Consider the following 57671-nt stretch of genomic DNA (forward strand, 5'->3'; position numbering starts at 1 on the left):
ATATATTACCAGAAGTATTCAGGGCCGCGCCGACGAATTGGTGGTTCAGGCAAAGGAACTGAATTACCGCAATACGATTTCAAGCAAACTATCGAATTTATCGCTTCAGCTCTACGGAATCATGCTGAAAACAGGTTATGTAAAAAGTGATGAAGAGTACAAATATATAGATGACTATTTCAATAAACATATTTCAAAATTAGACGAAAGTAAATTTGGTTTTCGCGAGAAATACTGGTTCTATAATGCTAATCTGTGGAGAAGCTTCCTTGTTCAGGATTTTCTGGCAAGTTATAAATATGCTTACAAATGGGTTCGGTTATTTTATGATAATCCGAATATGATTATTCAGAATCCGGTATTTTTCCTAAAAGGCAATCATTACTTTCTGGAGTCTCTGTATATGCTGAAATACAAATCGAATTTCAAGAAATACCTAACGCTTCTGGAAGAAACGATTGAAGATCCTAAGTTTCCCGTAAACGATAACATTGCGTCGCTATCATTTCTGTACGTTTACAACAATAAGCTTAATTTGCACATTCTGGAAGGTACTTTTGCCGAGAGCGAATATTTGATTCCGGAGATTTTAGATAAAATAAAATTACACAGCGAACATCTGGATGAACATCACGAAATGTTGTTCTATTATAAGATTGCTTCTATTTATTTCGGAAATGAAAAGTATACGGAATGCATTCATTATTTAGATAAAATCATCAATAACAAGAACTTATCCATGCGTGAGGATTTAATGTGTTTTGCGAGACTACTGTCCCTCATTGCCCATTATGAACTTGGAAAGGATTATTACCTGGAAAATCACCTTAAAAACACGTACAAATTCCTGATTAAAATGAACGACTTACACGAAGTTCAAAAGGAAATCATCAAGTTTTTAAGAAACCTGAACAACTTATATCCGGCTGATATTAAAAAAGAATTTATTAAGATGAGGCTTCGTTTTATCGAACTGGAGAAAAACACTTACGAAAAAAGGGCTTTCCTCTACCTCGATATTATTTCCTGGCTGGAAAGTAAAATTGAGAACCGAAAAATTGCTGATATTATCAGGGAAAAGGCAAAATTGAATAGCCGCTAGGAGTTTGAAATTCCAATATTAAAAAATGCCAAATTCCAAAACATAAGAAACCCGACAGGTTTTAAAAACCTGTCGGGTTTAATTTCCGCACTTATTCCCATCCTGATTTAAAAGTTCCCGGTTCAACCAAATAGTTTCCTTGATTATCGTATAAAAAAGCTCCAAAAACTCCCGCAGATTTTGCAGATCAGGGAGATTAAAAAAAGTCTGCCGAATCTGCAAAATCCGCGGGACAAATATTTTCTGCTTTTGGACAACAGTAAACCCGACAGGTTTTTTAAAACCTGTCGGGTTTTATTTTTAATATATTCAGTACATAATCACCCGGCTGCGTCCAGCTCCCTGCGAAGATTTCTCCTTCGTCTAAATGACATACTTTGGGTACATAAAGTTTATATACAACAAACCCGACAGGTTTTAAAAAACCTGTCGGGTTTCGTTTTCAGAACATAAGACCTCCCAATAATTGGAATTTGGAATTTCACAAAATTGGAATTTATACTTAAATGTTATTCCACAATATTAGAAGCCGTTACATAAAAGTTTTTATCCACTTCTAAAGTTCTGTTTTCATTCGTGGTTTTTGCTGATTGCCACTCTGTTGTTGGCTTTAACCAGGTTTCGATACCATTGATTTTAACTTTTACCGGCATATCAAAATTGGTCACACAATTGGTCCAGTGGTACCCTAAAGTTCCGTTTTTAAACATATATTCAAAAACCGGAATCTGAGTGGTCGTTAAATACTGTGCAAAAACCCTGTTGAAATTAATTCCTGCCTGGGTATTGATGTACTCCTGAATTTGCTTAGAAGTTACAGTCTGATGATAAAAAGTACTGTTTAAACCTCTTAAAATCGATTTCCATTTGGCATCGTCGTTAATCACCTGACGAATGGAATGCAGCATATTGGCTCCTTTTGGATACATATCGCCGGAACCTTCATTGTTTACATCGTAATTTCCAATAACCGGTTTATCATTTTGAATTCCGTTTCTGCAACCGATAACATATTCTGCACCGGCTTCTTTTCCATAATAATACTCCACAAAAAGGCTTTCAGAATAGCTTGTAAAACTCTCGTGAATCCACATGTCTGCGATGTCTTTGTAGGTAATGTTGTTTGCAAACCATTCATGACCTGATTCGTGGATAATGATAAAATCGAATTTAAGTCCCCAGCCTGTTCCGCTTAAATCACGGCCTAAATAACCATTTTTATAACCATTCCCGTACGTTACACAACTTTGGTGCTCCATTCCCAAATAAGGAGCTTCGACCAATTTATAACTGTCTTCGTAAAACGGATACGGTCCGAACCAGTTTTCAAAAGCTTTCAGCATTCTTGGAGCATCTTTGAACTGTTCTTTAGCTTTATCAAGATTATCTCTCAATACGTAATAATTACAATCTAAATCGCCTTTTTCTCCTTTGTATTTCTCAGAAAAATTAACGTAATCACCAATATTAATGTTTACACCATAATTATTGATCGGATTCGAAACATACCAATTGAAGGTTTTAGTACCGTCTTTTTCTTTTTTCACGCTTTGTAATCTTCCATTAGAAACATCGGTCAGATCGCCTGGAACATTGACGCTTATCAGCATATTCTCGACTTCATCGTACATATGGTCTTTGTTTGGCCACCAGACACTTGCGCCAAGACCCTGACAGGATGAGGCAATAAAATCTTTCCCGTTTTTATCTTTTTTCCAGGTAATTCCTCCATCCCATGGTGGTTTTACAGCTTCTTTAGGTTTTCCGCCGAAAGAAATTACAATCTCCTTGGTTTCTCCTACTTTTTGGGCGGCAGTAAGTTCAATAAAAAAAACATTTCCTTCCCTTACAAATTTTTGTTCTTTTCCGTTCTGGGTTACTTTATAAATCTGCATCGGTTCCTGCAAATCGATCTGCATTTTATTGTTAGCAGATAAAACAGTATAACGAACGGTATTGGATCCTGTTATCGTTTTTTCGGAAGGATTTACTTTCACATTCAGGTGATAGTATTTTAAATCCCACCAGGCTCTTTCCTTTGTAATGCTTCCGCGCAACGTATCCTGATGTGTAAAAACCGTTTCGGACTTATTTAAAAGTCCTTGTGCGTTGGCCGTAAAACCCAACATAGAGGCGATAAAAGCCCCGGCAAAGTATTTTTTCATACGAAGTAAATATTTTCTTTTAATCGAAATAAAGAAGGCCTTTCAACCCGCTTATGCTTCAACAAATGTAAACATTCGAATCAAGTTTTAAATGATTTTATATGGTGCAATCAGAAAAATTAATGTTAAATTCATTTATTCTTCTGTATTTTAGCCCTTCAAAATAGTTCTGTTACTTATGAAAATCAATACAATTGTCGGTCTTTTAGGTGTAATGCTGTCTCTGACGGCTTATTCGCAGAGCATTCACATTCCTAAAATAGCGGAAAAACTCACGATAGACGGCGATTTATCAGATTGGAAAACTTCTTTTTCAGGCGCGTTTGTCATTCATAATTCCGGAGCAAAAGCTACTCAGCATACTTTTGTTTCACTTTCGTGGAATGAAGAAAACCTGTATGTCGCCTATCGTTCAATAGATTCTCAAATAGTTGGAAAACCTCAGAGCAAAGATTCTGAAATCTATAAAACAGATGATTTAGTTGAAATTTTTATTGATCCGGACGGAGACGGTCAAAATTACATTGAAATTGGCGTAAATGCATTCTCAACGAATTATGATATGCTTATAAAATGTATCTCTCCCGAATGCGGTGGCTGGAAAACGGCTTCAGGTTTTGATATTCCAGGACTGGAAACGGTGAGTAAAATAACTTCGGAAGGTTTCTGCACTGAAATCAAAATTCCATTTTCGGTTCTGGAAAAAATCCAAAACGGCCATTTTTCGAAGCCAAAAAACGGAACAAAGTGGATAGCCAATGTTTTTAGGATTGATTACGGTAACAAAACCGAATATCTTGCCTTACAATCTTATAAAAGTTTGAAATTTGGGTTTCATCAGCCGGAAGAATTTGCGGTTTTTGAGTTTGTGGAGCGAGAGAAATAGTCTTCGAGTATTATTATAAATTTAATTCGGTTTCTATTTTTTTGACTAAATTATGCATTTTAATACCTTTACTTAAACAAAAAGCCAAAATACCTAAAGGAGCAATTAACGAACCATGGAAACCGGGAGTAATTAATATCAAACATACATTCATAACTAAAAGAAAAATACTTACAATTATAGTTGATATAGATGATTCTTCCAATATATTTCTTTCAGTAATTGTTACTTTTCTAATTTTAGCATGAAGATAATTATAATCAATTTGAGACTCTGACAACAAATCTTTTATAATTTCAAAATTATCTATTGTATAAAATAATTTTTTTTTACTTTCAAACTTCCCATATGTCAAAACATGATTTAAAAAATCTTCAGAGAGTAAAAGTAATTCTTCATCACTAAATATTTCATCATTCAAATACTTTGCTTTAATGATTTCAATGTCCATATTCCTGCTTTTTTTTGCAAATATGGGAAATCTATTAAGTAAGAATTTTAAAAAGGAATAAGGGATAAGGTACTGTAATAATTGGTCAAATTAAATTAATAAATGGTATTTATCGTGAGTAAAAAAGACGAAAATGGTAGTGAAATAGATTTTAGTTCTTTGTTTAATTGTAACTAATATGTCAGACTGAGAGAAGTCGAAGTCCTCAAAAGCAATTTAAAAAACTTAATTTAAGGGTTATGACGTAGTTTTTTGTATTCAATTGAGAAACTGTGGTATCAAATTAAATGTGACTTCAGAATAAGGTACATCATTACCAACTAAAAATTTAAACACCCTATTACTTTCTTTCATTTTATAGATTTCAAATACAGACTTATTTGACTCTATATGAATATTTTGTAAAAACCGATCATTTAAATCTCCATAAACTTTATAAGTTTGTAAAAACATAGAAATTCCTTCTTTTAAAACTGTAGGATTAGTAAACTCTTTTGGAAGAAATATATTTATAAAAGAGTCATTGTCTATGTATATCTCTCCAGTACTATCATTAATTGCGCTAAAATTACCATTAGGTGATTTTTCTAAAAACAAAATTAATCTCTGACCAGTTTTTAGCTCTTTAATTCTTGGATCACAAATCCATTCCTTCCAGATTGAAACCTTAATTATCAAAGGTGATTTTCCTTTTACAAACTGTTTTATTATAAATTCGTATTGATTTTTTGAAACTTTAGAAATTATTCCATCAACAATTAAATCTGCTTTTGCAATAACAATTGAATATGGTAATTCATGTTTTTTAAAAGCGTAATTAAAACTTGTATTCACCAACATCAACAAACAGATATACAACTTCATAAATGAATAATTAGAGATCTTAAAAATACTTTTTTTTTCAAATATTATACACAAAAAATTGCATTATGTTTTAAACTTTAATAGTTATAACCCACAATGCTATTTTATTTTCTTGTCTTAAAAACTAAACTACTTCTGACGTTTTTTCAGCACATCAACCACATCATTCAGCTGAAAACCTTTGGCCTGCAATAAAATCAGGTAATGAAAAAGCAAATCGGCGCTTTCACTCAGAAACAGGTCATCGTTATCGTCTTTGGCTTCAATGACTACTTCTACCGCTTCTTCGCCTACTTTTTGGGCGATTTTGTTGATGCCTTTTTCGAATAAGGAAGCTACATAACTTTTCTCTGAATCTGCATTTTCCCTGCGGATTGCTATTGTTTTTTCTAACTCAGAAATGAAACCGTAATTTTCCTTATTGTCTTCCTGCCAGCACGTATCCGCTCCGGTGTGACACGTTGGCCCAACAGGTTTCGCCTGAATCAGAAGTGTATCGCCATCGCAGTCGTTTTTAATATCCACCAGGTTCAAAAAGTTACCACTCTCCTCGCCTTTTGTCCAAAGCCTTTGTTTGGAACGGCTGAAAAAAGTTACTTTTTGTGTTTCTATTGTTTTTTGAAGCGATTCTTCGTTCATATACCCCAGCATCAAAACATTTTTTGTTTCTGAATCCTGAATAATTGCCGGAATTAATCCGTGGGCACTTTTTATATCTATGTTCATTTTTATTTTTTATTTTAGAGTTCAGATTTTAGATTGCTGCGCTCTGTTGTTGTTGTTTTTAATTAGAGTCAAGAGCCAAGATTAAAGAGCCAAGAGTTGTATTCTCTTTCCCCTCTTTTCTTTCCCTTATTTTCTTTCCTCTATTCTCTTTATTCTATTCTCTTTCCCTCTCTACAGTCTAACCTCAATATCATTCTTCCGTAATTCTTCTTTCAAAGCTTTGATTTCGATCTCTTTAAAGTGAAAAACACTCGCAGCCAGCGCGGCATCAGCTTTTCCAACTTTAAATGAATCCACAAAATGCTGTATGTTTCCTGCACCTCCGGAAGCAATTATCGGAATATTGACCAGTTCTGACAATTTAGCCAAAGCTTCATCTGCAAAACCGTTTTTAGTCCCGTCATTATCCATTGAAGTGAATAAAATCTCTCCCGCACCGCGTTCAGCGACTTCTACTGCCCAATCGAAGAGGTTTAGTTCTGTTGGTACTTTTCCTCCCACTAAATGTACGATCCATTGGCCGTTAATTTGCTTGGCATCGATGGCCACCACAACACACTGGCTTCCGAATTTCTGGGCTAAATCATTGATCAGCTGCGGATTTTTGACTGCCGATGAATTGATTGAAACCTTGTCGGCTCCGTTATTCAAAAGGATTTCAACGTCCTCTACAGACGAAATTCCACCTCCGACCGTAAACGGAATATTGATTTTTTCAGCGACACGTCGCACCATGTTGACCAATGTTTTTCTGCGTTCTTCGGTAGCTGAAATATCGAGGAAAACCAATTCATCGGCGCCTTCAGCCGAGTAAATTTCCGCCAGTTCTACCGGATCTCCGGCATCGCGCAGGTCCACAAAATTAACACCTTTAACGGTTCTACCGTTTTTGATATCAAGGCAGGGTATGATTCTTTTTGCTAACATTATTTTAATGTGTTAATGGGAAAATTAGAGAATTAGACAATTAGAAAATTTCTGCACAACGCTAAAAATTATCTAATTTTCTAATTGACATATTATCTATTATTTTTAATGTGCTAATGAGAAAATTTGATAATTGGATAATTTTCACACAATCCTAAAAATTATCTAATTTTCTAATTGACATATTATCTAATTTATTTAAATACCGGACGCAAAAACGTTCTTTCATAACTTATGATACATCTTGTATCTTCGGCAATTTTAAAAGCTTCCACACATTCTTTATCGTCTTTTGAGAACATCTTTTTTCTGTAATTTTCATAATCCGTTAAACTTGGAAAAGAAAATAAAGCATAAGCAATATTATTGGCTCCTTCCGAAGGCATAAAATAACCGTGATGCTGACCTCCTAAGCGATTTACAATTTTGATCCATCGCTTGCTGTAGTCTTCAAAAGCCTCTAATTGATAAGGGTCTATAATGTATTTTAAGTGACAAGTTATCATTATTTTTAATGTTTTTTTAATTAGAAAATTAGAGAATTTGATAATTTAGATAATTTCAGCGTAATGCAAAAAAAAATTATCTAATTATCTAATTGACATATTTTCTAATTATTTTTAATGTGTTAATGAGAGAATTTGATAATTAGATAATTTCAGCGTAATGCAAAAAATTATCTAATTGACATATTATCTAATTATAAAATTCTCCAGTTGTTTCAGGCTAATTCTGCCTTCGTAAATTGCTTTCCCGATTATCGTTCCTTCACAGCCTAATTCGGCTAATTTAGGCAATTCATCGAAAGTTGAAATTCCGCCGGACGCGATTAGTCTGACTTTTTTGGTGATTGTTTTATCGTCTGTAATTATTGTAGCCTGATCTAAAATCTTTTCATACAAATCGAAACTTGGACCTTCCAGCATTCCGTCTTTTGCAATGTCAGTACAAATAACATACTGAATTCCTTTATTCATGTATTCCTTAATAAACGGGATCAAATCTTCGTCTGAATCTTCTAACCAGCCTGAAATAGCTACTTTTTCCTCTTTGGCGTCAGCACCCAAAATAATTTTATCTGAGCCATATTCTGCTATCCATTTTTCGAAAATGGTCCTGTTTTTTACGGCAATACTTCCGCCCGTGATTTGGCTTGCACCGCTTTCAAAAGCAATTCTTAAATCGTCATCTGATTTTAAACCGCCTCCAAAATCAATTTGCAAGCTTGTTTGCGTCGCTATTTGTTCCAGAATTTTATAATTGACAATTTTACTCGATTTTGCACCGTCCAGATCCACTAAATGAAGGTATTCGATTCCGTGTGCTTCAAATGATTTTGCTACTTCAAGCGGGTTTTCATTGTAAATAATCTTGGTGTTATAATCTCCTTTTGACAAGCGGACACATTTTCCGTCAATGATATCTATGGCCGGTATTATTCTCATGTTTTGCTATTTTAGAATTCAGATTTTAGATTTTAGATTTTTCTGAATTTGATATTTTGATTGAATTTAGACTTGAAATTTTGATTTTTAAGTATTGGAATTTAATTTTAGAAAGTTCTCCAGTATTTTCTCCCCGACAGCCCCGCTTTTTTCCGGATGAAACTGCGTTCCGTAAAAATTATCTTTTTGCAAAGCCGATGCGTATTCCAGCTCATAATTGGTTGTCGCAATGGCTTCATCGCAGTTCGGGGCGTAAAAACTGTGTACTAAATACATAAATTCATTTTCGGGAATGTCCTTAAATATATCTGATTTTAAATTATAAATCTGATTCCAGCCCATTTGTGGCACTTTTACAGTTGGCGTAAATTTAATCACATCCACATCAAAAATTCCCAGACCTTTGGTATTTCCTTCTTCAGAAGATTTGCACATCAACTGCATTCCCAGGCAAATGCCCAAAACAGGTTGTTTCAAATTCGGAATCAAACTGTCCAGACCGCTTTCAGTCAGTTTTTTCATGGCAGAGCTTGCCTCGCCAACTCCGGGGAAAATTACCTTATCTGCCGTCTGGATTTCTTGTGGATTATTGCTCAAAACAGCCTTAAAACCCAATCGTTCAATCGCAAACATAATGCTTTGAATATTTCCTGCTCCGTAATTTATGATTACTATTTTCAATTTATTTAGATTTTGGATTTAGATTTTAGATTCAAAGTCTAAAAGCTAAAACGATATAATTAATGCTTTTTCTTTACAAATCGGTATAATGGGCGATCATCCTGTTTACCAGTCCGTTTTCATTAAAAAACATGACTTCGATAGCCATTTTGTTCATCACTGATTTGTAATAAAGTGCCACAGAGTCCACTCCTGATGTCACTTCTTTCAATTCAAAATACAAATCCGGAATTTTCTGTAACGCTTTCTCCCAATACCCCCTTACCTGTTCTTTTCCCTGCAGCGAACCACTCTCAATTCCTCCCGCGAGTTTTATCATCGGTGTCGTGATTTCGATATCTTCTGAATAATGTTTCATGATCTCTTCTAAATCATGCGAATTCCAGGATTTAATCCATTGTTCTGCAAATTTTTTGGCTTCCATTTTTTTTTTGTTTCAGGTTTCATGTTTTAGGTTTCAGGTTGCTTTTTTTTTGAACATAGTTTAAACGCAGGGCGTGCTGAGTTTTTCGCGATGTTCGCAAGGAATAACCTGGTGTTCGTTCGTAGCGTTACTTTTGTGAACTTTGCGGTTACGTACACAACGCAAGAAAACCTGAAACCTGAAACTTTTTTTTACAACATGCCTTTCGTTGAAGGTAAAATCATCTTTTCTGTATCTCTTTTTACGGCTACTTTTATTGCTTTGGCGAAAGCTTTAAAAATTGCCTCAATTTTGTGGTGTTCGTTGGTTCCTTCCGCCTTTATATTGATATTGGCTTTGGCGCCGTCTGAGAATGATTTAAAAAAATGATAAAACATCTCTGTTGGCATTTTACCGACCATTTCACGTTTGAATTCGGTTTCCCAAACCAGCCAGTTTCTTCCGCCAAAATCAATTGCCACTTGTGCCAGACAATCGTCCATTGGAAGGCAGAAACCATAACGTTCAATTCCTAATTTATTTCCTAACGCTTTTGCGAAAACTTCGCCCAGCGCAATGGCAGTATCTTCGATAGTATGGTGTTCATCGACTTCGAGATCCCCTTTTACACGAATTTCCAGATCCATTTGACCGTGACGCGAAATCTGGTCGAGCATGTGATCAAAAAAGGCAATTCCGGTTTCGATTTTACTTTTCCCTGTTCCGTCAAGGTTTAAATCGATAAAAATATCGGTTTCATTGGTTTTACGGGTTATTGACGCCGAACGGGCTTCTAATTTTAAGAACTCATAAATTCTTTTCCAGTCTGTTGTCTGCAGAATAACGGTTTCGTCTAATTCTTCACGTTTAGATGAAATTTCACTGCTTCCCGCTCCGTCGGTGGTATTCATGAAAATGGCTTTGGCTCCCAGGTTTTTCGCCAGTTCAACATCGGTTAAACGGTCTCCTAAAACAAAAGAATTTTCGAGATCATACTCCGGATTATTCAGATATTTGGTCAGCATTCCGGTTCTTGGCTTGCGTGTTGGCGCATTATCTTCGGGAAAAGACCGGTCTACAAAAATTTCATCAAACAAAACACCTTCGTTTTCAAAGGCTTTTAAAATAAAATTCTGTGTTGGCCAAAACGTGTCTTCCGGAAAACTATCGGTTCCCAGCCCGTCCTGATTGGTTACCATTGCCAGCTCGTAATCTAATTCACCGGCAATTTTAGACAGATACTGAAAGGCTTTTGGGTAAAATTCCAGTTTATCCAGACTGTCTAATTGTAAATTTTCAGGTTCTAAAACAATCGTTCCGTCACGATCGATAAAAAGTACTTTTTTCATATTTTAATTATATTTTGGGCGTGTCCCTCCGGGTCGGGCTTTCGGCTATGTCTTTTGTTTCGTTTCTCTTCACAAAAGGATACCGCCTCTATCCCTCACGCAAAACGGTTCTTGAGATATTTTTTCTTTACCACAAATTACACGAATTCTCACTAATTCAATTCGTGGTAATTCTTGTACTTTGTGGCTAAGAATCATTTAATGCTTTTAATTTTTGGCAAATAACTTAGCGTTGTTAGGGAATTCCCTGCAGCCTTTACGGCTAAACTTTTAATTCAGCAACTTCAATTCTTTAATCAAAACTGCATTTTCTTCCGGAATTCCAATGGTAAAACGGAGACAGTTTTCACATAAGGGCTGCGTTGTTCTGTTGCGAATTACGATTCCTTTGGCGATTAACTGATCATATCTTTTATTGGCATCGTCCACTTTTACCAGAACAAAATTAGCTTCTGTCGGATATACTTTTTTCACAAAAATTACTTCCAGTAATACTTTAAGTAATTCTTCTCTTTGCTCAATAATAGAAGTTATTTCCTCTTTTATTTTGTCTGAATCCTTCAAGCGTTCGATGGCTCTTTGCTGTGTAAGTTCGTTAACATTGTAAGGTGGTTTGATTTTGTTTAAAACCGAAATTACCGCTTCAGATGCATAACAAATTCCCAAACGAATTCCGGCGAGACCATAGGCTTTGGAGAGCGTTTGCGTAATCACCAGATTTGGATATTCGTCGATTTCTGTCAACCAGCTTTCTTTTTCTGAGAAATCAATATAGGCTTCATCAATAACCACCAGACCTTTAAAATTCTGAAGCAATGTCACGACGCTTTCATCTGAAAAAGAATTTCCGGTTGGATTATTGGGGGAGCATAAAAAAATGATTTTGGTGTTGTCATCAACAGCATCCAGTATTTTTTCTACCTGTGGCTGAAAATCTGCCGCAAGCAAAACCTCCCTGTTTTCTACCGCATTTATATTCGCGAGAACACTATACATTCCGTATGTTGGTGGTAAAGAAATAATATTATCTGTTTTTGGTTCGCAAAAAGCTCTGAAAAGTAAATCCAAAACTTCATCGCTTCCGTTTCCTAATAAAATATTACTCGATTTTACGCTATTATTTTTGGCTAAAATTGCTTTGACCGAGTTTTGCTGCGGATCCGGATAACGATTTACTCCATTCTGAAACGGATTTTCATTCGCATCCAGAAAAATCATGTCGGCAGTATCAAAATCCTCAAATTCATCACGCGCTGACGAATACGGTTTTAAAGATTTTACGTTTTCTCTAGTTATTGTATTTATGTCGAATTTCATTGTCTTAATTTTTGGAATAAAGAGTATAGAGCAAAGAATAAAGAGAATAGACTTCTCATTTTATCTTTAAATCTACATTCGTTACTCTACATTCTTTTTTCTTGATTCTACACTCTTTATTCTATACTCTTTATTCTATACTCTTTATTCTATACTCTTTATTCTAAACTCTTTATTCTAAACTCTTTAATCTCAGCGTTACAGCATTTTTATGCGCCTGCAAACCTTCGGCTTCGGCCATAGTTTCGATAGCTTTGCCAATGTTTTGGATTCCTTTTTCAGTTATTTTCTGGAACGTCATGGATTTCATAAAACTATCTAAGTTTACCCCGCTGTAATTTTTGGCGTATCCGTTTGTCGGCAACGTGTGATTGGTTCCTGACGCGTAATCTCCGGCGCTTTCAGGGGTATAATTCCCTATGAAGACAGAACCTGCATTCAATATTCCATTACAATAGAAATCATCATACTCCGAACAGATAATAAAGTGTTCGGGGCCGTAATCGTTGATTAGATCCAATGCTATCTGATCGTTTTCGACCCAGATTAATTTTGAATTTTCAATTGCTTTTTTAGCGATTGCTTTTCTTGGAAGTTCTTCCATCTGAATCTGAATTTCTTTTTCAACAGCATCAATTAGTTTTTTTGAAGTTGAAACTAAAATCACCTGGCTGTCTGTTCCGTGTTCTGCCTGTGATAATAAATCTGAGGCAACAAAAGCAGGAACAGCCGTGTTATCTGCCACAATTAACAATTCCGAAGGTCCGGCCGGCATGTCTATGGCAACACCAAACTGGGTTGCCAGTTGTTTCGCCACCGTAACAAACTGATTGCCGGGTCCAAAAATCTTATATACTTTCGGGATGGATGCTGTACCAAATGTCATTCCCGCAATCGCCTGAATTCCACCTACTTTTACTATTTTGGTGACACCGCATAAATTTGCAGCGTACAAAATGGCAGGATTAATTTTTCCTGTTTTATCCGGTGGAGAACAAAGGACTATTTCTTTACAACCTGCAATTGCAGCAGGAACTGCCAGCATCAGAACAGTAGAAAACAAAGGAGCGGTTCCGCCGGGAATGTACAAGCCAATTTTCTGAATTGGTCTTTTTTCCTGCCAGCAAATCACGCCTTCTGTAGTTTCTATTGAAATTCGCTCTGTTTTTTGCGCATTATGGAATTTATAAATATTATTTTTTGCCAATTGAATCGCTTCTTTCAGATCATCTGAAATCAAACTGATGGCTTCCTGAATTTCTTCATTGGAAACTTCATAATTGTCAAGGGAGATCCCGTCAAAAATGGAAGTGTATTTGGCGATAGCTTCATCTCCTTTTTTCTGCACTTCCCTGAAGATTTCCTTTACGGTAACCTCAATGTCATCTATCGTTTTGGTTGGTCGTTTTAGTATTTCAGACCAGGTTTCTGGTTTTGGATTGTCTATTTTATTCATTTTTATTTTGCTTTAAGCTATAAGCTGCAGGCTTTAAGCTTTATTAACTTTGTTTTTTTTTTATAAGCTTAAAGCATATTGCTTACAGCCTATAGCGGGCAAAGGCCCTAAAGAACCATTTTCTCAATTGGGCAAACCAAAATTCCTTCTGCTCCCACTTCTTTTAACTGATCGATTACATCCCAGAAAGTATCTTTATCGATTACGGAATGTACACTGCTCCAGCCTTCCTGAGCCAATGGCAGAACCGTTAAGCTTCTCAGCACCGGAAGAATTTTTCCAACGGCATCAATTTTGTCATTGGGAACGTTCATTAGGATATATTTTGAATTTCGGGCTCTTAAAACCGCCTGAATCCTGAATTTTAAAGTATCGATATGTTTTTGAATTTCCGGAGAGACTTTAGGAGAGACAGCGAGTACCGCTTCACTCTTTAAAATCACTTCCACTTCTTTCAGGTTGTTTTTGAATAATGTGCTGCCGCTGGAAACAATATCGACAATGGCATCTGCAAGGCCAATATTCGGAGCAATCTCAACAGAACCTGAAATCTGGTGAATATCAACTGTCAGTCCGAAAGAATTAAAATAGTCATTTACGGTGTTTGGATAGGAAGTCGCAATTCGCAAGCCAGCCAAATCCTGAATAGAATTGTATTCTAACGTTTTAGGCACAGCCACAGAGACTTTACATTTAGAAAACCCTAATTTCTGGATTACTTCTATGCCTTTTCCTTTTTCCACTAGTAAATTGTCGCCGACGATAGCCAGATCTACAACGCCATCAATTAAGTATTGCGGGATATCGGAATTTCTTAAATATAAAACTTCGAGGGGAAAATTGGAAGCTTCCGCTTTTAACTGGTCGATTCCGTTATTGATCGAAATTCCACAATCTTTTAGGATCTGGATGCTTTCTTCGTTTAGACGACCGGATTTTTGAATTGCAATTTTTAAAGTACTCATTTTTAGTTTTTGTTGAATTAATAGTCTGAGTACAAAGAATTGGAATTAAAAAACCCGCTTGATGTACTCAAACGGGTTTTAAAATATGATGATTTACATGCATACCATTAACACATCGCCTGAGAGCAATAATGAAAATGATGATGATGTAATTGAATAGAAATCATGACTTGGTTTGTTTTATAATTCTTTGATTCGTTTGCAAATATAGAGGATAATTTCACAAAAAAGCAATTTTTAATTTAACTTAACGATAGTTTATTGTTAAAAATAATTCGAAGTCTTGTTTTTACTTCTTTTTTTTAATGTACTACAACGATTGCAACTACTCGTCAAAACTTAAAAAAATCGTAGTTCCCTCGTCTATTTTACTTTCGATCTCAAACGAAATATGAAGCAGTTCCGTCAGGCGTTTTACAATTGACAATCCTAAGCCGGTTCCTTTTATTTCGGGGTGTCGCGAGAAGTCTGACCGGAAAAACGGATTAAAAATAGCTTCTATATCTTCTTTTGCAATTCCGATTCCGTTGTCTGAAATTTTGCATATTGTCTTTTCATTTTGATGGGACAATATAATAGAAACTTCACCATCCCTGTTTGTATATTTCAGAGCATTGGAAATGATGTTTCTTAAAATGGTTATGACAAGATAATTGTCTGAATTAATAAAATAATCCTCTCTGGCATCGAAATTTACCTTTATGTTTTTTGTCGCTATCTTATCGGAATTCAATTTAAGGACGTCCAAAATTAAAGCATTTAGATAGACAGACTCGTATTTAAGATCGGCTTTTTTATTTTCAAAACGAGCCATTAAAAGGAGCTGGTCTACCAGTATATTGAGGTGATCTACTTCTGCAATACAGAAATTAATTTTATCTTCATACTCCTTATTATCTCTTGGTTTACGAATCAAGACTTCAAGTGTTCCTTTAATAACAGTCAACGGCGTTCTTAACTCATGTGAAGCATCGGAAGTGAATTGTTTTTCTCTTTCAATCGCATCCTCAATCCGGTTTAATAAATTGTTGATCGTCTGGGACAGCGTGTATAACTCATCTTTAGTTTTTGGAAGCGGAATCCTTGTTTTAAGATTATCCCTGGTTACCATTTTTGAAGTGTTGGTAATGGCATTTATGGGTTTAATGCTACGGCCGGCAAAAAAACGGGCTATAAAAAATAATACTAAAAGAATTACCGGAAATGCCAGGCACATGATCTCAAATAAATTATTCAGCACCATACGGGAATTAGTAAGCGACATCCCAATAATCAGGTACCCAATGCTTTTTGATTTAATAAAAAGGGGAACCTGAACCTGACGTATAATATTATCTCCGATTTTAGTGTCAAATAATTCAAAATCTTCAACAGTATCGTGAAATGTCAGGGTTTCCGTTTTGAGGTTCGGCGACTTTTCTGTTATTTTTTTATTGTTATCCAAAAACTGGACAAAAACCGGATTTACATCAACAGTATTGTGTTCCCGCTCTTCCCACTCTTCTTTATCAACCAAAATTACAACGCCATTCAACTCTTTAATTTCTTCGAGATGGTTTTGAATTTCAACCTTAATATCTTCATCAATATGACTATAGACAGAATGTTTTACAATAGCATAGATTGTAAAGAAAACCACCAGAACCAACAGGCCGGTTGTGACAATATAATTTAAGGCAATTCTGTTTTTAAAGGAAAGTTGTACCATTTATTAATCATTGGCGATGTATCCTACACCGCGTATTGTTTTTATATAATCTTCTTCTATTTTCAGATTGAGTTTTTTTCGGATCGCATTCATAAAAACATCAATAACACCGGTATCATATTCAAAATTGATTTCCCAGACATCCTTTAAAATCTGATTTCTGGTACAAACTTTTCCTTTATTCCGAATCAGATAAGTCAGCAATTCAAACTCTCTTTGTGTAAGTGAAATATTTTCGTCATTTTTTAAGACGATATATTTTGACAAATCAATTTTAATGGTTCCAAGGGAAAGGATTTCAGTTGCTTTTCCTTTTCGGAAATGAATTTTAATCCTTTCTACCAGTTCTTCAAAACTGAATGGCTTTTTGATATAATCGTTTGCCCCCGCTTTCAGACCTTCAATGGTTTCCTGTACGGTATCTTTGGCTGTCAGGAATATAATCGGAGTCGTATGATCTTTGATCCTGATAGCTTTACATAATTCTAATCCATTGATCTTTGGCAGCATCCAGTCCAGCAAAATTAAATCAAATTGCTGATTTTGAATTAATTCAAAGCCCTTAGCACCATCATTTGCCGTGGTCACTTTGTAACCTTCTTCCTGTAGGCCCTGCTGCAAGAACTGAACAATGCCCAATTCGTCTTCCACTATTAAAATATGATGCATCTAATGATCTTTTTTAATTAAACCCTGAAATTTTATGCTCAAAGATAAAAATTTTGAATTCTGAAATTGCTTAAAAACATGGGAATACAGAAAAAAAGCACAATCTTAAGAAAACATTAAGTTAACACTAAGCAAGGCAAAAGCACAACTTCATCTGTAATTAATTTATTGGAATTAGTTTTGTAAAAAATTCAAGCAGGTCTTCCAAATATGCATTAAAATTAACCGGTTGTTACATGGTCAGTGAAAAAAATATCCTTTTTTCTTTTTTTTACAATCCCATAATTTTCAACACTTAAGCATTCTTTCCATCTTAATCAAAACATAAAGAAGTAATGATCTTTTCTAAAAAAATTTCTCCTTTTTACAATCTCGCCTTATTCTATTTTATTATAAGTTTTGTATTGCGGATAGTATTATTTTTTCATCCTATAACACAAAGTTCTTTCAGTTTTTTTGAAAGTATAAAAATCTTCACACTTGGGCTGGTTTCAGATTTTTTTGTGTTTATAATCGCAAGTGTGTTTTTAGGACTGTATCTGGTTTTTGTTTCCAATGTCAAATACAATAAGCCCTGGGGATATCTCATTCTGGGTGGTTTTATCGCTCTATTTGCTTATGTTGCATCGGGAAAAAGTATCCTGGACGAATATGGCGGTGCTTTGCCGGGTATTGTTTTAATTTTTATTGCAATAAAAACAATCCTGTTTGCGCTTTTGCTTTTTCTTCCCCGACACCGTGACAAAATTAGATTCTGGCTTTTCGCTTTTGTGATCTTTTTATATGTTTTACTGATTCTTCAAAACGGATTGAGTGAATATTTCTTCTGGAATGAATTTGGCGTGAGATACAACTTCATAGCGGTGAATTATTTGATTTATACAAACGAAGTTATTGGTAATATTATGCAGTCTTATCCGGTAATTCCACTATTCTCTGCTTTGTTTCTGATCACCGGAATTATTACTTATTTTATTATGAAAGACGGAAAGACGTTTATTAAAACGATTCCTTCTTTTCCTGAAAAAATAAAACTTTCAGTGCTGTATGCAGGTCTGTTTCTGGTTTCTTTAGTTGTAGTTCCAACGCTGGCTTTGGCAGAGAATTCCAAAAATGTTTTTGTTAACGAATTGCAATCAAACGGATTGTATAAGTTTTTCCTGGCCTTTCAAAATAACAAACTGGATTATTTTAAATTTTACAAAACGCTTCCTAATGATAAAGCTTTTACAATTTTAAAACAGCAATTTCCAACCCTCTCCGGGGAAAATACGACACGAACGATTCAAAGTGGTTCCGCAGAAAATCATAAAAATGTAGTTCTTATTACTATTGAAAGTTATAGTGCTGAGTACATGAAAATGTATGGCAATGACCAGAACATTACACCGTTTTTAGATAGTCTGGCACAAAAAAGCCTTCAGTTTACCAATTTGTATGCTGCAGGAAACCGCACCGTTCGCGGACTTGAAGCCGTTACCTTATGCCTTCCCCCTACAGCAGGCGAAAGTGTTGTTAAACGGGAGGACAATAAAAATAAATTTTCTACGGGTGCCCTCTTCAGGAAGAAAGGATACCATGTGAAATTTATGTACGGAGGTGATGCTTTTTTTGATAACATGCAGGATTTCTACTCGGGAAACGGATATGAGATTGTAGACAAATCAAGCTTTTCTCCCGAAGAAATCACATTTTCTAATGTTTGGGGCGTTTGTGATGAAGATATGTATCATAAAGCCATAAAGGTGATGAATAAGGAAGCCAAAGAAAATAAACCTTTCTTTAATCATATCATGACGGTGAGTAACCACAGGCCTTTTACCTATCCGAATAAGAAGATTGATATTCCCGGTGACGTAAAATCGCGTGAGGGTGGTGTAAAATATACCGATTATTCATTGAAGAAATTCTTTTCAATGGCCTCTAAGCAATCATGGTTTAAAAACACCGTTTTTGTACTTGTAGCCGATCATTGTGCGTCAAGTGCCGGAAAAACAGAATTACCTATGGACAAATACAGAATTCCTGCTTTTGTTTACAGCCCCGGAATCAGACCTGAAAAATGTACCAAACTGATGTCACAGATCGATCTCATGCCAACCGTTTTGGGACTTTTGCATTTCAATTATGAAAGTAAGTTTTTTGGACAGGATGTTTTAAAACCGGACTATAAACCACGTGCCTTTATTGCCACGTATCAGGATTTGGGACTTATAAAAGATAATGTATTGACTATTTTATCTCCTAAACAAGAGGTGAAGCAGTTTCAATTACAGCTGAATCCAAAAGAAACAAAAAAAGGTATTGCACCGGAATATCAGATTTATTATTGCGAAAAACCCCTGAAAACAGAACGGACTGATTTGGTAAATGAAACTATTTCATATTATCAAACTGCTTCATATCTATTGAAAAATAAGAAATATCAGGAATAAAAAATCATGTGGAGCTCTTTATTTATGATGGTAACTTTCGTATTTTTGAAAACGCACTTATCCTAAATTTATAAAATGTACAATTTTAAAAACGACTACTCTGAAGGGGCACACCCTAATATTTTAAACAAACTGATCGAAACCAATCTCATACAGCAATTAGGATACGGCGAAGACGAATATTCTATACAGGCAAAAGCTTTGCTACGGGAAAAAACAAATAACCCGGAGGCTGTAATTTATTTTTTATCCGGAGGCACGCAAACCAACCTTATTGTGATTGCTTCGTCCTTACGCGCCCATGAGGCTGTTATCAGTGCCAAAACCGGTCATATTTCAGCTAACGAAACCGGCGCCATAGAAGCAACTGGTCATAAAGTCATTGCTATCGAAACTACTGACGGAAAATTAAAGGCTTCCGATCTTCAGATCACTTTGCAGGAGCATGCCCTGAGACCGCATGTTGTAAAGCCAAGATTGGTTTATATTTCCAACTCCACTGAAATTGGGACCATCTACACTAAAGCGGATCTTCTGTCCTTATCTGAATTTTGCAAAGCGAATAATTTGTTGCTTTATTTAGATGGTGCACGATTGGGACATGCCTTAACGGCCGAAAACAGTGATCTAACTTTGTCTGATGTTGCGCAACTTACCGATATGTTTTACATTGGGGCCACTAAAAATGGCGGCCTGATTGGGGAAGCCATTGTTTTTAACCGACCTGAAGTTGCCACAGATTTTGATTATGTACTCAAACAAAGAGGTGCTTTACTGGCAAAAGGAAGATTACTGGCCATTCAGTTTTTGGAATTGTTCAGGGATGATTTGTATTTCTCTCTCGCCAGACATGCGAATGTGATGGCGATGAAAATTTCTGCTGCGGTTAAAGAGAAAGGTTATCCTTTTTTGACCAATTCCACCACAAATCAAATTTTCCCGATTTTGCCCAATACCGTTATCGAAAAACTAAATGAAAAATACCTTTTTTATGTCTGGAAAGCAATTGATGAAAAACAATCTGCTGTAAGGCTCATTACTTCCTGGGCCACAGATGAGACAATGGTTGACGCCTTTATAGAAGACCTGAAAAATGCATAACTTTTATTTAGAAAAATAAGGATACTAAAAAAGCCTCAAATTCACTTGAATTTGAGGCTTTTTTTTACGTCTTGTAAACTGTAAACCAAAAACAGAGACTATAAACTAGTCGTTCTGATTTCTCATTCCGAACAGGTCTCCTTGCTGATATAGTTTTAAATCGTCTCTTAAGGCCTGGTAGTTTCTTTGTGTAACAGCCGGTGCATCTAAATTGCTTAAATCCGGTTTTCCTGCATTTACCCATGCCGTATACCAAAAACTGGCAGTCGCTGTAATGGCTTTTCTCATTTGATTTTCAACCATTCCGTTTAACTGCTCATGCAGTTTCTTAGCGTATTCATCAGAGAAAACAGCAGCATTGTATTTACTTTTCAATACTTTTCCATCAGCATCCATTTTAAAAACCTGATTTTCGGGAGTTCCCGTTCTTAGTTTTTTATCCACGTCAAGCAACGGCTGCGCCAGACTGTGTGTATCGTGAATCATATTCCAGATGGCTTTATGAACATCTTCATAATATTGCGCCTGCGGAACATTTAATTTATAATTTTTAGCAAATAATTCAGGAAGTTTGCTTTCCCAAAGGGCATGAATTCCTTTTTGGTCCGTCAATTGTCCGTCATGATTTGCAGAAGTATGCAAAGGCATGTGCGCATCTCCAATGTAATGACCTAAATCTGCAGCAAGAAACAGGATCTCTGCTCTGTTTTTATCTTTGAAAGCTTTGGTTAATTTAGCCATCATATCTTCTAAATACCACGGTAAAATTCCGTTATCATTTAAAAATTTGGCATCGTATTTCTTTTTGGCAGCTTCCATTGTCTGCGGAATGCTGTCTACAGCACCAAAATTCTCCATGTCAAAATAATGTCTTGGATTTTCGTCTTTGTAATTTAAAGCATATTTACGAATATCCGGTACAGATGCTTCCTGGGTAATAAAATCAATGTGATTGTAAAAAAAGACCTGAAGTTGTTGAGGCAAAGCCATAACAGCAGCTTTATTGATACGTTCGTGCCCCACGATTCCCCAGGATAATGTCAAGAATCCAATTCCTAATACTAAAAGAGCAATTAGTCTTGGTTTCATTTTAAAGTTTTTCATTTGTAATTTTTATTAGGAGTGCAAATCTATATTCAATTTAAGGATAATACAAAATAATACGGATAAATATTGTGTTAATTTCATAATGTTTAATTCTAAAAGCCATACTAAGATAAGTTCATATTAAAAGTTTCTTCGTAGTTTCGTTTTATTATATTTTAAAATTTCACATATGCGCCTGATTCGCTTACGAATAGTCTTTTTAATTTTTACTTCTGTTTGTACTGCACAAGATATTGTAGAGCTTAAAAACGTTAACGATACGATTTTAAATACCAAAAGGCAATTGCAGGTAAATACTCCGTTTGATGCAGTAAAAACAATGCAAAAATTATTTCCCGGTAAATTATATAACTTATCTGATCATAATACTTTTGTAAGCTGGAATTGCAAGAACTGTAAAACCGCTTCCTATACTGATGTTAATGGTATTGACGGAGACCAGATATTCCCCTACAACAATGGTGTTGCTACAAGATTGCTTTCTGATATCGATTATACCGATTCGAAAGGAAATCAATATAAGCTGTTGTTTTTTAACCATTCCTTTTATGATGCGGACGGATTGCAAACCAGCAGATTTTCGGGTGGTCTTGTCGGAATTGCCAAGTTTACCAAAAATGATAAAATATGGCAAATGAGATCTTTTCAACCAGGCATTGCCGCTTTTGGTGCCTTTTCCCAGTCGCCTAAACCTAAGCTGACAGAAATTGGAGAGGATCAGTTTGCTTTTACTTTGCTGCAGGTCAATGGCGGTGCCGGAGGTCCATTTGAAGGAACTCTTTATCTTGTTGCCGGATTTGATGGCAAATATCAGTCGATTATGGAAGTCCATGATTATCAGCTTACCAATAGTGAAAGCGTAACGTGGTCAAGTTCTTATACTGTTATAAACGATACTGCTAAAAAACATTTCAGGGATATTGTGATTAAAACAAAAGGTTCTTTTGATAAAGCGGCACAGGCTAAAGATGAATTTGAAGTAAATCTCCCGGCTGAGATAGCGGCCATGGCAAAAACAAAAAAGAAATTTAGTTTTGAGATTGAAAAGCGTTTTTCTTTTAAAGGAAAATCATATAAGATGACAGCGAAGCCAGTTGTAAAATTTCTAGATGTAAAATAAATCAGTTTTTTTATTAAAAATATAAAATAGAAGCCAATGCCAAACCAGCGATAAATATCCACAGAAAAACGCCCTGAAGTAAAGGCTTCACTCCTACTGATTTTAGCGTATTCACATTTAAAGTTGCACCGATAAGAAACAGTGTGATCGTTAGTCCAATTTTCGCAATACCCACAATAGAGGGTGCAACAATGGCTGTTGCAGGTACATAAGTATTTAAGAGCATGGCTAAAACAAACCATCCGATAAAATAAGGAATTTTGATTTTGCTGTTTTTATTTTTGAATAAAACCGCGGTAAAAACTGAAATCGGAATGATCCATAAAGCTCTGGCCAGTTTTACCGTCGTGGCGATTTGCAGGGCTTCAGCACCGTATTTATTGGCGGCTCCCACTACTGAACTGGTATCATGAATGGCAATGGCACACCACAGTCCAAATTCTCTCTGGGATAAATCCAGCTGATGTCCGATAAACGGAAATACAAACAACGCAATTGAGTTTAAGATAAAAATTACTCCTAAAGCAATAGAGGTCTGATTTTCACTGGATTTGATTACAGGAGAAATGGCTGCTATAGCACTTCCGCCACAAATAGCAGTGCCGCATGAAATTAAGTGTGACGTTTTTTTATCTGTCTTGAACCACTTTCCCAGTAAAGTCCCGAAAATTAAGGTACTGACAATTGAAAATATCGTCAGCAACAAACCTTCCGTCCCGGCCGAAATAGCGCTTACAGCATTCATGCCAAATCCTAAACCAACTACCGAAAATTGCAGCAAAAATGTAATCGCCTTATGATTGAATGCTGAAAATGGATTCCCAAAAACATTGACGATCAGGACCCCCAATAACAAAGCGACTGGCGGAGAAATAAGAGAAAATAAACAAAAAATCACAATCAGTCCAAAAAGGGCCTGTTGAAAATAAATGCTGACTTCTATTAAATGTGATGCGGGATGGTGCTGTGTTTTCAAAATAAATTAACTGATAATTACCTGACAAAGGTCTGTCAATTTTATTGTAATCACCAATTGTTAATTACAATCGACTATAACTTCAGGTTATAATAAGCAGCCATATTTTGAATAAACAATTCCGATAAAGGATCTGATTTACCCATCAGGGTGATGATATAAAAATATCTTTCAATCGTTAAATCTTCAACATCCAAGACTATTAATTCATTATTTTTCAACTCCTTACCTACTGCATGTATAGACATAAAAGCAAAACAGTCTGAATTCAACAAATATGATTTTATGCTTTCAGTACTTCCCAATTGCATTTCGATTTGCAAATCGGTTATTTTTACGTTTACTTGTTTCAGGCCATATTCAATAACCTCAAGTGTTCCGGAGCCTCTTTCACGTGTGATGAATTTCATTGCTTTTAAATCGCTTAATGAAATTTCATTTTGCAGGAGGAATGGATTTTTACTGTTGCACACTAAAACCAATTCATCTTTCAAAAAGGGAATGTATCTGATCGACTGATTTCTGGACTGCCCTTCTACAATTCCAATTTCAATTTCCTTATTGATTAAGGCGTTTTCAATTTGCTCCGTATTTCCATTAAGCAAATTGACTTTTATCTCCTGTTGCTTTTGGTGAAAACGGGCCAGAACGGGAGAAATAATATATTGTGAAATGGTTGTGCTTGATCCCAGACGCAGTAAGCCCTGTCGTTTGTTGACAAACGTACTCATGTCAAAGTCTATTTTGCGATAGATTTCGAAAATATTTTTGGTGTGTTTTAATAAGATTTCCCCAGCGGGAGTTAGGGCTATTTTGGAACCGTTTCGTTCAAAAAGCTTGATTTTATAAGTTTCTTCTAATTCCTGAATATGTTTGGAAACAGCCGGTTGTGTAATATACAATTCGCTTGCCGCCTTTGTAAAGTTAAGCCTGAGCGCAACGGTGTGAAATACTTTTAGCCTGAAATCCATTGTATTAGCAGTTTTGTTTCATGTTTAAAGTTTCAGGTTACAATTCGGGCCAATTCAAAACCTTTGAACCTTTGTTCCTATGAACCTTTGTACCTTTTAAAGTAATCCATTATACTTCCTGACAAACCATTCGGTTGTCAGTAAAGCAACAATCAGAATCAGCAACCAAACCCAGTCAATTAAAGGTGTTTTAGTCGAGATATTTTTTTCTATCGATTTGTACTCTTTATTTTCCAAAAGTGTTTTAATCAGCTCTGCTACCTGGTTCTGGAAAAAAGCTTTTCCATTGGTTTGTAAAGCTAACTGTTTCATTTTCAAAACATCAGGGTTTACAAACTGTTTTTCAATGTCAAAATCCAAAATTTCAAAATGTCCTGTATAGCTGGTATTTGTATTTAACTCCTTTACCGAAAAATTATATTTCCCTGCAGCCAAACCGTCCAGATTAACAGAAAAGGAATTGTTTCCTTTTAGCAAATCGTAGTTTTTGGTTTGCTTGGTTACGGCGTTGGTTACATTTATGGTAAGTCTTGCTTTTTCGTCGAATTCGTAGTTTTTGTTGAAATATTGCGCATTGATTACGATTGCTTCCCCGGAATTATAGAAACTTTCATGCGTTACAACCAATGATTTTCGGGACGTTGCTGAAGCTAAATACTGAATGATCTTATCCGTAAAAATATCATACTTTTCAAAAGACTGATTATCGATATGGCTTTGCATACGCCATTTCCAGCTGTTTTCACCTAAAAGAAAAGCGGTCCTTTTACCCTGGTTTTCGGCGAAAGCCAGTAGAGGCGCATTCGTAGAAACATTTCTGATTTTTGAAGAAAGCAAAACTGATACATTTCCATTGGTGGTGATGGTACCGAATAAATTTTGCAAAGGCGGGAAATTCTCGAAACCTATATTGTCAGTAGCAAACAGATTAAATTGTGACTGAAATTCGCTTAAATAATCTTCTCTTTGATTACTCATTTTGAAGATCAGATTGTTCTGCTGCTGATTCAGAAAATTAAAATCGGTATTGGTTCCGGTAATAATAAAAGTATTGGTTCCTGCCAGTTTATTGTTGTCGAAAATTGTTTTGAAAGCGGCTGTCGGCTGGTATAAAACCAAGACAGAAATATCCTGTAACAAATTGATTTCGTTTGGCTTGACCAATATCACCTTACGTTGTGCATTACTCTCAATCGAACGTTTTAATGCCGCAATATCGGGATGGTTTATCGCCGAAACTATTGCAATTACCGACTTTTGATCTATGACTTCTACAGCAAAATTCTTGATGTTATTATAGCTGTTTTTCTCTTTTGCATTTGATGAAATACTGGCTTTAAAAACCTGCAGCCCTACTTTATCGGCAGGTAAAAGCAGATTTAAAGTAGCTGTCTTTTTAGAAGATGAAAAAGATACTTTTTCTTTGGCAATAACAGAATTTCCCTGAACAATGGAAAAATCTGCCGTGGTATTTTTGTCCCCGGCGTATTGAAGAAATACTTCAACCGGAAATTTATTTTTATGAAAAGCGTATTTATTTACGTTGAGCTGATTGATTTTTAAATCAAAAAAAGTAGTGGTATCCCCAACAATTAAAGGATATACTTTATTCAGAGGATCAAAACGATACACATAGTCGTTTCCTGTGGTCTGATTTCCATCGGTAATAATAACGGTTGGAAAAACAGTATTCCTGTTGATGCTCTTTAGATTTTGGGCAACGGCATCTAAATTGGTTTGTTTTCCTTTGAAATCAAATGCTGTTGAAGGCTTTAGTTCCGTATCGAACTGATACGACTGAATTTCAAATTTTTCCTGAAGTGCAGGATTTGAAACCAGTTCCCGGTACAATTCAGTAACTTTTTTATCTGATTTTAAAGCTGTAATCGAACTCGAATTATCAACTGCGATTGCCAAAGGCGTTTTTGTAACTTCGAGGGCATTTTTAGTCACAATCGGATTAATCAATAATACCAATAAAGCAAAAATGGCCAAAAAACGTAAAAAAGCCAAAAGCACCATCACATTGGATTTACTTTTGGCTTTAAAAAAATATTGAAAATACGACAAACCACCGGCTATTACTAAAGAAAGTAATAATAATAAAATCGTATTTGTAGTCATATTTGTAATTTAATGAGAAGATTAATAATTCAAAGAAAAACCTTTGAACCTTTGCAACTTAGAACCTCAGTAACTTCTAAGTAAGCATTCCTCCACAAACATTCAAAACCTGGCCTGTAATATAAGCACTCATATCTGATGCAAGAAACAAGCAGGCATTGGCAACATCTTCAGTTGTTCCGCCACGTTTCAAAGGAATTCCTTCTCTCCATCCTTTTACGACATCTTCACTTAATTTTGCAGTCATTTCAGTTTCAATAAATCCGGGAGCAATTGCGTTGCAGCGAATGTTACGGGAACCCAATTCCAGGGCAACCGATTTTGTAAAACCTATAGCACCTGCTTTGGAAGCCGCATAGTTCGTCTGACCTGCATTTCCGGAAACCCCTACTACAGAACTTATATTAATAATTGAACCTGCACGTTTTTTCAGGAATGTTTTCTGAATTGCTTTTGTCATATTAAAGACAGACTTCAGGTTAACATCAATTACCTGATCGAAATCTGCTTCAGACATACGCATCAGCAAATTATCTTTGGTAATTCCGGCATTGTTAATCAGGATATCTACTGTTCCGAAATCAGCCAAAACAGCGTCTACAAAAGTTTGAGCTTCATTAAAATCGGCTGCATTCGACTGGTATCCTTTAGCTTTAACGCCTAAACTGTTCAGTTCAGCCTCCAAAGCTTCTGCCGAAGCAGCAGATGAGCTGTAGGTGAAAGCTACGTTTGCACCGTGTTTCGCAAAAACTTCAGCAATTCCTTTTCCAATTCCACGACTAGCACCCGTAATAATGGCCACTTTTCCTTCTAGTAATTTCATATTCAAAATTAAATTTAATATTTATTTGTAGCTAATCCTGCTATCCATTTCAATCTTTTATGTTTTTAAAGAAAAAACACAAAAGGATTTCCATTTCTATCAGGGCTATGAACGACTCGTCAAATATATGATAATTCCCTTTTTAAAAAAAAACAATTGTCGGTCATTTCAAGTATAAATACCAAATACAACAATTGAAACATTTTCAAATTAGCAAAAAAATAAAAAAACCAGTAGTTGTTTTCTACTGGCATGGGGTATTATGGTTTTAAAAGGGGTTCTTCCGGAAATGGCTCAAGCGGCTCCACCGGAGTGACCGGAGGAAGCATAATGCATGGCCCGTTATAAGGAAATGGTGTCCATGGTATGGTACATCTCTGACCGCCGCTTCCATTCATGTTTTTTAGTTCTTCTCTACTTAATACTTCAACTCCTGAAAAATTCAAAATTGTTTTTAACATCATAACAGGTTGTTTAATATTTTGTTCCCTCAAACTTTTTGTTGGTTGTTGAGTTTCAGACCTGTAAATAACCTTAAGCATAAAATTTCGGTGTTAAATATAAGAAAAAATTTATATTAAATAGAATAATAACAAGAAAATATTTATTTAATTGTTATCAAAAAAGCAGCCCACAAGTGAGCTGCATCTTATCCAAAAATTAAAAAACTAAAAATAAAAATCTTAATTAAGTTTCCAGGTGGTCATTCGGAATGAACTTGAAGCACTTGTAAACGTGTAAACCGGTTCTGTATAAAAAAGTTTAAAATTTTCTCTCTTCACATAAACACCATCGGCATTTACGAGATGTTTATCAAATTCCTTAAGGAATGCAGGACTTCCCACAGTGGTATTGCCATTCCATGATTTATGAGTCAGAATAACTTTTTTGCCCACCGGATCTTCTGTTACATTTACATAATGGAATATTGCTGCTCTTCCTGCAAATGTGTAATAGATAAAATTCCCAAGTGAATGATTCAGGTAAAGCTGCACAGAAGTAATCGTTACACCTGCCGGTAATGACGCATTGATTCCGGCTAATTCCTGAACAAACAATTCGGAATTTGTCGGAGCGTCTTCGGTATAGTCGCCCACGTAATATCCAAACCACGCGTGTGGACTTCCTGGAAGTAATATTTTATAATCATCTGTCAATCTCAGCGGTGCATTACTGTATTTAATGACAGCACTTACGCCTCCCGTTCCTGTTGCGGTAAAGCTTTCGCTGGCTTCGTCGTACACGAAGTTTGTAAGGCTCTGTCCTGCCACTTTTAATGCCGGGCTTACGACAAGACCTGTTGGTGTATAACCTACTCCCATGCTAACTACTTCTGAAGAACCTGCATCCAGCGAAGAAGAGGAAGCGTATCTGGATAACGGATTGTATCCAAATTCATATTTCTTAATCGATTTTCCATCATTGATCTCAAGCAATTTGAATAAAGGTTTATCGATTCCTCCCACTAAATTTTGCTCCGATAAGAGATTTTTAGACAAATCTGCCCAATCTTGCTGGGTGGCTTTTACAAAACGTACTTCTTTTACTAATCTGTTGCTTTTAAAAAGCAGATCACCATTTTCCTGTCCGTAATATAAAAACTGGAAATCGCCCATGTATCCCTTACCTCTTAAAGCAGTTGTCGGATAATTATTGGAATCTGATAAAAGATGTATCTTATTGAATGTTGTGAATACTACACTGACTGTACTTCCCAGCACCACATCATATTCACTTTCATGTTTTAAAATATCATCATCAAAATCAGATGCCATTACTACTTTTCCATCGGCAGCGAATTTAAACAGATGTGTAAAACCTCCCAATTGTGTGTCATCCGTAAAGTAAACCGCTTTCCAGCCAAATTCCGAAGAAAGCAATGCATCCTTTAATTCTTTTTTTTGTGCATTCAGACGTTCCGATGGGGTCTGATCAAAAATCTGTTCTGCTTCTGTGCTATTTGTACAGGCACCTAAGGCGTATACTGCCAGAAAGGCAACCATTAAGTACTTCAATATATTTTTTGGTTTCATAATTTTACTTTTATAAATTGTACATTAAAGTGCTTATTGATTAACAACAGCTGTTGTATTTCTCTCAGCAGCATCTCTTAAAGCATAGAAATCAATATTAAAAGCATCTTTATAATATTGCACTACTATTGCCTCTTTCTGTTTCAGTTTTGCTCTTCCGTTTAAGTTCGTAATACTGGCCAAAAGCGCCGCATATTCTGCTTTTGAACTCGTCAGTATGGTCGAAGCTGTTTCAGCAAAATCTTCAATGATGTTATTTCTTGCGTAGTTGGTTACAAATCCGAGATTTCTTGAGGTCTGAAGCTGCTCTAAATGCCACGTTCCGGTATAATCTCCGGGTGTTATTTTTTGCCAGGCCTGTTCGTCAAAAGGTTTGTTCTGATTTAAGATATGTACATATTCGTGTTGAATGGTATGAATAAATTCAGTAACATTTTCACGGTTTGACGTATCCAGATAATCTACTTCAAAAAGGGTGATTCTTTGTCCGGAGTCTGCAATTCCGAGTGTTCTTGTTCCGTTCGAATTGGAGTTTACGCCTCCTACCAGAACAATTTCTCTTGGAGCCAGTATTTTTACGAAATCAGCACCGCCCACTTCAGAATAACTGTCAATCCAGATTTGTTTTACAACTTCAAGTGCCGGCTGCACATTTTCTGTTAATGGAGGGAAAAGAAAACGGTTATTATCTACCTTATTCTGATTCCATTTATATTGTGCACTGATATTATACGGATTAAGAAAGTTCGCTGAAATCCAGTTGTCCAGTGGTGTTTTGACAGGAACTGAAAAATCTAACTGGCTTTCGGTTGGCTGATCTTCATGGGCACAGGCTGTAAAAGTTAAAACCCCTGCAACTGCCATTATTGCTCTATATTTTTTTAATATTTTCATAGTCTCTAAAAATTGAATTAAAATTTATCGGGAATTTTTTTCTATTCCGTAATTTGATGCGCTAAGCGGTATTTGCAAGGCTCTGCGTTTATCGTCCTTCGCCAGGGTTTTAACCGGATTGCCGGGATCATTACGGCTTACCACGAGGTTAAAACGTTTTACATCCAGCCATCTCAGTCCTTCATGAACAAAATCCCTTCTTCTCGCTTCAGCAATAGCTTTTATATAAGACGTCTGTAATGCTGTAAGGCTGTAAAATGGCGTAAATTCATCTGCAATGACAGGATATTTTGCCACCACCTTTGCTTCCGTTAGTTTATCTGTTGCCGGATTGTATCCTGCAGTTCTTGTTCCCAGAAAGTATTCCAGTTCGGTATTGGCTTCTTCCACTCTGCCTTTCATAACGAGTGCTTCGATACGATTCAGATACAACTCATCATTTGATAACAATACAACTCCCGCATACGGTATTCCGATATTGGCTGTAAGGTTGGTATACTTAAAATATTCTTCAAATTTCGGCGTAAACAATGTACTGCTGCTGTTGTAACTGTAAAAATCAAACAGCCATGGTTTATTGTAAAAACTGGTTTGGGCGCCAAAAAGTTCCGTTTGTTTCCCGTCAGTCAGGTAATAGTTGCTTCCGCTCGCTGATCTGGCTACAAGTGTATTTGGGGAAGCAATTAACAAATTGGCACTATACGAAGATTTCCCGTATTCTATAAACTGAACATCCGGAGCCAGGCTTGATAAAGTCGCATAATCTTTAAGTTTTCCTTCCGGTTTAGATCCTAAACTGGCTGAAACTGAAAGAACTTTATCCCAATCTCCCTTTACCAGATAGAAACGGCTGGCAAATGCATTGGCTGCTTCTTTATTGAAATGGAATTTAGGTTCTTTATAATCGTTGGTTACATATCTTAAACCTTCTTCCAGGTCTTTCTGAATAAAATCAAAAACTTCCTGTAAACTGTTTCTTTTGTAGCTTTTAAGCAATTCCGTCTCCGGTTCCGTTACGTAAGGCACGCCTAAATCTTTGGCTGCAGTAGCAGGATTGTAGCGATTGGACCAAAAGGTAACTAACATAAAGTGTGCATAGGCCCTTGCCAGTAATGCTTCTCCTTTTTGCGGATTTAAACCAGCGGGATCACCCAGTTTTTTAATCGATTCCAGCGCCTGATTGGCATGTGCAATGGCTTTGTAGCAGGCATCCCAATAGTTTCCTTCACTATCTACATTGGTCTGATCGTGCATTTCCCAGTAGTAACTCTGCTCGTTTTTTATGTTGGAGTTGTTCAGTCCGGCATCTGCAACGTTGTCTGACATAGTTTCGGCAAAATCAAGATAAGAGGCTTCCGGGTAGGCATTTACAAGTAATTCTGAAATCTTATCCGGTGTATCTATCTGCGTTCTGTTATCCGGCACTTCTGATAGAAATTCATCACAGCTGCTTAGCGTAATGATCAGTAATAAGGCCAGTGTGATTTTTATATATTTTATATTTTTCATAATCAACTATATTAAAATGAAAGGTTTAAAGAAAAACTGTATTGTGTGGTAATTGGAAAAGCAACACCACCTGTATTACGGAATTCAGGATCTTGTCCGTTTAATCTCTTATCTGAATAAATCAGCCATGGATTAACCGCAGAACCTTTTAACGTAAAAGTAGTTACTCCTAATTTTTTCTTGAAATCATTTGGAAATTCCCAGCTAAGCGAAACATTTTTCAGTCTCACAAAATCACCGTCAGCAATTCTTACATCAGAATAGTTGTAAGTATTATAGGCGCGTCCTAGCGCATTTGTCCCATCATAATTGGTAATTAATCTCTTGTCTGCAATTACCGGAACATTGGTGTACTGTTCGTCGCCCGGGTTGATCCAGCGGTTGGTAAAGTCTTTTGTAAATACAGTCAAATCATCATACTGACTGCTGAAAGCCGGATTTAAGCGAACTTTATTTCCGCCTGAACCTACAACAAATACATATAAGGACCATCTTTTGTATGTAAACGTATTGGCCAAACCTATTGATTTATTTGGTTCAATTGACCCTTCGTATTTCAGGTATTTTGTCACATTTTCAGTATCCTGGAAATTCGCTCCTGTTACTTTGTCTGACTCCCCATCCTGCATGATAAACGTTGGTAATCCCTGATTGTTCAGACCTGTGAACTGGTAGGAATAAATTGAATTTCTGGGACGTCCGACAGCGTTTCCTCCGTTTCCGTCAACCAAATCAAATGCTGTTGGCTGATTTTCCAGTTTGGTGATTTTCTGGTTGTATACCGAAAAATTAAGCGTTGTAGACCACTTGAAATCACTGGTTGCAATGTTTTGGGTTGTAAAACCAACTTCAATACCTTTTGTTTCCATATTGGCATTATTTCCCTGTTTGATCTTTTGCCCTCCAATTCCTGAAGTCACTACGAAATCAACCAGATCAAACGCTTTACGGCTATACACATCTGTTGTAAATTGCACCCTGTTGTTGAACATTCCTAAATCTACACCGACGTTAGTTTCGTATTGTTTTTCCCAGGTCAGGTCCGCATTTTGCAATTCGTCAATATTAATCCCTGTTTCTCTGTCTGAAATTCCCAGACGATCTGTAATAAAACTTTTGTAAATCGCCAATGAGTTTGTTGCTGGTCCTGCTGTAGCGGTCAGTCCGTAAGAAGCTCTTAAAGCTAAATTATTTACAGCTGTTACTTCTTTCATGAATTTTTCTTCGGCAACATTCCATTTTCCACTCACAGTATAGGTGGGCAGCCATCTTGATGAACCGCTGTTTCCCTGTCTGTTTGATCCGTCATAACGTCCTGTAATCGATCCCGTGTAACGACGATCGTACGTATACCCTACTTTCCCGAAGAAACCAACTGTTCTTTCTCTTTCTGTATTAAAACCGTAATAAGAACTTCCCTCATTGATTATTTTTTCAATAATTCTTGGGTCTGTAAAAGCGGTAAGCCCCCTGTCGTATTGAATTCCGGCAGCTGTAAAGTTGTCGCTGTTTCGGTCCAATGATCTTAGTTCCGTTCCAAAAAAGCCTTCTAATTCATGTTTGTCATTCAAAGTATTTCTGTACGTCACACTGTTTCTGATATTGTACGAAGTCAGATCATTTGTAAATTTTCTTAAGAATCCTCCATTTGGCAATACTGAAATAGGCTGTGCTGTTAAATCGTCCGGATTTTTATATAAAAAGATATTGGCATTTCTAACGATCGTATTGGCACCGTCAGCCCCGTATTCCGTACCTGCTTTGTAGGCTTCTACTACATTGGAATTTTCGTAGATTTTGTGCTCTCTGCTGGTATTCGCATAACGCGCAGAACCGGTGAGGTTATAGCTTAAGTGTTTGTTGATTTTATAATCTACATCCAACTGGAAACGCATATCTTTTACTTTAATCTCTAAAATATTGTTTTCCAATTCATTTATGATATTCATTGGTGCCCAGTTGTTTCTGTAATATTCCTTATTCCCGAAGTCATCGTAAGGTCTTAGCGTTCTGCTGGTGCTTAAAACATAGTTAAACGGATTGATATCGAAATCCCTTGTTACATTACCAAACACAACATCCTGCTGGCTTTCGTAGCTCCCCGGAGCATTCTGATCACGAACAGAAGCCATGGTAGATAAGGTAATATTCAATTTATCATTCACATAAAAAGTCCCTTTTATATTGGAAGATAATTGTTTAACACTGTCCGCAATAGTCCATCCCGGATCGGCATAATAGCCCAAAGAAGCATAGAACGTATTGTTTTTTCCACCACCTGAAAAACTCAGCGAGTGATTTTGTGTAATGGAAGGTCTGAATAAAACTTTGAACCAGTCGGTATTGGCTAATTCGTATTTCTTTAAAAATTCATTTTGATAAGGCTGTTCGTTTTTAACTCCAAACTGACCATTAGAAGTCTTGTAGAGATCAATTTCTCTGGAAAGAAGATTGTAAACCCCGCCATATCTCCCCTGAAGCGTGGATGGCATATCCAGAAATCCTTTTTGCTCCATTTCTTTTAAAATACTCATCGATTCCTGAGAATTTAAAATATCATACTGTGTATAACTTGGAACTGTTCTTACCGTATTTTCAACAGAATAATTCACTTTTAACGGAGAATCCCTGCGTCCCTGTTTGGTAGTCACTACTACAACTCCATTCAATGATCTTGAACCATAGATTGAAGTAGCGGAGGCATCTTTCAGTATTTCAATGCTTTGAATGTCGTTTGAATTCAATCCTGCAACCGCAGAACTTAACAAAGTCTCGGAATTTCCGGAAGCCAAATCCGCAAAAGAAATATTGATAATATCTTCTTGTACAACACCGTCAATAACCCATAATGGTTTGGTATCTCCAAAAATAGAAGAAGATCCACGCACCGTAATTTTAGGCGCAGTACCAAATGTACCGGTAACATTCTGAACGGTCACCCCGGCTGCTTTTCCTTCAATCATTCTGCTGATATCCACTACTCCGTCTACCTTTAATTCTGTTCCGGAGATCTTACTGATGGCTCCTGTAAAAGTTCTTTTTGATGTTTTTTCGTAACCTGTAGTGACGATCACTTCTTTTAAATTTTGTCCTGCTTCATTCAGCACAATGGTTGGTGTCGTATTTTCTATTCCAATTTCCTTAGTTTCCATACCCACATAAGAAATGACCAGTGCTGTGCTATTGGCCGGCATATCTATAGAAAAATTACCGTCAAAATCGGTCAGTACCGCTATTTTGGTCCCTTTAGCCAAAATAGTTGCACCCGGAAGCGGAACACCGCTTGGATCTGTAACTTTTCCCTTGATCACTGGTCCCGGAACTAAAGTTTCAAACAGTGAATTTGTATTATCTGAATCTGAAAAGAGATTTTTAGTGCTTTTCTGCAATACAATCTGATTACTGATTTCTGCATAGGAAATATTCAACGGTTCCAAAATTCTGGAAAGAATAGCGGATAACGTTTCATTATTAGCTTCAATACTCACTTTCTGGTTCAATTGGGCTATTCTTGAGTTATAAGAAAATTTTACCTGCGCAGATTTCGAAAGTTTAGATAATGCATTGTCCAAAGTTAAATTTTCAACTGTAATTGTTACTTTGGTATCTAATTTTTTCTGTCCATTTACATCGTTTGCCATAGCTACACTTGAAAATATAAGTGCTAAGACAAACTGAAATAGTGTTATTTTCATGATTCGATGGAGTAATCGTTGTTTAACAACTGGTTTTTTCATAATTTTGGTTTGTTTTGATTAATACTGTTTAGAGCGTATTTTAAGAAACGAATGAATTCCTTTTTACAGAAAGCAATTCAACTTTAATAAAGTGTCGAAATGTTACAGCATCTCGGCACTTTTTTTTGCATTTTTAATTCACATAGGCCTTTATTTTTATTTTTGAATTATTTTTATTTTGATGTTTCCAAATCCATATAAAGCCTGAATATTTAAGAAATCCTGTATGCCTCTTTTAAAGACTATAAGATTTTACCTTTAAAATATTGGGTAAAAACAGCAGAATTGCTGCAATGGCCACTTTAAAAAAATTAATTACATCCTTCAGATGTTATAATGATCTGATTTCCATTCATTTCAAAACTGGTGTTATTGCCGATACTTCTACAGACAATTTTCAGTTTTTCCGTAAGGGGCTGATCGCTTAATGACGTGGTCAGATGACACTCTTTTAACTTTTCACGAGGGTAATCAATATCAATTAAGTACGCCTGTTCTATGGTCTCAAAGATTTGGGAAACAGGAATGTCGGTAAATTCAAAACTTAATTGTTCAATATTACCAACACTGCCGGACAGCGTTTCATCCTGGGTAATATTGGTGATTTTGTTAAAAGTCAAATCACGCCTTAAAAAACGCAGTGCCTGATTAGGAAGCAAGACCACTTCCCGATCTGAAGACGACACTAACTCATTGGATTTTACCTTAACTTTACCGGTGCGAACAAGAACTTCGACATCAGGCTGATCAGAATAAGCTTTAACTCTAAAACTAGTTCCTACAACTTTTGTGACGATTTCGTTTGCATAAACGAAAAAAGGCTTTTTAGGATTTTTACTAATTTCAAAGAAACCTTCGCCGGACAAATACACCTTTCTTTCGTTTCCGGTAAAGATTTTAGGGTAACTTAATTTACTATTGGGCTGTAATAAAACGGAACTGCCATCAGACAGTGTAATGATTTGTGGTTTGTTGGAATTATTGGTCTGTTCTACCAATCCTTCACTATTTTTGTCTATAAGTTCCTTGTAGGTTACAATTTCATGGCCTTCGCTAAAATTGCTTTTGTAAAACCAAACCGACAGTAAGCAAAAAAACAAGGTTGCTGCAACTCCGGAAAGAAAATATTTTTTAAGAAATCTCTGTTTGGTATTTTGACTGAAATTAATACGCTTCTCGCTGTTTTCAATTTTAGCCCAGGTATTTTGTAACGCCTTGTGAATATCGGAAGCTGATAATTTCGATTCCGGGACTTTCATGGCAAGCAGTAGTAATCTTGCTTCTTCCACCAATTTTGCGCGTTGCTGATTTTCCAGCGTCCATTCTTCCCAGCCGTCTTCATCAACTTTAGATAAGATCCAGGTCTGGAATGATTCATCAGATAAAAAATCTTCAATTTCGGTATAGGTGTTACGTTTTTGCATCTGTAAAATGAGGTTACAAAAACATAGAGGACAGCACTCTTATTATATACTCACCAAATTGTGATTTTTTTTATTTTTTTTGAAATAAATTTAAAAACTACCTGAAGATAATAGAGTAATTAGGGATAAAGCACCCTTCCATTCCTTACGAAGCGTAATCAGGGCACGGTATACCAAATTACTAGCCGACTGATAATTTATGTCCAGCATTTCTGCAATCTGCTCTACTGCGAGGCCCTGATGGTATCGCAGGTATAAGGCCTCTTTTTGTCTTGCGGGAAGATTATTCAAAAGATTATTTAAATGGAGCACTTTTTGTTTTGTGGCGTAATCATCATCAATAAGTTCGTGTTCAACCGAAAATTCCATATGAAAAGATACAGCGTCAATACTGGTCGATTTGCGAAAAATATGATCTCTTTGGTACAAGCGTGCAATCCTTTTACGGACGCTTGATAATAAATACGCTTTAACAACGACAGCGCTTTGCACTTTTTCTTTGTAATTCCATACGTCTATAAATACGTCCTGCACGCAGTCCTGCACTTTTTCTTTATCAGGCGAGAGTGAATTACCATAACTCACCAGATCATCGTAATATCTTTTGAATAAAATTGAAAATGATTTTTCATCACCTTCTCTCATCTTATTCCAAAGTGTAATATCGTCAAAAGTGTTTTGTACGGTTGTGGCTTTCATAATTTATCTTGGCGCATAATTCTAAAAAGATACTTTTACTTAATACATAGAATACAGTTTTTTAACATTATTCTTTGGATTTGTGCGATAAATATATAAAAGCAAATATATAAAACCAATTTTTTTACACAAAAGAGACAGTTTTCTAACATAGAAAACTATCTCTTTTGTTGATTTAGCTGGCTGCCTGAGCGAATGTTAAAATTATTATTATTTAAAAATGTCAGATTTTATAACATAAATTAGCAGCATTATTTTTTAATAAATTTTACGGCAGAACTACCTTTGTCTGTTTTTACTTTTAAAATATAATTGCCTGTTCTTAAATTTGAAACATCTATTGAAGAAGTAGCACGGGCATTGGGAACAGCAATTACTAATTGTCCCAAAATATCGTAAACTGCCATTGCTTGTATTTCCAAATTATTTTTTGAAGCAATATTCAAGCTTTCTTTTACAGGATTTGGATAAATACTCAAGTACTTTGAAAATTCAAAATCCTGTGTTCCTAAAGTTTTAAAAGTTGACGTTGCTTTATTGGTTAAAATCGGGAAATTATAATCAAAATAAATATTGGCTTCATTAGTAAACGAATCCCCTGTTTTTAACGTCGGCAAAGTTTTAATTTTAAAGGCAATATAGCCGTCATTAGTAGCATTGTCAAAGGGAAGGTTTATTTTTTCGAAGATAAACTCTACTTTGTTACCGTTAGAAATTTTAGTGACATACGAATGGCTTGCGCCAGTGGGCACCAAAGTCGAAAGATCAAACTTTGATACATCAATAAGGTCTTTTACCACAATATTTTCTGCCGGATAGGTTCCGGTATTTTCAAAACGAATTAAATAATGGACATATTCTCCTATTAATTCCGGTGTTACGACATCACCTTCCAGACAGGTTTTATCGTTGGGGTCATAAGATCCTACAACGGTTTGGCGTAACCCAAAAGCATTATCTTCTGGTTTATCATCATCTGTTTTAGGCGTGATTAAAGCTTCAAAACTCAAACGGTCACCCATATTTACAGCAGGTGTTTCAGTCGGTGCATTAAGACTAAGAGTAATCGTAATTTCGCGTGTTTCCAGAGGCTTTAAATCCAGATAATCCCAAACAAGTTTATTGGTACTTTGAACTGATACCATAGGGCTTGCAGCAACAAAATCAGATATCGCATCATTAAAATCAAAAGAAACAGTTCCTGATTTTGCCTGATTGCCTTTGTTTCTGAATACTAATTTATAAGTAGCATCAAATCCAGGTCTCGCAGGACTTAGTGCTAAAATGGTGACTTCCAGATCTTGATGAACCCCTTTTGGTGTCACGCAAAAGTTTTGGGTAAATGAAGCGGATTCTGACGGAAAAGTAACATTTAAAGAAGCTGGTGATACCTCATAATAGTCCGGATTTTCCAGGATTGGCACAATCGTATGTGTTCCCGCCCCTACTGCAATAACGTAATTGCCGGAACTATCCGAAATTATATTTCCCTTATTGGTTCCATCTGTTATGCTGAAATTCAGGTTTGGATAAGAATCGTCTGAAGTATCACATCCATTGTTTTCAGCATCCAGTTTCTGATTTCCTTTAATTTCATAGAAAATTCCTCCGGGCGTAAACGAACAATACGTGTTGATCTCGGACTTACTTGAATTCAATTCATATTTGATAAAATCAATTTCAAATTCGTCAAGACAGGCATATTTCATAAAAGAAAGATTCATTGAACGAAATTCAGCCAATTTTGACCCATTTTTCAGATTCAGAAATTCAAGTGGATTATTGGAGATATAGAGTTTTGCCAATTTATAATTTTCCGAGAAATCTAATTCTTTTAAACTATTATTTTCACAGACTACTTCATATATATTGGGTAAACCTTTAAAATTTAATGCCTGAATCGCATTATTATAGCAATACAAAGTTGTAAGGCTGGGAAGGTTGGATAATTCTAAGCTGGTCACCTGACCATAGATACAGTCAATGAGTTCAAGATTGGGTAAATCTTTAAATTCCAGAGATGAAAAATTATTACTTCGGCAACGTACCTCTTTTAAATTGTTCAATCCTTTCAGATCCAGAGAAATTAATTTATTTCCTGAAAAATCCAGGTATTGAAGTTTAACCAGATGAGAAACGTCCAAATGATCCAATTCATTGTTATAGCAGCTTAAAATAGTAAGGTTATTTAGACCCTCTAAATTAAGGACTGATATGTCATTATTACCACAACTCAGGCTGGTAAGCGATGTACAATTTGAAACATTTAAGTTTGTTATTTTTGATGAATTAGAGCAGTCAAGAGCAACCAAAGAGGTACAGCCTGAAAGATTGACGGTCGTTAACAGATTAACTACAAAATTAAGCTGATTCAGTTGTACGCAATTTACAGCTGTTAAGGTTTCCATATCATTATACTGGCATTCAACAACTTGTAAATTAGGTAAATTGCTTATATCGAGATCTTTAATCTGATTGTTGGAACAATATAAAGTTTGTAAATTATTTAATTCTTTTACATTTAAGCTTGTTAATTTGTTAATTGCACAATTTAAAAAGTTTAATGACGTACAGCCGGAAACATCTAAATTATTTAATTGCATGCTATTACAGGTAAGACTTGTCAACGATTTACATCCTGACACATTTATATCCGTAATCGGATTAGAGCTAAAAGTCAGAGTGGAAAGATTTACGCAATTAATTAGAGATAGATTAGTTAGTTTATTATAGTCACAAATTAATGATTTCAGTTTAATAAAACTGTCTAATTTTAGTGCTGCAATTTCATTATCCCTACAATTTAATGTCTCAATTACCGCCGATGTACTCAAAGACAATGAATTAATATTATTCCCGTTGCAATTGAGCGAAGCAAGTTTATTTAAATGACTCACATCTAAACTGGAAAGCGCATTGAGATTACAATCCAGATACGTAAGATTTACAAAACTGCTGATCCCTTCAAGGGACATAATTTGTGAGAAAGAAAGATCCAGGTAACTTATATTTGAAGCTTCACTGATCTCAATGAATCCATTATTATTCTTATCAATTTTAACAGGATTTCCGGAAAGGTCTTTTGCTACTGAATTAATAGACGATGATGCTAAGAGTCTTGCCCTGAAATTAGGATCAGAAATAGTTACGACTTGTGCGCCGGCAGTATAAAAAAAGAAAATCAGAACTAAAGAAAAGTAGTTTTTTATCATATATTAATTTATTTTCGGGCCATAAATATAGAAAGTCAAAAAATCAAAACCTAACTCTAAATAAAAAAAGCCCTACTAAATAATAGCAAGGCTTCTTAATAATTTTATTAAAAAATGGGCTGCTTAAAAAGCAACATTCCATCTTGGCAGTTTACCATTTTCGTCTAAGAAATTTTGTAAAACCTGTCCTTCAACAGTAGTTGGAATTCCTTTTACTTCAGCAGTAAAAGTTTCATACCACACTACTTCAAGAGCAGTGATGTCTTCTAATTTCATTTGTGCAGGCCAGGAATATTTTCTTCCTGTTTTAGCAAACTGATGTCCGTTTACGATTTTATCGTATAAACCACCGTTTTTACTTTTTAAAGTTCCGTCATTCTGAACAGTTCCTGTAGAACCTACCATGATTAATTCTTTTGCATCACCGTCAACAGCATAAACCACAAAAACGCCTGCACCCGCTTCCGGAGCATTACAGCTTTGTTCTAAACTATCTTCAATAGTAAAAGTAAAACTATTGCTTACTTTAAATTTTTCTAATTCTTTGTACATATTTCTTTTGTTTAAGCTTCTAAGGTTCTGAGAATCTAAGTCGCTAAGTTTTAAATTAAATTCCAGTCATTTTAAAAATGTAAAAAAGTCTCAAGAAAATATTGAGACTTTTTTGGAATTTGTTATTTTGAATATTGGAGATTAACCCAATACTTCTTTTACTTTTTTACCAATTTCAGCTGGCGAATCAACAACGTGAATTCCGTTGTCTCTCATGATTTGTTTTTTAGCGGCAGCAGTATCATCAGAACCACCAACAATAGCACCTGCGTGACCCATTGTTCTACCGGCAGGAGCAGTTTCTCCGGCGATAAAACCAACAACTGGTTTACGGTTACCATCAGCTCTGATCCATTTAGCAGCATCAGCTTCTAACTGACCTCCAATTTCCCCAATCATGATGATAATTTCAGTTTCAGGATCGTTCATTAATAATTCAACAGCTTCTTTAGTTGTAGTTCCAATAATTGGATCTCCGCCAATACCAATAGCTGTAGTAATTCCTAAACCTTGTTTTACCACCTGATCAGCAGCTTCGTAAGTTAAAGTTCCTGATTTAGAAACGATACCAACAGTTCCTTTTTTGAAAACGAAACCTGGCATAATACCAACTTTAGCTTCTCCCGGAGTAATTACACCAGGACAGTTTGGTCCGATTAATCTGGAATTTCTTTCTTTAACGTAATTATTTGCTTTAATCATGTCTGCTACAGGAATTCCTTCTGTAATAGCAATAATTACTTTAATTCCAGCATCAGCAGCTTCCATAATTGCATCAGCAGCAAAAGCCGGCGGAACAAAAATGATAGAAGTATCAGCTCCGGCCTGATCTACAGCGTCTTTTACTGTATTAAAAACCGGACGGTCTAAGTGACTTGTTCCCCCTTTTCCAGGAGTAACACCACCAACAACATTAGTACCGTACTCAATCATTTGAGAAGCGTGGAAAGTTCCTTCGCTACCTGTAAATCCTTGAACAATTATTTTGGAATCTTTATTAACTAAAACACTCATGATATATATTTTATGTAGTTTTTAAAATTGTGATGCAAAAATAAGGTTTTGTAATGTATTTTAACCTTTTTGTCATCAAAAAAATTAAGAAAATTGACTCATTTGAAAACCGCGATATAATTTGTCGTCTTTAATCTGCCAAATAGTAGAAAAGTGGGCCAGCAACATTTCTTCTCTAGGGTTCTCAATCGTCTTAACGTAATGGGAATAACGTATTGATACTAAATCTTCTTCGGCAATAATATGGCTGATTCTTACTTTTGAACGGACATAGGCGCGACTTAATTCATTGGCCATAGCCAGCATTGAGTCATGATTCAGGACAATTAATCCCTTTGTGCTATTCCATTCTACCGTTACTTCAGGATGCAAATAAGCTTTCATGATTTCGCTGTCAATCAGGGCATCCGACTTATAAAACTTTTGAACAAATTCTTTTATAGACATATCACTTCAATTTATTTAAAATTTCAGGAATCTTTTTGATATTGGCCAGTTGTTTTAACTTTTCTCTTGATTCTTCGATTGGGGTTCCGAAATACGATTTCCCGCCTTCAACCGATTTGGTAACTCCTGTTTGTCCCATAATAACAGCCTTCGCTCCAATTGTAATACCACTTGTTGTACCAACCTGTCCCCAGATCGTTACTTCATCTTCAATAATAACACAACCGGCAATACCTGTTTGTGAGGCGATTAAACATTTCTTTCCTATTACGGAATCATGTCCGACATGTACCTGATTGTCAATTTTAGTGCCTTCTCCGATAGTTGTATCTCCTGTAACGCCTTTGTCAATTGTACAAAGTGCGCCAATACCCACATTATCTTCAATTACAACCCTTCCTCCTGAAATCAACTGATCGAAACCATCGGGACGTTTTTTATAATAGAAAGCATCAGCTCCGAGAATAGTACCGGCATGAATGATTACGTTATCACCAATTACGGTATGATCGTAAATAGAAACGTTGGAATGAATCAGACAGTTTTTTCCGATTTTCACATGATTACCAATAAAACTATTCGGCTGAATAACAGTACCTTCTCCAATAGTTGCAGAAGCCGAAACCGCTACATTGGCAAACTGAAAAGGTTTAAAATGTTTTGTAAGTGTGTTAAAATCCCTGAAAGGGTCATCAGAAACTAAAAGAGCTTTACCTTCCGGGCAATCTACTTTCTTATTGATTAAGACAATAGTGGCAGCCGATTGTAAAGCTTTGTCATAATATTTGGGATGGTCAACAAAAACAATATCTCCTGGTTCAACTACATGTATTTCATTCATGCCTAAAACCGGAAAGTCTTTGTCACCTATAAATTCGCATTGAAGCAAATTTGCAATTTCTTGTAAAGATTGAACTTTTGGAAATTTCATATTTTATAATTAGAAAATTTGTCAATTAGAAAATGTGTCAATTAGAAAATGAGTCAGTTAGAAATAAATGTTCAAATTGTGTTGATCCACAAATTATCTAATTGACTCATTGACAAATTATCTTAATTAATAAACTACTCTTTTACACGCTCCATGTAATTCCCTGAAGCTGTATCGATTTTAATTTTATCGCCTTCGTTGATAAACAATGGAACGTTTACAGTTGCTCCTGTTTCTACCGTAGCAGATTTAGTAGCATTTGTCGCTGTATTTCCTTTTACTCCCGGCTCAGCATAGGTAACTTCAAGAATTACAGAGGATGGCATGTCTACTGATAATGGCAGATCCGTTTCCGTATTTACCTGAACCATTACACTTGTTCCTTCTTTCAACAATCCCGGAGCATCCAAAATGTTTTTATTTAAGGAAATCTGCTCGAAAGATTCTGTATTCATAAAATGAAATTCATCTCCTTCAGCATATAAAAACTGGTAATTATGCGTCTCAACACGCACATCGTCTATTTTATGCCCTGCAGAAAATGTATTGTCCAATACTCTTCCTGTAGTTAAACTTCTTAATTTTGTTCTTACGAAAGCCGGACCTTTTCCAGGTTTTACGTGAAGAAATTCAACTATTTTATAAATATCGTGGTTGAATTTAATACACAATCCGTTTCTAATATCTGATGTAGATGCCATTTTGTTTTTATTTTAGATTTTAGAATGTAGATTTTTAAAAACTGATCTACATTTTTTATAATATTTTAATCTTTTTAATTTTATGTACTGCAGCTTAGAAATCTAAAATCAGAAATCTAAACTCTAAAATTAATAATTCCCCGAATAACCTTTCATGATTCCTCTTGATGAATTTCTGATAAAATCAAGAATTTCATCTCTCTCAGGAGTAGCTTCCATTTCAGCTTCAATAATGCTTAAAGCTTGTGTTGTATTGTAATTTTTCTGGTATAAAATTCTATAGATTTCCTGAATTTCCCTGATTTTATCAGTACTGAAACCTCTTCTTCTTAAACCTACAGAATTAATCCCTACGTAAGATAACGGTTCTTTTGCTGCTTTTGTATAAGGCGGAACATCTTTTCTTACCAAAGAACCACCCGAAATCATAGCATGATCCCCAATATGTATAAATTGGTGAATCGCAGCCAAACCTCCAATTACGGCATGATTACCAACTACTACGTGACCTGCCAGTGCAACTCCGTTTACAATAATAGCATTGTTGCCAATTTCACAATCGTGTGCAATATGCGCATATGCCATAACCAGACAATTGTTTCCTAAGATCGTTTGTCCTGAGGCAACTGTACCCCTGTTTATAGTTACACATTCTCTAATCGTACAATTGTCTCCAATAATAGCCAAAGAATCTTCCCCGCCGAATTTTAAATCCTGCGGAACTGCAGAAATTACAGCCCCCGGAAAAATATTGCAATTTTTACCAATACGAGCGCCTTCCATGATGGTTACATTTGAACCAATCCAGGTACCATCACCAATAATAACATTATTGTGAATTGTTGTAAAAGGCTCTATTACAACATTTTTAGCGATTTTAGCGCCAGGATGAACATAAGCTAATGGTTGATTCATCTGTATGTTTTATATTTTTAATTAAAATAGTCTGATTTGGGCAACAAACGTAAACAATAAAATTGATTTATATTATTGTTTTCTTGCAATTTGAGCCATTAATTCTGCCTCTGTTACTAATTTCCCGTTTGCATATGCATTTGCCTGCATGTGACAAATTCCTCTTCTGATCGGAGAAATCAATTCACATTTAAAAATTAAGGTATCACCCGGCAATACTTTATGCTTGAATTTAACATTATCTATTTTCATAAAATAAGTCAAATAATTTTCAGGATCCGGAACAGTACTTAAAACTAAAATTCCTCCTGTCTGAGCCATTGCTTCCACAATTAAAACACCCGGCATAACTGGTGCTTCAGGAAAATGCCCTACGAAGAAATTTTCATTCATAGTTACATTTTTCATTCCCACGACATGACTTTCAGACATTTCAATAATTCTGTCAATCAACAAAAAGGGAGGTCTGTGTGGCAAAACGGCCATGATTTTATGAATATCCATCAGGGGCTCCTGATTTAAGTCATAAAACGGTACGTGATTTCTTTGCTCAATTTTAATAATCTTTGCCATTTTCTTGGCAAACTGAGTATTTACATAATGACCCGGTTTGTTTGCAATGATTTTACCCTGAATTCTTACTCCGATCAATGATAAATCGCCAACAACATCAAGCAATTTATGTCTTGCTGCTTCGTTTGGATAATGCAGCGTAAGATTGTCCAGAACACCATTTGGTTTTACTGAAATTTTATCTTTACCAAAAGCTTTCTTTAAATTTTCCATTGTAGCGTCAGATATTTCCTTATCTACATATACAATAGCGTTATTTAAATCACCCCCTTTTATTAATCCGTTTTCTAATAAAGACTCTAATTCATGCAAAAAACTAAAAGTTCTTGAATTCGCAATTTCGTCTTTAAAATCAGCTATACTTTTCATCGTTGCATTTTGGGTTCCTAAAACCTTAGTCCCAAAATCAACCATTGCCGTCACCTGATAATCATCACTTGGCATTACAAGAATCTCGCTTCCGGTAGTTTCATCAGTAAAAGAAATCACTTCTTTTACTACATAAACATTACGTTTACCATCTTGCTCTTCGATTCCTGCTTTTTCAATAGCCTCTACAAAATATTTTGAAGAACCATCCATGATAGGTAGTTCTGAAGCATTTAATTCTATAATAACATTATCCAGGTCACATCCTACTAAAGCAGCTAAAACGTGTTCCGGAGTTTGAATTTTAACACCTAATTTTTCTAAATTGGTACCTCTTTGTGTATTAACAACATAATTAGCATCAGCCTCAATGACCGGTTGGCCTTGCAAATCTATTCGTACAAAAGTGAAACCGTTATTAATTGGAGCTGGTTTGAAAGTCATTGTAACTTCTTTTCCAGTGTGTAATCCAACGCCTGTTAGTGAAATTTCATTTTTGATGGTCTTCTGTTTAACCATTATTTCCATTTTTTGGGTTTATTATTTGTTTTTTTAATTCTTCCAGTTCGGCTATAATTTTAGGCAGATTCTTGAAATGTACGTATGATTTGTTAAAATCGGTATATCCAAGTGAAGGCGTTCCCTGCAATATTTCATCGTCTTTGATGTTTCTTGCCACTCCCGACTGAGCCTGAAGCCTTACATTATTGCCTATAACTAAATGGCCTGCGATACCTACCTGCCCGCCAATCATACAGTTTTCTCCAATTTTTGTAGAACCTGCTACACCGGACTGCGCTGCAATAACAGTGTTTTTACCGATTTCCACATTATGGGCGATCTGAATCTGATTGTCTAATTTAACTCCTTTTCTAATGATCGTAGAACCAAGAGTCGCTCTGTCTATTGTTGTATTGGCACCAATATCTACATGGTCTTCAATAATAACATTCCCAATTTGCGGTACTTTGCTATACACCCCTTCTTCGTTTGGCACGAAACCAAAACCGTCAGCGCCTATAATTGCGCCCGAATGTATGGTGCAGTTATTCCCTATAATAGTTTCAGAATATATTTTCGCGCCTGCAAAAATATATACATTATCTCCAATAACAACATTATCTCCAATAAAACTGTTAGGGTAAATTTTGACATTATCACCCAGAATCACATTTTGTCCTATATAACTAAAGCTTCCCAAATATAAATTCTCTCCATATTTAGTTCCTTCAGACATAAAAGATTGTGCTTCTATTCCGTTTTTATTTAATTTCACCTGGTTGTAAAATTCCAATAATTTAGAAAAAGAGGCATACGCATCTTCTACTTTTATCAAAGTGGTGGTGACTTCGGCTTCGGGTATAAAACTGTCATTAACAATGGTCACTGAAGCTCTTGTAGTGTATATGTAGTTGATATATTTTGGATTAGCCAAAAAAGTAAGCGATCCTTCCTCGCCTTCTTCAATCTTAGATAAGCGAGAAACTTCTGCATTGGGATTCCCAACAACTTCTCCTTCTAAAATTCCTGCTATTTGTTCTGCTGTAAATTTCATTGCGACAAAAATATAAAAAATAGATTTTAAATGTTAATTTTAGATAAGTTGTTTTGGAAAACAGATGTAATATTTTGTCACCAGTTTGGATAATGATTTCAAATTCAGCTGATCAGAAGCTTCAACAACATCTTCAATTGTTTTATCTTTTTTCAAAATTCGTATAGGTTCGGCCTCTTTACTGTACGCCTGATTCTTTATTTTTCCCCTGAAAATAAAATAACCCGCTTCCAGTAACGTAACATGATGCTCTTCTGCAAATTCTTCCTTTAAAGACTGCGACTCTTCCATAGGGATTTTCTCCGCACTCAGTTTAATCTTCAGTAAATCCCTGTTAATGATCATTTTACTCAATGTAGAAAGTATAAAATCATCCTGTTTCTGCCAGGCTTTCAAGGCGCTTATAATATCAAAATCATCCAGTTGGGAAAACAAATCTAATTTTTCGGCATCAAAATCTTCAAGCGTAATTTTGTTTTTCATAAAGTACAAAAGCGGTTCACTGCAAGGCAGGCTCACGCCTTTTAACGTTAGTTCTTTGGCTCTTTTTAATACTTTCATCAAAATTAATTCAGCTACCAGGCTCGTTTTATGCAAATAAGCCTGCCAGTACATTAATCGTCTTGACAACAGGAATTTTTCTACAGAGTAGATTCCCTTTTCTTCAATCACCAAAACGCCGTCAACCACATTCATCATCTGAATAAGTCGTTCCGAATTGACATTTCCTTCTGCAACACCGGTATAGAAACTATCCCGTTTCAGATAATCCATTCGATCCATATCCAATTGACTTGAAATCAGTTGCAACATAAATTTTCGGTGGTAATCCCCTTTAAAAACCTGAATGGCCAGACTCAGCTTTCCTTCGAACTCATCATTCAGCTGATTCATGAATAATAATGAAATGGCTTCGTGATTCACGTCTTCCACAATACTTTTTTCCATGGCATGTGAAAATGGCCCGTGACCGATATCGTGCAGTAAAATAGCGATATATAAAGCGTTTTCTTCTTCGGGTGAAATGGCAACTCCTTTAAAACGAAGTGTTTCTACCGCCTTTTGCATTAAATGCATACAGCCCAGTGCGTGATGAAAACGGGTATGATTTGCTCCCGGATAGACCAAATAAGACAATCCCATTTGAGAAATACGGCGCAGACGCTGAAAATACGGATGCTGGATTAAATCGTAAATAAGCTCGTTTGGGATGGAAATAAACCCGTAAATGGGGTCATTGAATATTTTTAACTTATTAATATGAGTCACTATTTGGTTATTTTTTAGGTCAACAAATATAAGTAAATAACTATAAAGAGTTTTCAGTTTTTCATTTAAAAATAACGGCATTCCATACGGGCATATTGTCAGACCCTGATTCCTGAAATAGTATTTGCCAAAAAAACATAATTTGTTATTCTGAATTTTATACTATTTTTAATACTTTTTAAGTTCTATACCTTTAAATTGCATTAAAATTAATTTTGTTTATGGATAAGATAAAAATACTTTGGGTCGATGACGAGATCGATCTTTTGAAACCACATATATTATTTCTGGAAAAGAAAAACTACGCTGTTACCACTTGTAACAACGGTTTAGACGCAATTGCATTGTTTGATGAAGATAATTTTGATATAGTTTTTTTAGATGAAAACATGCCCGGAATGAGCGGCCTGGAAACACTTTCTGAAATGAAAGAAAAAAAATCAGCCATTCCGATGATTATGATTACCAAAAGTGAAGAAGAATACATAATGGAAGAAGCCATTGGTTCTAAAATCGCTGATTATTTAATAAAACCGGTAAATCCTAATCAGATTTTACTGAGTTTGAAGAAGAATCTGGATCATTCCAGATTAATTTCAGAAAAAACAACTTTAGATTACCAGAAAGAATTCCGAAAAATCTCAATGGAATTAGCCATGGTGAATTCATTTGAAGACTGGGTAGAACTATACAAAAAATTGATATTTTGGGAATTAGAACTCGAAAACATCAATGATCAGGGAATGATCGAGATATTGGAATCCCAAAAAGTGGAAGCCAATTCTCAATTTGGAAAGTATATTGAACGCAATTACGAAGACTGGTTTGCGCCAAAAGCAGACAAGCCCATTCAGTCGCATAATTTATTTAAAGAACTGGTTGTTCCCGAAATCAAAAAGAAAGACAAGCCTATTTTATTTGTTGTTATTGATAATTTGCGTTACGACCAGTGGAAATCTTTTGAAACTGTAGTAGCCAACTACTATAAATTAGAAAAAGAAGTTCCGTATTTCTCCATCCTTCCAACAGCGACACAATATGCCCGAAATGCTATTTTCTCCGGTTTATTGCCAACAGAAATGGAAAAACAATTTCCGCAATACTGGAAAAATGACGTGGAAGACGGTGGAAAAAACCTTTACGAAGCCGAATTTTTAAGTGCACAATTAAAACGTTTGGGCTTAAATATTAAGGAAGATTATTTCAAAATCACCAATTACGCCGGCGGAAAAAAACTGGCTGAAAACTTTAAGGCTTTAAAAGGCAATGATCTGGTAACTGTGGTCTATAATTTCGTAGACATGCTATCACATGCCAAAACCGAAATGGATGTCGTAAAAGAACTCGCATCGGATGATAAAGCCTACCGATCCCTGACATTAAGCTGGTTTAAAAACTCTCCTTTACTGGAAATTATCCAGCAGGCTCAACTTTTAGGTTTCAAACTAATCCTGACTACAGATCACGGAACTATTAATGTAAAAAACCCGTCAAAAGTAGTTGGAGATAAAAATACAAGTTTAAATTTGCGCTATAAAACCGGTCGTAGCCTAACGTACGAGCAAAAAGATGTCTATGTTGTAAAAGAACCAAAAGATATTGGCTTGCCGGCCATAAACATGAGCAGTTCTTTTATTTTCGCTAAAAATGACTTCTTTTTGGCCTATGTAAACAACTACAACCATTATGTAAGTTATTATAGAAATACGTATCAGCATGGTGGAATTTCATTAGAAGAAATGATAATTCCGTTTTTGGTATTCAACCCTAAGTAGCAAAGTTTTCAGTGGGCAGTCGCAGTTACAGCTTTAGCGCTGAGACTGTAAACTGGGACTTATTTAAAATAAAGGCCACAGCTTCCACAGATTCAAATAGATTAAAAAATCAATAAAATCTTTTAATCTGTGGCAAAAAAAGTTTACTGTCGCAGTTACAGTCGCAATTCAGTAACTGAAAACTGCGACTGCGACTAAAATTGAGATTTATTAAAAAAACAAGAAATGAATATTATTTTTTCATTAGACCAGATTAAAGAAGCAGCAACACAAATTTTGGCTCAGAATCCAAAGAAAATCATTCTTTTCAACGGAGAAATGGGCGTGGGAAAAACAACTTTAATCAAACAGTTGTGCAAAACTCTTGGAGTTCAAGATGCTACGAGCAGCCCAACTTTTTCTTTAGTTAACGAATACTATACTTCTGACAATCAAATAGTTTATCATTTTGATTTTTACCGTCTGAATAAAGAAACAGAAGCATTGGATATGGGCGTAGATGATTATCTGTATTCGGGTAACTGGTGTTTTATTGAATGGTCTGAAAAAATAGAAAATCTTATTCCTGGCGAGCATTCGGTTGTTACCATTCAACTATTAGCCGATGGAAAAAGGGAATTGAATTTAGTTTAATTATTCCCAAAGCTGCACTAAAATGACACGTAGAAACACAAAAAATTTTGTGCACCTTTGTGAAATCTCAGCGAATATTCGGGAAATAATGTTCTTACAATAAAATAATTAAAACTGAATCCGCAGTATAAAGTAGCGATAATTTCTTTTTCAGCAGATATAAAAATGGAAAAAATAGTATCCTAATTATTAATGTTTTATTAGCAGAATATTTCTACTAATTTAAAACTTTTTACGTAATTTGTACCCTTAATATTTTTGAATAATACATGTCAATTACCTTAACTCCATTTACGAAACAACAATTGTTGCCACAAGAAGAAAAACTTGAAGTGGGCCGATTTAAAAGAGAACTTTTTATAGGAATCCCTAAAGAAACAAGTTATCAGGAGCGTCGTATTTGCCTGACTCCGGACGCCGTGAACTCATTAACTTATGAAGGTCATCGCGTTATGATTGAATCCGGAGCCGGAGAAAGTTCAAGTTATACCGATAAAGAATATTCAGATGCCGGTGCAGAAGTAACAAAAGACACCAAAAAAGTATTTGGCTGCCCGATGCTGCTCAAAGTAGAGCCGCCAACACTGGCAGAGATTGAAATGATTAATCCTGAAACGATCATCATTTCTGCTATTCAGTTAAAAACCAAGAAAAAAACATACTTCGAAGCTTTGGCGCAAAAAAAGATCACTGCACTTGCTTTTGAATATATAAAAGATGAAGACGGATCCTACCCTGCCGTAAAATCACTGAGCGAAATCGCAGGAACTGCCTCAATCCTTATTGCAGCAGAATTAATGATCACAGATGAATTTGGAAAAGGCCTTTTGTTTGGAAACATTACAGGAGTTCCTCCTACTGAAGTTGTTATTTTAGGAGCCGGAACCGTAGGTGAATTTGCTGCTAAAACCGCTATTGGTTTGGGAGCAAACGTAAAAGTTTTTGACAATTCGATTACTAAATTGCGACGTTTACAAAACAATCTAAACCAGCGAATTTTTACTTCAACCGTGCAGCAGAAAGCATTATTAAAAGCATTAAGACGCTGCGATGTCGCTATAGGAGCCATGCGCGGAAAAGAACGCTGTCCTATTATAGTGACAGAAACCATGGTAGAGCACATGAAAAAAGGTGCCGTGATTGTTGATGTAAGCATTGACACCGGAGGATGTTTTGAAACCTCTGAAGTTACAACGCATGAAAAACCAACCTTCATCAAAAGCAATGTTTTGCATTATTGCGTACCTAACATTCCTTCACGATATTCCAAAACTGCCTCACTTTCAATAAGTAACATCTTAACACCTTACCTGCTTCAAATAGCGGAAGAAGGCGGCCTGGAAAGCTCGATAAGATGCAATAAAGGACTCAAAAACGGAGTCTATCTGTATCATGGAATCCTGACAAACAAAGCCATTGGAGAATGGTTTGATTTACCGGATAACGATATCAATTTACTTGTATTTTAAAAGAACTTTAATGTACCTTTGCCAAAAAATATTTTCATGAAGTTCGTACATCGTTTTGCTTATTATTTGATTGGTCTTATTATGGGATGCTTTTTCGTAGCCCTTGTTTTTAGCGGAAAAGACACCAGATGCAATTACTTTCCAAATGCCAGGGTTTTAAATAATCTGCGTACAAAACCTTTTCAATATTCCCCAAAAGCAATTCAGACTTTAAACGAAAAATGGGTTGACACAGCCGATGTTAGGAAAACACTAACGTACGGAGACGTTGATTTTGATCAGAGCAATGTGACTTTCAAAAAAGGAAAACTTTATGTAATTGAAGGCAAAACCATAAAAAATCAGGAAATTATCCTAAAGGTAATTAACTACGAAAGCAAAGCTGTTTTAGACGAAATCATCAAAAAACCTTTAGAAAAATAATCCACATTTTGTCGTTCGAACAACGGGAAATCTTCGCAAGAAGCTCGACAAAGATTAGATTCTTGTTGCAAAGTTACCTACTAAGATTTCCCGTTCCCCAAAATGACAAGATTCTATAAAACTTATATGTGACTAACATCACTTATATGGTGTAAGATTACCACTCAATCTCTTGAATGCCCTTTGCTTTCAGAAAACTATTCGTCTGACTAAAATGTTTGTTCCCAAACCAAAATCCTCTGTTCGCGCTTAAAGGAGAAGGATGGCCTGATTTTAAAATATGATGTTTTGTTGCATCAATTAATGCTGCTTTCTTTTGGGCAAAACCTCCCCAAAGTAAAAAAACGACATTTTCACTCTCCGCCGAGATTTGCTTAATAACAGCATCTGTAAATTTTTCCCAGCCTTTTCCCTGATGACTTCCGGCTTCAGATTCTCGAACGGTTAAAGTAGCGTTTAAAAGAAAAACACCCTGATCTGCCCAACGTTCTAAATTTCCCGTTTTTGGCAATGGTTTGTTTAAATCAGTTTCAATTTCTTTAAAAATATTCTGGAGAGAAGGTGGAAATGGAATTCCATCATTTACAGAAAAACACAATCCATTGGCCTGATTAGGACCGTGATACGGATCCTGTCCGATAATTACAACTTTTACCTGATCAAAATGGCAATGGTCGAAAGCCGAAAAAATCTGGCTTCCTTTTGGATAACATATTTTTGTCGCGTATTCTGATTTTACGAAAGCGATTAATTCGTTGAAATAAGGTTTTTCGAATTCCTCTTTCAAGACGGGCTTCCAGGAATCATGCATTTTAACGTCCATACTTTTTTTATGCGAATTTCGGAATTTTTTTATTGCAAACATATTTACGCACTATAAAATTAGACCAAAACTTTACCACATTCAATGGTACAATTTTTGTACTTTTGCGTGACTTCATAAAGAGAATAAATGATTAGTATTACCGAAAAAACATTACAAGACTTACAATTTCCAACCGTACTCGAAACCATTTCAGCTGGTTGCAATACCGACATTGGAAAGGAAAAAGCTTTACATATAACTCCGTTTAGAGACAAGGAAACTTTGATGCAGGCTTTGATGCAGACATCAGAATATGTTTCTTCGTTTCAGAATAATAACGCAATTCCAAATCATGGTTTTGACGCGATAACGCACGAAATTAAATTCCTGGCCATAGAAGACAGTTTTCTGGAAGTAGGCAGTTTCAGGAAAATTGCGACGCTTTCATCAACATCGAATTTCCTGCTGAATTTCCTTAAAAAATTTGATGATTATTATCCGAATTTAAATGTAAGGGCTTCAAGGGTAGAATATACAAAAGATATTGTGACGCTAATTGATGCCATTGTAGACAAATATGGCGAAATAAAAGACAACGCCTCACCTGCCCTTTTAAGCATTCGTCAAAATATGAATATCGTTCGCGGCAAAGTAAACCAAAGTTTCGGAGTTGCCCTTACTCACAATAATAGTCTTGGCTATTTAGACGATATAAAAGAAAGCTTTGTACAGAACCGCAGGGTTTTGGCGGTCCTGGCCATGTATCGCCGTAAAGTAAAAGGTTCTATTTTAGGAAGTTCCAAAACCGGAAGTATTGCCTATATTGAACCTGAGGCCACTTTACAATATTCAAGAGAATTGGCAAATCTTGAATACGAAGAAAAAGAGGAAATTACGCGGATTTTAAAGCAACTATCCAATGCAATTCGTCCTTTTTTACCGTTACTAATTGAATATCAGGAGTTTTTAAGTGATATTGATGTGGTGGCAGGAAAAGCAAAATACGCCAACAGAATCAATGGAATTCTGCCAACAATTACGGAAGAAAGAAGATTATTCTTCAGGGAAGCCTATCATCCGATTTTGTACCTGAATAATAAGCAGAAAAACGAAATCACGCATCCGCAAACCATTGAATTAAAACAGGACAACCGAATCATTGTTATTTCAGGACCTAATGCGGGCGGAAAAACAATTTCGCTTAAAACAGTTGGTTTACTCCAGTTAATGTTACAATCCGGAATGCTGATTCCGGTACATGAACGAAGTGAAACTTTTCTTTTTGACAGAATTTTGACGGACATTGGAGATAATCAATCTATTGAAAACCATCTAAGTACGTACAGCTATCGATTAAAAAACATGAATTATTTCCTGAAAAAGTGTAATAAAAAAACCATGTTTCTGATTGATGAATTTGGTACAGGATCTGATCCGGAATTAGGTGGAGCCTTAGCAGAAATCTTTCTGGAAGAATTCTATCATCGTGAAGCTTTTGGAATTATCACGACGCATTATTCTAATCTGAAGATTCTCGCCAACGAACTTCCCTTTGCTACAAACGCCAATATGATGTTTGACGAAAAATCATTAGAACCGATGTATAAGCTGGCTCTTGGTCAGGCCGGAAGTTCTTTTACATTTGAAGTGGCCTTGAAAAACGGCATTCCGTTTGGATTGATTAATCGTGCGAAAAAGAAAATTGAAGTCGGTAAAGTACGTTTTGATAAAACGATTGCAACCCTTCAGAAAGAACGTTCCAAGCTCGAAAAAACTTCTATCAACTTAAAAGAAGAAGAAACCCGGGCGCGTGAGGAAAGCAAGAAGATGGAAAACATCAATGTAAAAATTAAACAAAAACTGGAAAGCTATCAGGAATTGTACGACAGCAACCAAAAGACCATTTACATTGGACAAAAAATTGAAGACATCTCTGAAAAATATTTCAATAACAAAAACAAAAAAGAACTGATTGGCGAATTTTTGAAAATCATTGAAATTGAAAATTCAAAACGTAAAAAAGCAACTCCAAAAGAAGCAAAAGCGATAATCGAAAAGAAAAAAGAAGTTATTGCAGAAGTTACAGTTCAGGTGGAAGAAATTAGAAAAGAGAAAAAAGAAAAGAAACTCAAACCTGTAATCGAAAAACCTAAACCAATTCTAAAAGTGGGTGACAGAGTAAGAATGCAGGATGGAAGATCGGTTGGAAGTATTGATTCCATAGAAAAAAATAAAGCAACCGTAAACTACGGAATGTTTACTTCAAAAGTAAGCCTGGACGAATTAGAGTTTGTCGAAGCGGGTAAGAAGTAGTTTTCAGTTTTGAGTCGCAGTTTTTGAGTTTTAAAATTGGGAAAATTGGGTAAAATTAAAATAAAAGCGATTTAAACAAGCATCTGCTTGAGAACTATAAACGAATTTGTAAAATTTAAAAAAATCGCTTAAAACTTATTTATGAAGGTTGTTTTTGATTTGTAAAATCTATGCAAAAAACTATTTTTATAAACAAAACAAATAGTTTTGAAAAAGCTTTTTTAATAAAGCTTTTTTATTTGATGGAAAGATCTGCGCAATCTTGTCATTTCGACGAAGGAGAAATCACAAACGTAATTCGACAAAGACTGATGATTTTTTTTATGGAATAAATGGTGTGATTTCTCCTTCGTCGAAATGACAAACCATGCACACTAGCTTTGAAAAAACCTCGAAAACTTAAATTCAAAAATGAAAGATCTTCCAAAAAACAAAAAAATAATCCTTTTCGACGGAGTCTGCAATTTATGTAATGGCGCCGTTCAGTTTATCATCAAACATGATAAAAAAGACACTTTTAGGTTTCTAGCACTGCAATCGGAATTGGGAATTGAAATTTGTCGGTATATAGGTGTTGATCAAAATAAAATTGACAGTATTATTTTGTATCATCCGGGAATTGCTTATTATTACAAATCTTCCGCTGTT

Annotated in this window: 49 protein-coding genes (2 of these 49 only partly in view); 11 read left to right on the forward strand and 38 right to left on the reverse strand. The window is 35.6% G+C overall.

Annotated features, from left to right (window positions below):
* A protein-coding gene (locus D0817_RS19095) for a hypothetical protein (protein WP_127339963.1) crosses the window boundary here: on the forward strand, nucleotides 1–1102 show its 3' portion. It extends 443 nt beyond the left edge of the window; only the last 1102 of its 1545 coding nucleotides appear in the window; the start codon falls outside the window, past its left edge; its stop codon occupies nucleotides 1100–1102.
* A 509-nt stretch (nucleotides 1103–1611) separates the two neighbouring features.
* Here D0817_RS19095 and D0817_RS19100 read toward each other — a convergent pair.
* Nucleotides 1612–3267 (reverse strand): M1 family metallopeptidase, encoded by a 1656-nt coding sequence (locus tag D0817_RS19100; protein ID WP_127339964.1) that lies wholly within the window; start codon nucleotides 3265–3267, stop codon nucleotides 1612–1614.
* 178 nt (nucleotides 3268–3445) lie between these two features.
* Between D0817_RS19100 and D0817_RS19105 the strand changes: the two genes are divergently transcribed.
* Entirely contained in the window at nucleotides 3446–4153 is a 708-nt protein-coding gene (locus D0817_RS19105; protein ID WP_127339965.1) for a carbohydrate-binding family 9-like protein, read from the forward strand.
* 13 nt (nucleotides 4154–4166) lie between these two features.
* Here the strand turns inward: D0817_RS19105 and D0817_RS19110 are convergent, their stop codons facing one another.
* The 14 genes from D0817_RS19110 to D0817_RS19175 form a co-directional block, all read right to left on the reverse strand.
* On the reverse strand, nucleotides 4167–4604 hold the full coding sequence (locus D0817_RS19110; protein WP_127339966.1) for a hypothetical protein: 438 nt from the start codon (nucleotides 4602–4604) through the stop codon (nucleotides 4167–4169).
* 258 nt (nucleotides 4605–4862) lie between these two features.
* Entirely contained in the window at nucleotides 4863–5468 is a 606-nt protein-coding gene (locus D0817_RS19115) for a hypothetical protein (RefSeq protein WP_127339967.1), read from the reverse strand.
* A 129-nt stretch (nucleotides 5469–5597) separates the two neighbouring features.
* The gene (gene hisIE / locus D0817_RS19120) at nucleotides 5598–6194 is read right to left on the reverse strand and encodes a bifunctional phosphoribosyl-AMP cyclohydrolase/phosphoribosyl-ATP diphosphatase HisIE (RefSeq protein ID WP_127339968.1); all 597 of its coding nucleotides are present in this window, start codon (nucleotides 6192–6194) and stop codon (nucleotides 5598–5600) included.
* A gap of 171 nt (nucleotides 6195–6365) precedes the next feature.
* Nucleotides 6366–7121, reverse strand: coding sequence for an imidazole glycerol phosphate synthase subunit HisF (hisF, locus tag D0817_RS19125; protein ID WP_127339969.1), 756 nt, complete (start codon nucleotides 7119–7121; stop codon nucleotides 6366–6368).
* Nucleotides 7122–7315: 194 nt separating this feature from the next.
* Nucleotides 7316–7627 (reverse strand): NIPSNAP family protein, encoded by a 312-nt coding sequence (locus tag D0817_RS19130; protein WP_127339970.1) that lies wholly within the window; start codon nucleotides 7625–7627, stop codon nucleotides 7316–7318.
* Between the two features lie 186 nt (nucleotides 7628–7813).
* Nucleotides 7814–8566, reverse strand: a complete 753-nt coding sequence (hisA, locus tag D0817_RS19135) for a 1-(5-phosphoribosyl)-5-[(5-phosphoribosylamino)methylideneamino]imidazole-4-carboxamide isomerase (protein ID WP_127339971.1) — start codon at nucleotides 8564–8566, stop codon at nucleotides 7814–7816.
* An 87-nt stretch (nucleotides 8567–8653) separates the two neighbouring features.
* Nucleotides 8654–9247, reverse strand: a complete 594-nt coding sequence (gene hisH, locus D0817_RS19140; protein WP_127339972.1) for an imidazole glycerol phosphate synthase subunit HisH — start codon at nucleotides 9245–9247, stop codon at nucleotides 8654–8656.
* A 73-nt stretch (nucleotides 9248–9320) separates the two neighbouring features.
* Nucleotides 9321–9671 carry a nuclear transport factor 2 family protein gene (locus D0817_RS19145; protein WP_127339973.1) on the reverse strand — a complete coding sequence of 117 codons (351 nt, stop codon included), beginning with the start codon at nucleotides 9669–9671 and terminating at the stop codon, nucleotides 9321–9323.
* A 191-nt stretch (nucleotides 9672–9862) separates the two neighbouring features.
* On the reverse strand, nucleotides 9863–10999 hold the full coding sequence (hisB, locus tag D0817_RS19150; protein ID WP_127339974.1) for a bifunctional histidinol-phosphatase/imidazoleglycerol-phosphate dehydratase HisB: 1137 nt from the start codon (nucleotides 10997–10999) through the stop codon (nucleotides 9863–9865).
* 270 nt (nucleotides 11000–11269) lie between these two features.
* Nucleotides 11270–12316, reverse strand: coding sequence for a histidinol-phosphate transaminase (gene hisC / locus D0817_RS19155; RefSeq protein WP_193555366.1), 1047 nt, complete (start codon nucleotides 12314–12316; stop codon nucleotides 11270–11272).
* Between the two features lie 172 nt (nucleotides 12317–12488).
* Nucleotides 12489–13772 carry a histidinol dehydrogenase gene (hisD, locus tag D0817_RS19160; protein WP_127339976.1) on the reverse strand — a complete coding sequence of 428 codons (1284 nt, stop codon included), beginning with the start codon at nucleotides 13770–13772 and terminating at the stop codon, nucleotides 12489–12491.
* A gap of 107 nt (nucleotides 13773–13879) precedes the next feature.
* A complete protein-coding gene (gene hisG / locus D0817_RS19165; protein ID WP_127339977.1) occupies nucleotides 13880–14737 on the reverse strand; it encodes an ATP phosphoribosyltransferase in 858 nt (285 codons plus the stop codon).
* Between the two features lie 325 nt (nucleotides 14738–15062).
* The gene (locus tag D0817_RS19170) at nucleotides 15063–16445 is read right to left on the reverse strand and encodes a sensor histidine kinase (protein ID WP_127339978.1); all 1383 of its coding nucleotides are present in this window, start codon (nucleotides 16443–16445) and stop codon (nucleotides 15063–15065) included.
* Nucleotides 16446–16448: 3 nt separating this feature from the next.
* On the reverse strand, nucleotides 16449–17114 hold the full coding sequence (locus tag D0817_RS19175) for a response regulator transcription factor (protein WP_127339979.1): 666 nt from the start codon (nucleotides 17112–17114) through the stop codon (nucleotides 16449–16451).
* Between the two features lie 335 nt (nucleotides 17115–17449).
* On the opposite strand from D0817_RS19175, the gene D0817_RS19180 reads away from it, so the two are divergent.
* Nucleotides 17450–19549, forward strand: a complete 2100-nt coding sequence (locus tag D0817_RS19180) for an LTA synthase family protein (protein ID WP_127339980.1) — start codon at nucleotides 17450–17452, stop codon at nucleotides 19547–19549.
* A gap of 75 nt (nucleotides 19550–19624) precedes the next feature.
* Nucleotides 19625–20650: a threonine aldolase family protein gene (locus D0817_RS19185; RefSeq protein ID WP_127339981.1), complete on the forward strand. Its 1026-nt coding sequence runs from the start codon at nucleotides 19625–19627 to the stop codon at nucleotides 20648–20650.
* Between the two features lie 105 nt (nucleotides 20651–20755).
* Here D0817_RS19185 and D0817_RS19190 read toward each other — a convergent pair whose 3' ends face one another.
* Nucleotides 20756–21754, reverse strand: coding sequence for a zinc dependent phospholipase C family protein (locus D0817_RS19190; RefSeq protein WP_127339982.1), 999 nt, complete (start codon nucleotides 21752–21754; stop codon nucleotides 20756–20758).
* A 172-nt stretch (nucleotides 21755–21926) separates the two neighbouring features.
* On the opposite strand from D0817_RS19190, the gene D0817_RS19195 reads away from it, so the two are divergent.
* Entirely contained in the window at nucleotides 21927–22877 is a 951-nt protein-coding gene (locus D0817_RS19195; RefSeq protein ID WP_127339983.1) for a hypothetical protein, read from the forward strand.
* A gap of 13 nt (nucleotides 22878–22890) precedes the next feature.
* On the opposite strand, the gene D0817_RS19200 is transcribed toward D0817_RS19195, so the two are convergent.
* From D0817_RS19200 to D0817_RS19300, 21 genes are all read right to left on the reverse strand, one after another.
* Complete coding sequence (locus tag D0817_RS19200; RefSeq protein WP_438590676.1) at nucleotides 22891–23820, reverse strand: YeiH family protein; 930 nt, start codon at nucleotides 23818–23820, stop codon at nucleotides 22891–22893.
* A gap of 107 nt (nucleotides 23821–23927) precedes the next feature.
* Complete coding sequence (locus D0817_RS19205) at nucleotides 23928–24824, reverse strand: LysR substrate-binding domain-containing protein (RefSeq protein ID WP_127339985.1); 897 nt, start codon at nucleotides 24822–24824, stop codon at nucleotides 23928–23930.
* Nucleotides 24825–24920: 96 nt separating this feature from the next.
* Nucleotides 24921–26948: a hypothetical protein gene (locus tag D0817_RS19210; RefSeq protein WP_127339986.1), complete on the reverse strand. Its 2028-nt coding sequence runs from the start codon at nucleotides 26946–26948 to the stop codon at nucleotides 24921–24923.
* Between the two features lie 76 nt (nucleotides 26949–27024).
* On the reverse strand, nucleotides 27025–27771 hold the full coding sequence (fabG, locus tag D0817_RS19215) for a 3-oxoacyl-[acyl-carrier-protein] reductase (RefSeq protein ID WP_127339987.1): 747 nt from the start codon (nucleotides 27769–27771) through the stop codon (nucleotides 27025–27027).
* 260 nt (nucleotides 27772–28031) lie between these two features.
* Entirely contained in the window at nucleotides 28032–28235 is a 204-nt protein-coding gene (locus D0817_RS19220; protein ID WP_127339988.1) for a hypothetical protein, read from the reverse strand.
* Nucleotides 28236–28454: 219 nt separating this feature from the next.
* Complete coding sequence (locus D0817_RS19225; RefSeq protein ID WP_127339989.1) at nucleotides 28455–29804, reverse strand: DUF4302 domain-containing protein; 1350 nt, start codon at nucleotides 29802–29804, stop codon at nucleotides 28455–28457.
* A gap of 33 nt (nucleotides 29805–29837) precedes the next feature.
* On the reverse strand, nucleotides 29838–30698 hold the full coding sequence (locus D0817_RS19230; RefSeq protein WP_127339990.1) for a zinc-binding metallopeptidase: 861 nt from the start codon (nucleotides 30696–30698) through the stop codon (nucleotides 29838–29840).
* A gap of 24 nt (nucleotides 30699–30722) precedes the next feature.
* Nucleotides 30723–32207, reverse strand: coding sequence for a RagB/SusD family nutrient uptake outer membrane protein (locus tag D0817_RS19235; RefSeq protein WP_127339991.1), 1485 nt, complete (start codon nucleotides 32205–32207; stop codon nucleotides 30723–30725).
* Between the two features lie 11 nt (nucleotides 32208–32218).
* Nucleotides 32219–35944, reverse strand: coding sequence for a SusC/RagA family TonB-linked outer membrane protein (locus D0817_RS19240; RefSeq protein WP_127339992.1), 3726 nt, complete (start codon nucleotides 35942–35944; stop codon nucleotides 32219–32221).
* Nucleotides 35945–36255: 311 nt separating this feature from the next.
* Nucleotides 36256–37368 (reverse strand): FecR family protein, encoded by a 1113-nt coding sequence (locus tag D0817_RS19245; RefSeq protein ID WP_127339993.1) that lies wholly within the window; start codon nucleotides 37366–37368, stop codon nucleotides 36256–36258.
* Nucleotides 37369–37458: 90 nt separating this feature from the next.
* Nucleotides 37459–38067 (reverse strand): RNA polymerase sigma factor, encoded by a 609-nt coding sequence (locus tag D0817_RS19250; RefSeq protein WP_127339994.1) that lies wholly within the window; start codon nucleotides 38065–38067, stop codon nucleotides 37459–37461.
* A gap of 251 nt (nucleotides 38068–38318) precedes the next feature.
* Nucleotides 38319–41279, reverse strand: coding sequence for a DUF7619 domain-containing protein (locus D0817_RS19255; protein WP_161568444.1), 2961 nt, complete (start codon nucleotides 41277–41279; stop codon nucleotides 38319–38321).
* A 123-nt stretch (nucleotides 41280–41402) separates the two neighbouring features.
* Complete coding sequence (locus D0817_RS19260; RefSeq protein ID WP_127339995.1) at nucleotides 41403–41831, reverse strand: hypothetical protein; 429 nt, start codon at nucleotides 41829–41831, stop codon at nucleotides 41403–41405.
* 141 nt (nucleotides 41832–41972) lie between these two features.
* Entirely contained in the window at nucleotides 41973–42845 is an 873-nt protein-coding gene (gene sucD / locus D0817_RS19265) for a succinate--CoA ligase subunit alpha (protein WP_127339996.1), read from the reverse strand.
* 84 nt (nucleotides 42846–42929) lie between these two features.
* Complete coding sequence (locus D0817_RS19270; protein ID WP_127339997.1) at nucleotides 42930–43292, reverse strand: nuclear transport factor 2 family protein; 363 nt, start codon at nucleotides 43290–43292, stop codon at nucleotides 42930–42932.
* A 1-nt stretch (nucleotide 43293) separates the two neighbouring features.
* Nucleotides 43294–44223 carry a UDP-3-O-(3-hydroxymyristoyl)glucosamine N-acyltransferase gene (locus D0817_RS19275; protein ID WP_127339998.1) on the reverse strand — a complete coding sequence of 310 codons (930 nt, stop codon included), beginning with the start codon at nucleotides 44221–44223 and terminating at the stop codon, nucleotides 43294–43296.
* Between the two features lie 134 nt (nucleotides 44224–44357).
* Nucleotides 44358–44924, reverse strand: coding sequence for an elongation factor P (gene efp, locus D0817_RS19280; RefSeq protein WP_072970794.1), 567 nt, complete (start codon nucleotides 44922–44924; stop codon nucleotides 44358–44360).
* Nucleotides 44925–45053: 129 nt separating this feature from the next.
* Nucleotides 45054–45839: an acyl-ACP--UDP-N-acetylglucosamine O-acyltransferase gene (gene lpxA, locus D0817_RS19285; protein WP_089050747.1), complete on the reverse strand. Its 786-nt coding sequence runs from the start codon at nucleotides 45837–45839 to the stop codon at nucleotides 45054–45056.
* A 72-nt stretch (nucleotides 45840–45911) separates the two neighbouring features.
* Nucleotides 45912–47300, reverse strand: coding sequence for a bifunctional UDP-3-O-[3-hydroxymyristoyl] N-acetylglucosamine deacetylase/3-hydroxyacyl-ACP dehydratase (locus tag D0817_RS19290; protein WP_127339999.1), 1389 nt, complete (start codon nucleotides 47298–47300; stop codon nucleotides 45912–45914).
* On the reverse strand, nucleotides 47293–48336 hold the full coding sequence (gene lpxD, locus D0817_RS19295) for a UDP-3-O-(3-hydroxymyristoyl)glucosamine N-acyltransferase (RefSeq protein WP_127340000.1): 1044 nt from the start codon (nucleotides 48334–48336) through the stop codon (nucleotides 47293–47295). The genes D0817_RS19290 and lpxD overlap by 8 nt, the downstream gene beginning before the upstream one ends.
* Before the next feature lie 39 nt (nucleotides 48337–48375).
* Nucleotides 48376–49605: an HD domain-containing protein gene (locus D0817_RS19300; protein WP_127340001.1), complete on the reverse strand. Its 1230-nt coding sequence runs from the start codon at nucleotides 49603–49605 to the stop codon at nucleotides 48376–48378.
* A 221-nt stretch (nucleotides 49606–49826) separates the two neighbouring features.
* Here D0817_RS19300 and porX point away from each other — a divergent pair, with 221 nt between their 5' ends.
* From porX to D0817_RS19320, 4 genes are all read left to right on the forward strand, one after another.
* The gene (porX, locus tag D0817_RS19305; protein ID WP_127340002.1) at nucleotides 49827–51380 is read left to right on the forward strand and encodes a T9SS response regulator signal transducer PorX; all 1554 of its coding nucleotides are present in this window, start codon (nucleotides 49827–49829) and stop codon (nucleotides 51378–51380) included.
* 225 nt (nucleotides 51381–51605) lie between these two features.
* On the forward strand, nucleotides 51606–52013 hold the full coding sequence (tsaE, locus tag D0817_RS19310; RefSeq protein ID WP_127340003.1) for a tRNA (adenosine(37)-N6)-threonylcarbamoyltransferase complex ATPase subunit type 1 TsaE: 408 nt from the start codon (nucleotides 51606–51608) through the stop codon (nucleotides 52011–52013).
* Between the two features lie 269 nt (nucleotides 52014–52282).
* The gene (locus tag D0817_RS19315; protein ID WP_127340004.1) at nucleotides 52283–53482 is read left to right on the forward strand and encodes an alanine dehydrogenase; all 1200 of its coding nucleotides are present in this window, start codon (nucleotides 52283–52285) and stop codon (nucleotides 53480–53482) included.
* 36 nt (nucleotides 53483–53518) lie between these two features.
* A complete protein-coding gene (locus tag D0817_RS19320) occupies nucleotides 53519–53905 on the forward strand; it encodes a DUF4258 domain-containing protein (RefSeq protein ID WP_127340005.1) in 387 nt (128 codons plus the stop codon).
* 157 nt (nucleotides 53906–54062) lie between these two features.
* Here D0817_RS19320 and D0817_RS19325 read toward each other — a convergent pair whose 3' ends face one another.
* On the reverse strand, nucleotides 54063–54728 hold the full coding sequence (locus D0817_RS19325; protein WP_127340042.1) for a uracil-DNA glycosylase: 666 nt from the start codon (nucleotides 54726–54728) through the stop codon (nucleotides 54063–54065).
* Between the two features lie 129 nt (nucleotides 54729–54857).
* On the opposite strand from D0817_RS19325, the gene D0817_RS19330 reads away from it, so the two are divergent.
* Both D0817_RS19330 and D0817_RS19335 read left to right on the forward strand, forming a co-directional pair.
* A complete protein-coding gene (locus D0817_RS19330) occupies nucleotides 54858–57023 on the forward strand; it encodes an endonuclease MutS2 (RefSeq protein WP_127340006.1) in 2166 nt (721 codons plus the stop codon).
* Between the two features lie 411 nt (nucleotides 57024–57434).
* On the forward strand, nucleotides 57435–57671 hold the 5' portion of the coding sequence (locus D0817_RS19335; protein WP_127340007.1) for a thiol-disulfide oxidoreductase DCC family protein. It continues 177 nt past the right edge of the window; the window shows 237 of its 414 coding nt (coding positions 1–237); the start codon lies at nucleotides 57435–57437; its stop codon lies off the right edge, out of view.

The organism is Flavobacterium cupreum (assembly GCF_003996965.1).
GTDB classification, from domain to species: domain Bacteria; phylum Bacteroidota; class Bacteroidia; order Flavobacteriales; family Flavobacteriaceae; genus Flavobacterium; species Flavobacterium cupreum.

Excerpts from the sequence above, each read along its gene's own strand:
- D0817_RS19115 (WP_127339967.1), bottom strand. The coding sequence starts at position 5,468 with ATGAAGTTGTATATCTGTTTGTTGATGTTGGTGAATACAAGTTTTAAT.
- D0817_RS19260 (WP_127339995.1), bottom strand. The coding sequence starts at position 41,831 with ATGTACAAAGAATTAGAAAAATTTAAAGTAAGCAATAGTTTTACTTTT.
- D0817_RS19240 (WP_127339992.1), bottom strand. The coding sequence starts at position 35,944 with ATGAAAAAACCAGTTGTTAAACAACGATTACTCCATCGAATCATGAAA.
- D0817_RS19235 (WP_127339991.1), bottom strand. The coding sequence starts at position 32,207 with ATGAAAAATATAAAATATATAAAAATCACACTGGCCTTATTACTGATC.
- hisG (WP_127339977.1), bottom strand. The coding sequence starts at position 14,737 with ATGAGTACTTTAAAAATTGCAATTCAAAAATCCGGTCGTCTAAACGAA.
- lpxA (WP_089050747.1), bottom strand. The coding sequence starts at position 45,839 with ATGAATCAACCATTAGCTTATGTTCATCCTGGCGCTAAAATCGCTAAA.
- D0817_RS19230 (WP_127339990.1), bottom strand. The coding sequence starts at position 30,698 with ATGAAAATATTAAAAAAATATAGAGCAATAATGGCAGTTGCAGGGGTT.
- D0817_RS19110 (WP_127339966.1), bottom strand. The coding sequence starts at position 4,604 with ATGGACATTGAAATCATTAAAGCAAAGTATTTGAATGATGAAATATTT.
- hisF (WP_127339969.1), bottom strand. The coding sequence starts at position 7,121 with ATGTTAGCAAAAAGAATCATACCCTGCCTTGATATCAAAAACGGTAGA.
- D0817_RS19225 (WP_127339989.1), bottom strand. The coding sequence starts at position 29,804 with ATGAAACCAAAAAATATATTGAAGTACTTAATGGTTGCCTTTCTGGCA.
- D0817_RS19190 (WP_127339982.1), bottom strand. The coding sequence starts at position 21,754 with ATGAAAAACTTTAAAATGAAACCAAGACTAATTGCTCTTTTAGTATTA.
- D0817_RS19330 (WP_127340006.1), top strand. The coding sequence starts at position 54,858 with ATGATTAGTATTACCGAAAAAACATTACAAGACTTACAATTTCCAACC.
- D0817_RS19100 (WP_127339964.1), bottom strand. The coding sequence starts at position 3,267 with ATGAAAAAATACTTTGCCGGGGCTTTTATCGCCTCTATGTTGGGTTTT.
- D0817_RS19145 (WP_127339973.1), bottom strand. The coding sequence starts at position 9,671 with ATGGAAGCCAAAAAATTTGCAGAACAATGGATTAAATCCTGGAATTCG.
- hisC (WP_193555366.1), bottom strand. The coding sequence starts at position 12,316 with ATGAAATTCGACATAAATACAATAACTAGAGAAAACGTAAAATCTTTA.
- D0817_RS19255 (WP_161568444.1), bottom strand. The coding sequence starts at position 41,279 with ATGATAAAAAACTACTTTTCTTTAGTTCTGATTTTCTTTTTTTATACT.
- D0817_RS19105 (WP_127339965.1), top strand. The coding sequence starts at position 3,446 with ATGAAAATCAATACAATTGTCGGTCTTTTAGGTGTAATGCTGTCTCTG.
- D0817_RS19250 (WP_127339994.1), bottom strand. The coding sequence starts at position 38,067 with ATGAAAGCCACAACCGTACAAAACACTTTTGACGATATTACACTTTGG.
- D0817_RS19210 (WP_127339986.1), bottom strand. The coding sequence starts at position 26,948 with ATGACTACAAATACGATTTTATTATTATTACTTTCTTTAGTAATAGCC.
- fabG (WP_127339987.1), bottom strand. The coding sequence starts at position 27,771 with ATGAAATTACTAGAAGGAAAAGTGGCCATTATTACGGGTGCTAGTCGT.
- D0817_RS19170 (WP_127339978.1), bottom strand. The coding sequence starts at position 16,445 with ATGGTACAACTTTCCTTTAAAAACAGAATTGCCTTAAATTATATTGTC.
- hisIE (WP_127339968.1), bottom strand. The coding sequence starts at position 6,194 with ATGAACATAGATATAAAAAGTGCCCACGGATTAATTCCGGCAATTATT.
- D0817_RS19290 (WP_127339999.1), bottom strand. The coding sequence starts at position 47,300 with ATGGTTAAACAGAAGACCATCAAAAATGAAATTTCACTAACAGGCGTT.
- D0817_RS19185 (WP_127339981.1), top strand. The coding sequence starts at position 19,625 with ATGTACAATTTTAAAAACGACTACTCTGAAGGGGCACACCCTAATATT.
- hisD (WP_127339976.1), bottom strand. The coding sequence starts at position 13,772 with ATGAATAAAATAGACAATCCAAAACCAGAAACCTGGTCTGAAATACTA.
- D0817_RS19130 (WP_127339970.1), bottom strand. The coding sequence starts at position 7,627 with ATGATAACTTGTCACTTAAAATACATTATAGACCCTTATCAATTAGAG.
- D0817_RS19220 (WP_127339988.1), bottom strand. The coding sequence starts at position 28,235 with ATGATGTTAAAAACAATTTTGAATTTTTCAGGAGTTGAAGTATTAAGT.
- D0817_RS19315 (WP_127340004.1), top strand. The coding sequence starts at position 52,283 with ATGTCAATTACCTTAACTCCATTTACGAAACAACAATTGTTGCCACAA.
- D0817_RS19195 (WP_127339983.1), top strand. The coding sequence starts at position 21,927 with ATGCGCCTGATTCGCTTACGAATAGTCTTTTTAATTTTTACTTCTGTT.
- sucD (WP_127339996.1), bottom strand. The coding sequence starts at position 42,845 with ATGAGTGTTTTAGTTAATAAAGATTCCAAAATAATTGTTCAAGGATTT.
- D0817_RS19325 (WP_127340042.1), bottom strand. The coding sequence starts at position 54,728 with ATGGACGTTAAAATGCATGATTCCTGGAAGCCCGTCTTGAAAGAGGAA.
- lpxD (WP_127340000.1), bottom strand. The coding sequence starts at position 48,336 with ATGAAATTTACAGCAGAACAAATAGCAGGAATTTTAGAAGGAGAAGTT.
- porX (WP_127340002.1), top strand. The coding sequence starts at position 49,827 with ATGGATAAGATAAAAATACTTTGGGTCGATGACGAGATCGATCTTTTG.
- D0817_RS19320 (WP_127340005.1), top strand. The coding sequence starts at position 53,519 with ATGAAGTTCGTACATCGTTTTGCTTATTATTTGATTGGTCTTATTATG.
- D0817_RS19245 (WP_127339993.1), bottom strand. The coding sequence starts at position 37,368 with ATGCAAAAACGTAACACCTATACCGAAATTGAAGATTTTTTATCTGAT.
- hisB (WP_127339974.1), bottom strand. The coding sequence starts at position 10,999 with ATGAAAAAAGTACTTTTTATCGATCGTGACGGAACGATTGTTTTAGAA.
- D0817_RS19205 (WP_127339985.1), bottom strand. The coding sequence starts at position 24,824 with ATGGATTTCAGGCTAAAAGTATTTCACACCGTTGCGCTCAGGCTTAAC.
- D0817_RS19175 (WP_127339979.1), bottom strand. The coding sequence starts at position 17,114 with ATGCATCATATTTTAATAGTGGAAGACGAATTGGGCATTGTTCAGTTC.
- efp (WP_072970794.1), bottom strand. The coding sequence starts at position 44,924 with ATGGCATCTACATCAGATATTAGAAACGGATTGTGTATTAAATTCAAC.
- D0817_RS19275 (WP_127339998.1), bottom strand. The coding sequence starts at position 44,223 with ATGAAATTTCCAAAAGTTCAATCTTTACAAGAAATTGCAAATTTGCTT.
- D0817_RS19180 (WP_127339980.1), top strand. The coding sequence starts at position 17,450 with ATGATCTTTTCTAAAAAAATTTCTCCTTTTTACAATCTCGCCTTATTC.
- hisA (WP_127339971.1), bottom strand. The coding sequence starts at position 8,566 with ATGAGAATAATACCGGCCATAGATATCATTGACGGAAAATGTGTCCGC.
- tsaE (WP_127340003.1), top strand. The coding sequence starts at position 51,606 with ATGAATATTATTTTTTCATTAGACCAGATTAAAGAAGCAGCAACACAA.
- D0817_RS19270 (WP_127339997.1), bottom strand. The coding sequence starts at position 43,292 with ATGTCTATAAAAGAATTTGTTCAAAAGTTTTATAAGTCGGATGCCCTG.